This window comes from Mycobacterium intermedium (assembly GCF_002086275.1).
Lineage (GTDB): Bacteria > Actinomycetota > Actinomycetes > Mycobacteriales > Mycobacteriaceae > Mycobacterium > Mycobacterium intermedium.
This window is the reverse complement of record NZ_MVHT01000037.1, coordinates 1-56,401: the sequence shown is the minus strand read 5'-3', so window position 1 is coordinate 56,401 and position 56,401 is coordinate 1. Positions and strand designations below refer to the sequence as shown.

The window sequence follows — 56,401 nt, the reverse complement described above, 5'->3', positions numbered from 1 at the left end:
GGCGTTGGAGCCACGGCGGCACCGTCCGGCGGCCGTGGCGGCGCCGGCGGTCTCTTGATGGGTAACGGCGGGGCCGGGGGAGCCGGCGCTGCAGGTGCGCCAGGTGCGCCCGGAGCCCTCAATGTCGACAACGGTGTCGGCGGCAAGGGTGGTTCGGGTGGCGCCGGCGGCGACGGCGGTGCGGGAGGAGACGGCGGTCTCGCGGGGCGACGCGGCCTGCTGGGCGGTGCCAACGGCGCTCACGGGGCAGCCGGTAACGGCGGCCGAGGCGGCGACGGAGGAATCGGGGGCGACGGCGGCCCGAGCGTATGGGAGCGGGGCGGCCAGGGCGGATCAGGTGGCGCCGGCGGCGCCGGCGGCGCTGGAGGCAACGGATATGTCCCTGGTAGTGGCGGCGAGGGCGGTGCCGGCGCAGCGGGCGGCGCCGGCGGCGCGGGATTGAGCTTCGGCTCCGCAGGCACGGGCACACCCGGGGAGGCGGGCGAGGCAGGATACGGTCCTTACCAGACCAGCGGCGGTCTTGGCGGTCTTGGCGGAGTTGCCGGCGTGGGCGGCGCCGGCAGCGGCGGCGGCACGACAATCGCCGTCGGCGACAATCCGCAAGGGTTGGCCGTCGGTCCCGACGGCAAGATCTACGTCGTTAACAGCGGGAGCGGCACGCTGTCGGTGATCGACCCCGCGACGAACACGGTAATCAAGACTTACACGCTCGGCGGTGACACACCCACCGATGCGGTGGTCGTCACCGGGCAAGGCGGCACGGATTGGGTCCATTTCGTCGGCGACTCGTATCAGTCATACGCGTTCTTTGACACCACTAACCCCAACACCATCTACCACACGTCCATCGGCGAATGGCCGACCGCTTTAGCGGCAAACTCCGAGGGCTATATCTTCATCACCGATATCACCAAGGTACCCGGTTTCGAAGACTCCCTGTACATAGCCGGGCCCGGCGGCGACTTATTCGCGCCGAGATGGTTGGGCTATGACGCCAACCCGGTAGCTGTGGCGGTTAGCGAGGCCGGTCCTAATGATGGCTACGTCTACGTGGCCAATTCGGGTACCAGCTCGGTGGCGGTGTTGATGCCGGACCTGGGCTTGTACACAATCTCCCTCCCAGGCACCACCCCTGCCGGCATTGCGGTCAACAACTCGGGCACCATCTACGTCACCGACTCGGCCAACAACACGCTGTTGGTGATCACGCCGACTGAAGTGGGCTTCCAGGTGAACCACGCGATTACCGCCACCATCCCGGTCGGCCTCCAACCCGGCGGAGTGGCAGTCGGTCCCGACGGCACCATCTACGTCGCAAACCTGGGCAGCAACACACTGTCGGTCATCGACCCCGTTACCAACACCGTCACCGGTACCGTCGCCGTAGGCGACATGTCGGGCGATATCGTGGTCGGCTCCAACGGTGCCGTCTACCTCACCAACGGTGCCCACGACAGACTCACGATTATCAGCTAGAGGCGTGCCCACCGGTCTCGACGGTCTGCAACCGGTTTCATCACAGCGCTTGCGGGTAAGCGGCGATCACCGAACCTTCCCACGGCTTGACGCCCACACCTCACCGGGAAGGTGCCGCTGTCGAATGATCCAGGAGCAACCGTGACCGACGTGTCCTCAATCCCGCCCGATCCCGACGACACTCGCGACGTCCTCACCGACCGGCACTGCGTCCCCAACGAGCACGTGTCGGTAGCTCGGGCTCGGTAGCTCGGGCAGCGGGGTCTGACCATGTTGTTGTTCTTCAGCTTCGGCAAAAAACAGAAGTATCTCGGCCCTGGCGATGTGCGGACGTGTCCGCACTGCCACAACACCACGCAGTGGACGCGGATGCGGGAGTTCAACCAACTCTCCGTGTTTTTCATCCCGGTAGCACGGTGGAAGCGCCGGCAGTTCGAGGTGTGCGGCATCTGCGGTGCCGCTATTGCCGTGTAACGCTCGCCCGTCGTGACGGCGCGACGCGCGGTCACCCCGCGTCATCACTGATCCGGCGCGACAAGCTATAACATTCCGGTGGCGTGCCTCACGAACTAAGCGAATCTTTCTCGTTGTTGCGGTCTTTCGTGAGATTCAGGCACGTTGGACAGACCTGTAAGCAGTCGGAACGGGGCGCCGCTGCCCTGTTGGTGGCTTCACGATCTGCAACAGTGCCGTAGCGGGTCACGACCCTCGGATCAAGCCGCGTCGATGGGGCCCGATGTCAGTGGCGCAAGACAGAATCGGTACACCGCCCACACAACGCGGGCATCGGCAGGTGGGAGCGACCTCGTCACGCGGCGGGTGACACTCCGACGGGATCCGATCGCTGCGGCGGCGGCCTTCGGGGAGGCCCCGGGAAAGGACCAACAGTGAGTTACAACGCCGCGGACATCACCGAACTCGACGATGTGCAGCACACGCGTCTGCGGCCGGCGGTGAACCTGGGCCTCGACGTCCTCAACACGGCATTGCGCGAGTTGGTGGACAACGCGATCGAAGAGGTCGCCGATCCCAGCCACGGTGGTTCCACCGTGACGATCACTCTGCACGCCGACGGATCGGTCAGTGTCGCCGACGATGGCCGCGGCTTGCCTGTGGATTCCGACCCGGTTACAGGCAAGAACGGCATCGTCAAGACACTGGGCACCGCACGGGCCGGCGGCAAGTTCTCCGCGCACAAGGATGCGACGAGTACAGGTGCAGGTCTGAATGGGATCGGCGCTGCCGCAGCGGTGTTCATCTCCGCACGAACCGACGTAACGGTGCGACGGGCCGGAAAGACCTTCCTGCAGAGTTTCGGCCGCGGCTACCCCGGCGTGTTCGATGGGAAGGACTTCGATCCGAACGCCGCCTTCACCCGCGTCGATACCCAGAAACTGCGCGGCTCTGCCAATCGGAAGCCGGAAGCGCACGGCACCACGGTGCGCATTCTGTTCGATCCGGCCGTGGTGCCCGATTCAACCGTCGATATCGGCGAGGTACTGCTGCGGGCGCACGCTGCCGCACGGATGTCGCCGGGGGTGCACTTACACGTCATCGACGAGGGCTGGCCCGGCGATGAAATCGCACCCGCATTGCTCGAGCCGTTCAGCGGCCCATGGGGCACCGACGCCCTGTTGGACCTCATGTGCACCGCCGCCGGCACTCCCCTACCCGAGGTGCGCGCCGTCGTAGAAGGTCGCGGCGAATACACCACCGGACGCGGCGCCACCCCGTTCCGCTGGTCGTTGACGGCCGGCCCGGCCGAACCTGCCACGGTGGCCGCGTTCTGCAACACCGTGCGTACTCCCGGTGGCGGATCTCATCTGACCGCTGCCGTCAAGGGCCTGTCCGAAGCTCTGGCCGACCGCGCCTCGCGCATCCGTGACCTGGGTCTGGCGAAAGGCGAGGGCGGCCCGGAGGCACAGGATTTCGCGGCGGTCACGGCGCTGGCCGTCGACACCCGGGCCCCCGATGTGGGTTGGGACTCGCAAGCCAAGACCGCGGTGTCGTCGCGGTCGCTGAACCTCGCGATGGCACCGGACGTCGCACGCAGCGTCACCATCTGGGCGGCCAACCCCGCCAACGGAGACACAGTGTCGCTGTGGACCAAGCTGGCACTGGAGTCGGCGCGGGCCCGGCGCAGCGCCGAAGGCGCCAAGGCCCGGTCCCGCGCGGCATCGAAAGCCAAAGGGCTGGGCACAAATTTGTCCCTGCCGCCGAAGCTACTACCCAGCCGAGAAACCGGCCGCGGGTCGGGTGCGGAACTGTTCCTTTGCGAGGGCGATTCCGCTCTGGGCACCATCAAGGCGGCGCGCGACGCCACGTTCCAGGCGGCGTTCCCTCTGAAAGGCAAGCCGCCCAACGTCTATGGGTTCGCCCTGAGTAAGGCGCGGCTCAAAGACGAATTCGATTCGATCGAACGCATCCTGGGGTGCGGCGTGCGAGACCACTGCGACCCGGAAATGTGCCGCTATGACCGGATACTGTTTGCCTCCGACGCAGACCCCGACGGCGGCAACATCAACTCCAGCCTCATTTCGATGTTCCTGGACTTCTATCGGCCCCTCGTCGAAGCCGGGATGGTCTACGTGACGATGCCGCCTTTGTTTGTGGTCAAGGACGGCACGCAGCGCATCTACTGTCAGGACGAGTCCGAGCGCGACGCCGCGGTGGCCCAGCTACGCGCCACTTCCAAACGGAAAGTGGAGGTACAGCGCAACAAGGGCCTCGGCGAGATGGACGCCGACGACTTCTGGAACACCGTGCTGGATCCGCAGCGGCGCACCGTGATTCGGGTGCGTATCGACGACAACAAGTCCAATTTGCACCACATTCTGTTCGGCGGACCGCCGGAAGGGCGCCGTACGTGGATGGCCGACGTCGCTTCCCGCGTGGACACCTCCGCGCTGGACTTGACCTAAAAAGCGTAGGAGAAGCGCCGTGACCGCGACCCTGGATGTTCCCGAACAGAACCCTGATCTGGTGCTCGACCAGAGCGCCGACGACTACTGGAACCACTATCAGCTGACCTTCGCGCTCTACAGCGTCAGCGACCGCGCCATCCCTTCGGCGTTCGACGGCCTCAAGCCGGGCCAGCGACGTCTGCTCTACCAGATGCACGACTCGAGGCTGCTGCCCGGCAACAAACCGCAGAAGTCGTCCAAGGTCTGTTCGGCGGTCACCGGCAACCTGCACCCCCACGGTGGCGCGTCGATGTACGGTGCCGCTGCGCTCATGGCCGGGGAGTTCCAGCGCGTGAAAGTCATTGACGGCCAAGGCGCGTTCCCCCGCATCCAAGGAGACATTCCCGCCGCCGACCGCTACACCGAAATGCGACTGTCCGCCCCCGGCGCAGCGCTGACCGCCGAACTCGACGATCACGCCGTGCCGATGGTGCAAACCTTCGACGGAGAATGGACCGAACCGACGGTCCTGCCGGCACGGTGGCCGGTGCTGCTCTGCAACGGTGCCGTCGGCATTGCCGAAGGTTGGGCCACCAAGGTGCCGGCACACAATCCCCGCGAGATCATGGCCGCCTGCCGGACGCTCTTGGCCAAGCCGAACCTGTCCGATGACGCCTTGTGCGAACTGATTCCCGGTCCCGACTGGGGATGTGGATCCACGGTGGTCGGCACCGCTGGACTGCGTGACTACCTGACCACCGGCCGGGGCTCGTTCACGGTGCGGGGCACGGTGTTGATCGACGGCAAGAACTGCATTATCACCGAACTCCCGCCCGGCGTCGCCAGTGGGACTGTGCAGGAAAGGATCCGGGCCCTCGTCGAATCCGGAGAAATGTCCGGCGTGGCCGACATGTCCGATCTGACCGACCGCCGCAACGGGCTGCGCATCGTGGTCACCGCCAAACGCGGTCACAGCGCCGAAACAATCCGTGAGCAGCTCCTTGCACTGACACCACTGGAGTCGACATTCGCTGCCAGCCTCGTCGCCCTGGACGAGGACCGAGTCCCACGCTGGTGGTCGGTACGTGAGCTTATTGCCGCGTTCCTGTCGCTGCGGGACTCAGTGGTGGTGCGGCGCAGCGAATATCGGCTGGAAAAGGTCACCGCGCGGCGCCATCTGGTGGCCGGCTTGATGATCATCCACTTGGACATCGATGCCGCCGTGGCGGTGATCCGTGGCTCCGACACGGTCGATGAAGCCCGACTGGGCTTGCAGGCCCGGTTCGGAATCGACGCCGAGCAGGCCGATTACGTGCTGGGGCTGCAGCTACGCCGACTCACCAAGCTTGACGTGATCGAGTTGAAGGCCGAGGCGGAGAAGCTGGACGCCGAGTTCGCGGTGCTGACGGAACTGGTGTCGAATCCCAACGCACGCCGCAAAGTGATCAACAACGAGCTGAAGGAAACGGCGAAGCTCTTCGACGGTCCGGAGTTCGACCGTCGCACGGTGCTGGATTCCTCGGCCACGCCGACGGCATCGGGTTCCGACGACGCCGGGCCGCGCGAGCGGAAAGTCAATGCCGCCTGGCGCCTGGACGACCGTGGTGTGTTCTCCGACAGCCACGGCGACCTGCTCACGTCAGGCCTGGGTTGGGCGGTGTGGACCGACGGGCGCGTCAAGTTCACCACCGGCGCCGGTCTGCCCTTCAAGATCCGCGATATCCCGGTGGCACCGGACATCACGGGACTGCTGCGGTCGGGTGTGCTCGCACCCGGGTCACATCTGGCGCTGGTGACCCGGCGCGGGAAGGTGCTGCGTATCGACCCCGCGGCGGTGAATCCGCAGGGCGCGGCCGGTAACGGCGTGGCTGGAGTGAGGTTGGCGGCCGGTGACCCTGGTGACGAGGTCATTGCCGCGTTGCCGGTCTCCTGCGCGAACGGGGAAGCCATCCTCTCGACTTCCGAAAAAGGCTGGAAGGTAACCGAAGTCGCCGATATCCCCGTGAAGGGCCGCGGCGGTGCTGGCGTCGGGTTCCACCCGTTTGTCAGCGGCGAGGACTCGCTGCTGACGGCGTCGATCTCGGTGGCTGGGTTCGTGCGTCGCGGGAAGCCCGTGCGTGCGGAGAAGCGCGCGAAGGCTTCGGTCAAGGGGGCGAGCACCGACGTGACGCCTGCGGCTACGGAGTAATGGCGGCGGCCATCTGCGCGTTTCCGACTAGGTATGCAACGCCCGCCAGGTCACATCAAGGCTTCGAGGTGAATGGCTTTACGCACGGTGGCCCGCCTACACTCCCGCGGATGACGGAATGGGGTGGGTTGCGGTTGTCTGTCGACGAGCTACGAATCATGGCCAGTCGATGGGCAGGGCTTAGCGCTGAACGCTACATGTGGGCACAACCGGAATCGGGTCCGTCATGTCAGCCCACCACCGCCGCGGTAGCTGCGATCAATACGGCAATTGGCACTGCCGACGCGGCGCTGACGGCGCGGGCGCACGACACCGCAGCCGCGGTGGTGACCTCCGCGTTCAGCTACAGCGACAACGACGACGCTGCTGCGGCGGCGGTTGCCCTTGTACGGCAGACGGTTTCGGTGTGATGCTGCCAACCCTCTCACAACTACGCGCCTGGGACACCGAGCATTTGATCAACGCCGCAAACAATTGGACCGCTACCGCCGATCAATGGGAAGAAGTGTTCATACAAATACGTAACCAAGCCCACTCCGTTGCCTGGAGCGGAGCCGGCGGCGACGCGCTCCGAGATCGGACCACAGCCGACCTGTCGACCGTCGACAGCAAAGTGGCCCAACTGCGGAACGCAGCAGCGCTCGCACACACGGGTGCCGGGGAAATCGGCACGGCATGGCGAAGAGTCATATACGCCGTCGACGATGCACAAAGAGCCGGCTTCGAAGTCGGCGAAGACTTGTCAGTGCTCGACACTCACCAAAGCACTACCGATGCAAGGCACCTCGCTCGGCAGACTCAGGCCGAGGCGTTCGCCGGAGACATCGTCTTGCGCGCCAGTCACCTCGTCGGCATAGAGCAAGCCGTCTCCGGTCAGCTGACAGCGACTGCTGGTGATGTGGGCACCATCAGCTTCACCTCGGCCGTGGCCGCCAAACGCAAGGGCAACGTCCATCAAGTCGACTGGCCACATGACGGCAGCCACGGTCCCCCGCCCCCCTTTACTCCGTGGGACATCCCTGATGGAACACCGGCCCCGGTCACCGGCGATGCGAACAGAGTTCCGCACGCGCCGCTCGCAGAAGTGCCGAAACCGCTAGAAGACTTCGCTCGATACCAAGTTTACGGTCATTCGATCCCCAATCCGTCGGCTCCGAACGTCACGGCCGCCGAACTACGCCTGGCTCTTCTGCAGCAGCGGATTGAGTACGACAAATTTGTGGAGTGGTTCAACACGACCTACGGCGGCAATGTAAGTCAAGCCGAGCTACTTCAACGTATCGCAGCCTTTGACGCCGCCGCGATAGGAGTGGCCGCCAGCCTTCCTTTGCTTCCGGAGGGCGCTCCTGCGACGGCTGCGGCAGCTATCAATCTGCTGATATCGGGGTACCGGCTCGCCGTCGCCGATCCTGGATACGCGCAAATTCCGGTTGCCCGGCAGCCTTGAAATGGCCCAATTGGCATTTGTATCAGCGCTGACGGTGTGCGCTGGACCATTCCTGGCGGTCATGCTGTGGGTCGCAGCGCAGCTTGACGCACGCGACGCAGAGGTCGACTTGCGTTGCAGTGCAACACAGTACAGATGCACACCTTTTCTCGCCCCACTCGGATGTGGGCTCGCATCGCTCGTCCTCGGATGGTTGCAATGGCGAAGCGGATCCGAAGTCGCACCACTAATCCTGATGCTTGCCAGCGCGATGATGACCGGCAGTAGCGCCTACCTGGCAGTACGCAACCGCCGCCGACAACAATAGGCCGGTGTCGTAGGGTGCCGCGGCACCGTTGCTGCCAATGCCATGATTTGGGGCGTGAATTCCAAGAAAGGACCGAGCCCGGCGGTAAACGCCGCCAACACCCTGACCGCGCGGTGGTGCAATCTCATGGGCGCCGAGGACTATGCCCTCTCGGGAGCCGGCCTATGGCCGCTGCTGGCACTGCTCGCCTCTGCGGCCGACGACCCGGCTGGCGCCGAGTTGGCCGCGGCCCTCGACCGGCCTACCGACGCGGCGCAACAGGAAGCATTGGAAATCATCGACCTCCTCCGTGGCGGCAAGTCGACGACCGCTGCGCTGGGCATCTGGACCCGCAAAGGTGTTCCGCTGGAACAGGGTTGGGCGGCCTCGCTACCCGAAAATGTCGTGGGAACTCTCACCGATCAGGCGGCCCTGGACCGCTGGGCGGACGAGCAGACCGCCGGACTCATCGACACGTTCCCACTCAAGCTCACCGACGCGACCCTCTTGGTGCTCGCCTCCGCGCTCGCCGCCCGGGTGCGCTGGCGTACACCGTTCGACGGCTGCCCCCGCGACCGGGGCGCGATGTGGCCGGACGATCCGGGTCCCGCCGATCAACAGTCACTGAGCCGCACCACCTCGGACCTGTCCATCGCGGCGGTCCTCGATGACGCGGTCACCCGTGTCGTCGTTGAAGGCGACGGCGACGTCGACGTCCACCTGCTTCTCGGCGACGACCAGCCGCCCGCCGAGATCCTCGGCGTCGGCCTGCGTGAACTCTCCGGACAGGCCCAGATCCGCCCGGCCGCCGACACCGGCGACCGCGGTGGCCCGGGGCTGACCGTGGAGCGGCTGAAATCATCAGACCCCGAAGACATTCTGGACCTGTCGCTGCCCTCCTTCGAGATCAAGACCGAGCACAACCTGCTGGACAATTCAGAGCTGTTCGGGCTCGGCCTTCTGACCGACACCACAACATCGCACCTGCCGCGGCTGAGCCCGATCCCGCTCGCCATTTCCGCCGGCGCCCAGGAGGTGCTGGCCAGATTCTTCGCCGAGGGATTTGAAGCCGCCGCCGTCACCGCCTTCAGCTTGGAAGTGGGCTGCGCATTCCCCGACCCGCGCTATGAAGTCACCTACGCCAGAGTCGTATTCGACCGTCCTTTCGGCTTCCTCGCCGTGCACCGGCCCAGCCGCCTCGCCGTCGTGGCGGGCTGGGTCAAAAGTCCCTTCCAGCCGGACTGAGCCGACCGCGACCCTCTGCCACTCCCAGCGCCTTCCGGCTGCCTAGATCTGCCTGAAACGGCGTCCTTTGGTTGGCGGCCTGAGAATCTGCGAGGTCTAGTGTGGCTGGATGGGTTTGTTCAGTCATGAGGAGTTCCCGGACCCGGGCGGGGGCGAAGGCGGCGGCGCCGGTGGTGGGGTTGTTGAAAGGGCTCGACGTGCCGAGCTGGGCGAGTACGGGGTGGATGACCCTGTGGTGGTCGGTCCGGGGTTGCCGCCTGAGGATGGTTCGTGCGGTCAGTTCGCTGTGCAGTTCCACGTGTCCACGTCAATGCTGTTGGGGCTGAAACGTATCGCTGATATGCGTGGCGTGAGCGTCCCGGAGCTGTGCCGGCAGGTGATCGGTGTGTTCGTGGCCCAGCAGGAGGGCGAGCTGGATGCGCTGCTTGCTGCTGAGGCCGAGGCGGCTGACTACCGGCCGAGTCTGGGTCAGTCCTAGTCGGGGCCCGCCCGAGGAGCGCCGCCGTCAACAGCGGAACTTGGCCAACGAAAGGCGGACCTACAGCCGGCGGCGGCGGACTCACCTAGCCATGTTGGTAAACCGCGACAAGTGCAGTTGATGCGCGACGGTCACCGTCTTCGTCGGGCCGTTACGGTGTTTGGCCAAAATGAAATCCGCTTCTCCTCCACGCGGATCGTCGCGATCAAATGCGTCCGGCCTATTCAGAAGAATGACCATATCCGCATCTTGCTCCAGCGAGTTGTGCAGACTAACTAAGTTTGCGACGAAGTTGTGGGTACCGTCGACGGTCCCGTCGTAAACGTCGTGTTCGCCGATACTGGTGATCTCGACGATCGTGTCCCAGTAGACATCGCTGGTTGCCAATGCGTGAATGTCGCGATCTGCGAGGACCGAGGCCGCGCGGTGCAACCTGGATCGACTGGGCGCGTGCTTCCACATGGTCGATCCGCAGAACTGACTGCTCATGGCGGCAGCAAACTGCCGGTGGGTCATCTGCTTGTCGGACAGTGCTTTGCGGATTTGATCCCATATTTCTTGCGGCACGGTGTCGAGGTTCGGGTTGCGAACCATCTTCTCCAGGTGAGACAAAACCTCTTGTGCCGCTACCGCTTTGACACCATGCACGCCAACGTGTCGAAGGAATCTCGCTTGATTCTCCGCACCGTAGATGTACAGATGCCATGCGTCGCGATAACCGAGTTTTCGTGCCGGCTTGATCCGCGCGTAGACGCCCATGCGAAGCAGCAGATGCGCCACGTCGTCGATCAGCTGTCGACTGGTCGACCCGTAGTAGATCCGTCCTTGGCCGGCCTTCGCGTCCCAGCGCACCGAACCATCGGTAGCCCAGAGGTGCCTCAGGAACAGCGCCACCTGGACATTGGGAGCGCGGAAAACCGCTTCCGGAACGAACTTTTCGTAACTGCGCTTTCCAAAGAGCCCCAGCCCGTCGAGCCACTCGGCGATCGGGTTCCGCTTGCCGTGGGTTAACCGGTACGGCGCCGGCAACCGCAGCGTGGTCACGCGCGCCGCCGCGTACTCGTCGCGAATCGCGGTAACACCGAAGTGCGCCGCGGCAGCGGTCACGGCCAGCAGGTTGGCCTCGTCCACCGATGCGTACCGAATCGGTTGGCGCTTCACGCATGACCCGGCGCCGATCATGTGGGCCAACAGTATGAGCTCGGACTCGTGCATCTCCTGCGTGACCACAGGCTCGGGTACCCGACGCGGTGCCGCGACGCGGTCCCCGATCTTCAACTCCTCCAACGGGGTCCAACCCTCAAGCTTCATGAACGGGTGGTTCCCGGTGGCTTCGACCTCACGGCCCGAGGCCAGGCGCACCCGGAATACCTCCTTGCGCCCGCTGGGGAACACGTTGGTCATCGGTCGTGCGACCATCCGCAGCTTCTCGTCCAGGGACCACACCAGCGGTCGTTCCCCGGTCCGCATGAGTTCACCAAAGGTGACTTCGGCGCCGTTGTCCGCGCGCAGGATTCGCGTCGCGGCGGTCAGACATCCCGATTCGCGAAGATCCGACAACATCGGTTTCTTATCAGTCCGCTGCTCCGGCCCGCGGTTCAGCTGACTGATCGCCACCACCGGAACCTCAAGTTCCTTTGCCAGCAACTTGAGGTGCCGCGAGAATTCGGAAACCTCCACCTGCCGCGACTCGTGCTTCTTGCCCGAGGTCATCAGCTGCAGGTAGTCGACGACGACAAGCTTCAAGTTGGACTTCTGGCGAAGCCGGCGCGCCTTGGCCCGAATCTCCATCATGGTCAGATTCGGCGAGTCGTCGATATACAGTGGCGCCTCGCTGATTTCGCTCATGCGACGTGCGAGCCGAGTCCAGTCGTCGTCGGTCATCCGGCCCGAACGCATATCGGCCAGCTTGATTTTCGCTTCGGCCGACAACAGCCGCATCACGATCTCGGACTTGCTCATTTCCAGTGAGAAGATGACGCTGGCCATCCGGTGCTTGATCGAGCAAGAGCGCAGGAAGTCCAGTCCGAGAGTGGAGTTGTGGGTCGGCACCATTCCCCTGCCGGCGAGATACAGCCGCTCCGGGTTGTCCACCTGCACGCAGCGCACGGCGACACTCGGCACTCGCCGCACCGACTCGATCTGCAGCACCGGGGTCATGACGGCGGTCCGTCCGTGGCTCTCGTGCGAGCCAGCCGGCGCGATGGCGTCCAGGCCGCCACGCAACCGGGCGGAGGTGCGAATTCCATAGCGCGTGGGCCATTGGTGCTCGGCGTCAGCGATGATCGTTGTGCCGTCGGAGAATTCGATTTCGTAGCACGGGTGGCCCAGCATGACCTCGGTCGCGGCCACCACTCGCGTTGACCGGCCGGCGGCGTCCAGCAACTCGTCACCCACTGCGACGTCACCCATGGTCGTCCAGCCGGTCGGTGTCGGTAGCGGTGTGTCCAGCGCCAACGCCTTCCCGACGCCGGGGCGGGCGGCGACGATGATCATCTGCCCGGGGTGCAGTCCATTGGTCAGCTCGTCAAGCTCGGTGAAGCCGGTCGGCACGCCGCGTGCGATGCCGCCGTTGGACGCGATGGCGTCGATCTCGTCCATCGTCGGCTGCAGCAGATCTTCAAGCGGCACAAAGTCTTCGGACAGCCGACGGTCCGCCACATCGTAGATCTCGGCCTGCGCCCGGTCGACCACTTCGGCCACGTCCGCGCCCTCGGCGCCCGCATACCCGTACTGCACTACCCGCGTGCCGGCTTCCACCAGCCGCCGCAGCAGCGCCTTCTCGGCGACGATGCCCGCATAGTAGCCCGCGTTGGCCGCGGTCGGCACTGTTGAAATCAGGGTGTGCAAATAGGGCGCTCCGCCGATGCGGCGCAGCATGCCACGCCGATCCAGCTCGGCAGCCACCGTGACCGCGTCGGCCGGCTCCCCGCGGCCGTACAGGTCCAGGATCGCGTCGTAGACGCTCTGGTGCGCCGGGCGGTAGAAGTCGCCGGGCCGCAACCGCTCCAGGACGTCGGCGATGGCGTCTTTGCTCAGCAACATCCCGCCGAGCACTGACTGCTCCGCGGCAATGTCCTGCGGGGGTTGACGGCCGAATTCCTCACTAGGCGGCGGCTCGTCCATGCCGGGGTGAGAAAGATCGTCAACGACCGCCATCGGTTGCCACCTCCTCTGCTAAGAGCCCTGCTGTCAGCTTACGAACATACGTTCGATGATCGCTATTCAGAGCATAAGCCACGGATCCGACAACCCCCCCACCGTCCAGACGCGCGCCACTTGCGCCGCGAGAACGTTAAACGTTGCTGGCGAGTACTCCAAGGGGGTGTTGTTCATGAAGCTGTGCATCGTGTGTGCATATCCATCGACAGCTGTGTTGAGGCGGGTGTGGAGAACCTGTGGATTAGTGCGCATCGTTGCGACATCACCCCTGCTAGTCGCCATATAACGCCAGGGGTTTGGTGTGGACAAGAATCTCCTCGGCGTGTCGCCGCAGGTTACGAAGTCGGGCGTGTTGGTTTTCGACCATATTTTGCTTGCGTTACGCATCGGTAAAGGGCGGTGCGAGAAAGAGCGCTCAAAATAGTTCGCCAGCAAGAGGTTCGCTGGCCGCGGTCGCAGCCGGTCTCAGGCCGGTCTGGCGGCAGCCCAAAAACCCGGTGGCGCCCCTTGGGCAGCCACCGGGTGTTGGGGTAGGTGCGGAGTTAGCTCTCGGCGACGACGTCGACAGAAACCTCGACGTCGATTTCGGAGTGCAGCTGTGCGACCACGGTATGGGTGCCGATGGTCTTGATGTGCGCCTTGGGCAGCCGCAGGATCCGCTTGTCGAGGTTGGGCCCGCCGGCCTTCTTGATGGCGCCGACGACGTCGGCGGCGGTGACCGAGCCGAACAGCTTGCCGGAGTCTCCCGCGGTCTTCACCGGCAACTGCACGGGCCCGAGGGCCTCGAGCGCCGTCTTGATTTCGTTGGCGTGCTCGCGGTCGCGCACGGCCTTGGTTTCGCGGGCCCGGCGGATGGCGTCGGCCTGCTTCTGGGCACCACGCGAGGCCACGATCGCCAGCCCGCGCGGCAACAGGAAGTTACGGCCGTACCCGTCCTTGACCTCAACCGTGTCGCCGACCGAACCCAGGTGGTCGACGTCGGACGTCAAAATCAGCTTCATCGTTTACGTACTTTCGTTGGGCGGCCCGGCAATTACCGCGTCGCAGAGGTGAACGGCAGGAGCGCGACCTCGCGGGCATTCTTCACCGCGATGGCGATGTCGCGCTGATGCTGCACGCAGTTGCCGGTGACCCGGCGCGCCCGGATCTTGCCGCGCTCGCTGATGTAGGTCCGCAGCAACGCGGTGTCCTTGTAGTCGATCGCTTGGTCCTTCTTCGCGCAGAAGACGCATTTACGCGCCTTGACCGGCTTCTCCGGAGCCGGGCGCCGCTTGCTGGACTTGGCCATGTGTGTCTTTCTTTCCGTTCTTTACTGGTCTGAAGTTCTGTTGGGTCAGAAGGGCGGTTCGTCGTCGGCGCCGCCGAAGGAGCCCGACGCCGGGGCGCTGCCCCAGGGGTCCTCACCCGATCCGCCGCTTGGCTGCGCCGGTGCCGGGCGCGAACCGCCGCCTCCTCCGTAGCCGCCCCCGCCGCCGCTGCGGCTGGCCTTATTGACCTTGGCGGTGGCGTACCGCAGCGAGGGTCCGATCTCGTCGACCTCGACCTCGACGACGGTGCGCTTTTCGCCTTCACGGGTCTCGAAGGAACGCTGCTTGAGCCGGCCGGTGACAATCACCCGCGCTCCCCTGGTCAGGCTTTCGGCCACATTCTCGGCCGCCTCGCGCCAGATGTTGCAGCGCAGGAAGAGCGCCTCGCCGTCCTTCCACTCACCGCTCTGGCGGTCGTAGATCCGGGGCGTGGAGGCCACGGTGAAGTTGGCGACGGCGGCACCCGACGGCGTGAACCGCAATTCGGGATCAGCGGTCAGGTTTCCGACGACGGTGATGGTCGTGTCACCAGCCATAAATGCCCTCCTTGTTCGGCCTGACCTCGCCTGTTGGGATAGTCATGACGACTGTACGCAGCCGTGCTGACAGCCAGCCGACCGCTAGTGCTTATCCGTCCGCATCACCTTGGTACGCAAAACCGACTCGTTCAGGCTCAGCTGGCGGTCGAGTTCGGACACCGTCGCCGGCTCCGCCTTCAGGTCGATGACCACATAAATGCCTTCGGCGTGCTTGGCGATCTCGTACGCCAACCGCCGCCTGCCCCAAATGTCGACCTTTTCGACCGTGCCACCGTCTTTCCGGACGACGTTGAGGAACGTCTCCAGGGACGGGGCGACAGTACGTTCGTCAAGCGTGGGGTCGAGAATGACCATGATTTCGTATGGACGCATGGGAACCTCATCACCTCCTCTGGTCTCAGCGGCCACGGCGGATTCCGTGGCAGGAGGGTCGCCTGCGTCGGCAACCGCACCAGGTTACCGGATGGTGCGTGCAGTGCAGAAATCAGCTTATTTGCGCGACTGCAGAAACTCCGCGACCCGAGCCTTCGTCGCCTCGTCGGCCTTCTCGAGTGCCCCCGAGTCGAACGGGGGCTGCGGGTCGTACTCGATGAGCAGCTGCGCGGCCTGGGCCGACTCGCGATCCACCAACAGCTCGACGAGCCGCAAGGCCATGTCGATGCCGCTGGACACCCCGGCGGCGGTGATGATCCGCTGCGGCAGGTGCTCGACGACACGGTGGGCCACATAACGCGCCCCCAACTCGTTGAGACGGTCCGCGGAGCCCCAGTGCGTCGTGGCGGTTAGTCCGTCGAGCAGGCCGGCGGCGGCAAGCAGCAGCGCGCCGGTGCACACCGACGTGGTGAACCTCGTGTTCGGGTGCACCGACCGGAGCCAGCCGAGAAGGACCTCGTCGTCGAGCAGTACCCGAGTGCCGATGCCGCCGGGAACCACCACCACTTCCGGTGCCGGAACTTCGGCGAAGGTCGCGTCGCACGTGACGCCGAGCATGCCGTTCTCGGTGCGCAGTTCCCCGCGCTGATGCCCGACGAACACCACTTCCACCGACGGAATGCGCTGCAGGACTTCGTATGGGCCTATCGCGTCCAGCGCCGTGAACCGGGGAAACAGCGGGATCGCGACTTGCATCATGCCTCCTTGGCGACCAGCTCTGGCTCCTTGGCGACCGCGACCGCACGTCGCCCGGGGCCCGGACGCAGCCACGTCGGTAGCCAATCGGGCGGGGCGTCGGGCGCGCGGTCGAAGACGCCCCCGCTCGGGTCGTCGATGCGGCCCATCCAGCGCACGAGATCCTCGTCGGGCCGGTAGATCTGTCGAACGACCAACGCACAGAGCGCCATCACCGCGAGGTCACGCAGCAGCACCGTGGTGGTGAACCACTGCTCAGGCAGCGACCGACTCTGGTTGCCATACAGGTAGTACATCCGCGGCACCCATACCAAGGCGTCAATCGTCATCCACGCCAGCAAGATTCGCCGATGCGGCAGCGCGAGCACCGCCAGGGGCACCAACCACAGCGAGAACTGGGGGCTCCACACCTTGTTGGTCAGCAGGAACGCTGCGACCACCAGAAACGTCAGCTGCGCCAGCCGTGGCCGCTGCGGAGCCGTCAACGCGACGTAAGTGATTGCCGCGCAAGACGTCAGGAACAACACCGCAACGACGGTGTTGAGCACCGTCGGCGGCTCCCAGAAACCTAGCGACGGATCGAAGCCGCGCCAGCCGGTGTAGGACTTCACGACATTGAACAGCGAATCCATGTCGTCGCCGCGGCGGGCATTGAGCCGGAAGAACTCTGACCAGCCGCGCGGAAAGAGCACCATCACCGGCAGATTCACCAGCAGCCACGTCCCTACCGTCGCCGCGGCGGTTCGCGCGACCGCAGCGTAGCGCCCACTGCGAATGGCCAGTACCAGCAGCGGACCCAGGAATAACAGCGGGTAGAGCTTGGCCGCGACGCCCAGCCCGATCAGCACACCCGCAAGCACCGGCCTGCGCCGCGCCCACGCCAGCAACCCACCCATCGCCAAAGCCGTTGCCAGCGCGTCGAAGTTGGTGAAGATCTGAAAGATCACCAGCGGTGACGCGGCGACCAGCGCCGCATCCCAAATCCGGCGACCGGCCAGGCGCGCGGTCGCCGCGATGGTGGCCAGCCAGGCCAGGGCCAATCCCAGTGCGGCGAAATTGAAGAACATCACCACCTCGGCCACCACCGGGATCGAGATGATCTTGGTCAACGCGCTGTAGGTCTTCGCCAGGGCCATCGAAACGTACTGGTACATCCCGGTCAGCACCGGATACTCCATGTAGCGCACCGCTATTTGGCCGTCGTAGCGGACCTGCGGGGTGCCGGTGCTGTCCTTCTCGACCCAGCTCGACTTGTACGGCAGCTCCCCCCTGTTCAGCAGTTCGGCGCCGTAGAGCGGGACCGTGTCGGAGTAGCACAACTGGTAATAGGCGCGCTGGTTTGCCCAATTGGCCACCCGATGTTCGGCCGGGCCGGTGTCGGAGCTCTGCAAGCAGGGCGCCTTCGTCGACCAGCCAAGCGCCAGGAACACCAATGCGATGAGAAACATCACCCGTAGCGGTGTCATCACCCGCGCTCGCCCAATCAGGGCGTGCCGGCCCACCGGCCCCCCGATGACGTCGGCCAACGCCGCACCGAGAAAGTCGGTCCGACTGGGGCAGTCACGGTTGTCAGCGCTGCGCAGGTCAGCGGCTAACGGTTGGGGCGAGATGACGGAGCGTTGTTTGGGGACGCCGGTCACGGCGGCGGTGGAGGCTCGAAGGGCGCCGGCCCGCCCGGCGGCACCGTCGGCGGCACCGTCTGTGGTTCTGTTGGCGGCGGTGCCGGCGGCGACGGCCCGACGGTGATGGTGGTGGGCGGCCCGACGGGAATGGTGATTCCCGGCGCCACTTCAACCGTGGGCTGAATGACGGTTTCCGACGGCGGCGGTGGCGGTGGCGGTGGCGGTGCGACCGGCACGCCCGCGTACCCGCCGATCTCGGTGGGCTTGGGGAAGCTCTCGTTGTCAGTACCCTTCAGGGCGCCGTCCATGGTCGCCTTCCAGATGTCCGACGGCAGACCAGACCCGTAAACCGCTGCGCCCGAAGCTGTTTCCAACGGTTTGTCACCCTTGACCGTCCCCACCCACACGGCCGTCGCCAACGATGGCGTGTACCCGACCATCCAGGCGTCCTTGTTGTCGCTGGTATCACCCAACTGCGTGGTGCCGGTCTTGGCCGCCGCTGGGCGTCCGCCCGCGAGGTTGTGGCCTCGTGAGTAGCTCGGAATCGGCACCATAGCGGCGGTCACGTTGTCGGCGACCGCCTTGGGGATGCGTTGCTCACCGGAGTCGTCCCGGGTGGCGGCATCGAACAGGACCTGACCTTCGGAGTTGACCACCTTCTGCACGAAGTGCGGTTGGTGGTAGATGCCGGAGGCTGCCAGTGTGGCGTACGCGCTCGCCATATCGATCACGCGGGTCTGGTACTGGCCCAACACGATCCCGTTGTTCGGCGGTCCGCCCTGGCCGTCTTCGGAGAGCGTGTGCGCAACACCGGGGAAGCTCTCCGCGACACCGGCTCGGTGCGCGGCATCGGCGACGGCCTGCGGCCCGCCCTTGAGCTTGAGCATGAGCCGGTAATACGACGTGTTCAGCGACATCTTGAGCGCCTGGGCGAGATTGCAGGTGCCGCAGCCCTCGCCCTCGACGTTGGTGATCTTGATGCCGTCGACCGTCAGTGGCGAGCTGTCTATCTGGTAGCCCAAACCGATCCCCTGCTCGAGGGCGGCCACCAGGGCGAACACTTTGAATGACGACCCGGTTTGCAGGCCAGCTTGGGCGAAATCGAAGCCCTGGGCGTTGGATCCGCCGTAGTACGCGCGCACACCGCCGTTGTGCGGGTCGATGGAAACCACCGCCGCGCGCATGTCGGGGTCTTGGCCGTCGAGGTACTTGGCGACCGCTTTCTCAGCGGCTTGCTGGGCCTGCGGATCGATCGTGGTGGTGACCTGCAACCCCTGCGTATTCAGGGTCTGCTCGTCAATGTTGAACAGTTCGAGCAGTTCCTTGGTCACCTGCCGTTCGATCAGACCGTTAGGTCCGCTGGTCTGGTTCTGCGCGCGGGCGAGTTCCGGCGGGACCGTTCGGGGAAACACCTGCGCTGCACGGTCTTTCTCGGACAGCGCCTTGGTCTCGACCATGCCGTCGAGCACCCAATTCCAGCGGGCGAGCGCACCCTCTGGGTCGACCGCCGGGTCCAGGGTGGAGGGCCGCCGGATCAGCGCGGCCAACAGCGCACCTTCGGAGACGGTGAGCTGCTCGACCGGCTTGTCGAAATAGGCCTTGGACGCCGCCGAGATTCCGTAGGCGCCGCGGCCGAAGTAGATGATGTTCAGGTAGGCCTGCAGCACATCGTCTTTGGACCACTCTCCTGCCATCTTGGTCGCGATCACGAGCTCTTTGGCCTTGCGCACCACGCCGCGCAAACCGTGCTGTGCGGAGCCAACCAAGGCGTTCTTGACGTATTGCTGGGTGATCGTCGACCCGCCCTGTAGATCGCCGCCGAGCAGGTTGTTCTTCGCCGCCCGGGCGAAGCCGCTGAACGAGAAGCCCGGGTTGGTGTAGAAGCCGCGGTCCTCGGCCGCGATCACCGCCTGGCGGACGTGGGCCGGTACCTGGCTGAGGTTGACGTCCACGCGATTGCCTTCGGGTGGAACGATTCTGGCGATCTCTGAGCCGTCGCTGGCCAGAATGGTGGAAACCTGGTTGGTGCGGATGTCACCGGGCCGGGGAACGTCGACGATCAGGTAAGCCATCCCGAAGGTGACGATGGGCAACAAGATCGCCACGGCCGCAATGATGTACGCCGAGCGTCGCACCCAGCGCCAGTTGATCTGTTGCGACCAGGTCGGCTTCGTACGGGCCGTCGGGCCATCGGGCCGCCGGGGCGTGGGCCCCGATGGCGGCCGCCCGGCTGGGGCGTCCGGTCGCCGACGTCGGCCGGACGGCGCGTCCAGCGCGGCCTTGACCTGGTCGATCTCGTCGGGCTCCGGCGACAATTCCGACGGCTTGTTAAGCGCGGCCTTGACCTCGTCGATCTCGTCAGGCTCCGGCCCTGCGTCTTCGGGGACCGCCGGGAGGATCGTGGTGTGTCTGTCGTCGGGAGGAACATGACGACGGACCCCGGGGGCCGGACGCGTGCCCTCTTCACCGCCGGCGCCCTCCTGGGGCGACTGGTGATGCCGTCCTTCGCTATTCACTGGCTGTGCGGGCTCCGTCCCCCGCCGCTTGACTGCCCCGGGTCCTCCCGGTCCCGGTGGGCCGCTTCGGGGGTTGCGCTGGGCGGGGCGCGCCCAGCACGTAGGACTTGACCAAGTGGTTCCAGCTGCAGGTGCGGCACACCTCCACCACGTGCACCGCGAACTCGGAGAACCGGGTCGCCAGCATGACCAGCTCTTCGGCGGTGCGCGCCGAGCCCGATACCGCGCCCAGGTGCTCGCCGAAGACCCAGGACACCAGCGTGAGCTGCTCCTTCCGGCAGATCGGGCACATCACCTGGCTTGGTTTCCCGTGAAACTTTGCTGCGCGCAGCAAATACGGATTCGCGTCACACACCTCGGTCACCCCGGTGCGTCCCGAATACACCTCCGCCAGCAAAGAGCGCCGCCGAAGCGCGTATTCCACTACCTGTCGCTGCAGTCGCACGTTGACCAGACTACGTCGCGATCCTGACCACCGATATGCGCCGACACCGTTGTTGCGCGGGTTCGGGGGTGTTCGTTGAGCACTGTGAACAACGGACTCCTACGATCTTCCCGTGGCGAGATGGCCGGGGACGACGTCAACGCGCGCTAAGGACCGTGACCGGGAAGAGGCGTGCCGAATTCTCGACAACGCCTTCAACGACGGCGAGATCTCCACGGAGGAGCATCGCGAACGCGTGAGCGCGGCCACCAGAGCCGTGACGCTCGGCGAGCTGCACGACCTGGTGTCCGATCTGCAGTCAGCTCGCGAGCAGCAGGCGCCGATGCCGGCCGGTACGCCGGTGAGTACACGCCAGCCGAAACACACCGGGCGCGGCCTGCTGATCGCCTCGTACGTGGTGTCGGTGCTGCTGGGAATCGGGATCGGCTGGGGCCTCTACGGCAACACCACGTCTCCGCTGGACTTCACCTCTGATCCTGGTGCCAAGCGCGACGGTATTGCGGCGGTGGTCGTGACCGCGCCCAAGCAGCTGCAATCCCTGGGCGGGCTCACGGGGCTCATCGAGCAGATGCGCAAGCGGTTCGGCGACACGATGGGCTACCGGCTGGTGGTCTATCCGGATTACGCGTCCCTGGACCGCCCCGACCCCAATGAAGACCGCAGGTATCTGAGCTACACCTATCGAGGCGGCTGGGGCGATCCCAGCAGCTCGGCCAAGAGCGGCTCCGATTACACCGAGGTCGACCTGAGCAAGTTCGACGTGAAGGCAGTGGTCGGAATCATGCGCGGGGCGCCCGAGACGCTGGGCATCAAGCCAGCCGACGTCACGTCGAGCTACCTGATCATCGAGCCGGCCAAGGATCCGACCAAACCGGGCACGTTGTCGCTGACCACATACGTCTCCACCGATTACGGCAGCGGCTACGTCGAATTCGCCGGTGACGGCACCGTCAAGCTAATCAACTACCCGTAATCGCGGCTTCCGGGCCCGACGGCGGTTTCAGCCGCCTAAGCGCTGGTAAACCAACCGGGATGTGTGACAAACGGCGCATTAACAGCCGGTGGTGTTGTCCCTAATATATCGAGGCGATACGATGACGCGAGGCGTCGGCGCATCGTAACGGCCCGACTAGTTCAAGTAGCAAATGTGCAAAAGGGAGGTGAGTCGATGCTTGAGCTCGCCATCCTCGGGCTTCTCATCGAGTCCCCCATGCACGGCTATGAACTGCGCAAACGGCTCACCGGATTGCTCGGAGCCTTCCGTGCCTTCTCCTACGGATCCCTCTATCCGGCCCTGCGCCGCATGCAGGCCGAGGGGCTGATCGCCGAGAACGCCGCCCCGGCCGGGACACCGGTGCGCCGGGCCCGTCGGGTTTACCAGCTGACCGACAAAGGCAGGCAGCGCTTCAGCGAGTTGGTGGCCGACACCGGCCCGCACAACTACACCGACGATGGGTTCGGGGTACACCTGGCCTTCTTCAACCGCACGCCGGCCGAAGCGCGGATGCGCATCTTGGAAGGTCGGCGACGTCAGGTCGAAGAGCGTCGTGAAGGTCTGCGGGAAGCGATAGCGCGAGCCAGCAGCTCCCTGGACCGCTACACGAGGCAGCTGCACCAACTTGGGCTCGAGTCCAGCGAACGCGAGGTCAAGTGGCTCAACGAGCTCATCGCCGCAGAACGAGCTGCGCCCAATCACGCCGAACAGACGTGAACCCCTGCACTACACAGCACACGTAAGGCACGCAAGAAGTCATGAGGTTAGGAGAAACGCCGTAATGAGTCAGCAGAACGCGCCGCAGGCGTCAAACGAGGTACGAGTCGCCATCGTCGGCGTCGGCAACTGCGCGTCCTCGCTGGTCCAGGGCGTCGAGTACTACCAGAATGCCGACGACACCTCGACCGTGCCCGGCCTCATGCACGTGCGGTTCGGCCAGTACCACGTCCGCGACGTCAAGTTCGTCGCCGCTTTCGACGTGGACGCCAAGAAGGTCGGCTTCGACCTGTCCGACGCCATCTACGCGTCGGAGAACAACACCATCAAGATCGCCGACGTGCCGCCCACCAACGTGGTCGTGCAGCGCGGCCCGACCCTCGACGGGATCGGCAAGTACTACGCCGACACCATCGAGTTGTCTGATGACGACCCGGTCGACGTGGTGAAGGTCCTCAAGGACAACAACGTCGACGTGCTCGTCTCCTACCTGCCGGTGGGCTCCGAGGAGGCCGACAAGTTCTACGCCCAGTGCGCCATCGACGCCGGTGTGGCCTTTGTCAACGCGCTGCCGGTGTTCATCGCCTCGGACCCGGTGTGGGCCAAGAAGTTCAAGGACGCCGGCGTGCCGATCATCGGCGACGACATCAAGAGCCAAGTGGGCGCGACGATCACCCACCGCGTGATGGCCAAGCTGTTCGAGGACCGCGGCGTGACGCTCGACCGCACCTACCAGCTCAACGTCGGCGGCAACATGGACTTCAAGAACATGCTCGAACGTGAGCGCCTCGAGTCCAAGAAGGTTTCCAAGACCCAGGCCGTGACGTCCAACCTCACCGGCTCGCTGGCCGGCAAAGTGGAGGACAAGAACGTCCACATCGGCCCGTCGGACCACGTCGCCTGGCTGGACGACCGCAAGTGGGCCTACGTGCGCCTGGAAGGCCGCGCCTTCGGCGACGTGCCGCTGAACCTGGAGTACAAGCTCGAGGTTTGGGACTCGCCGAACTCGGCCGGCATCATCATCGACGCGGTCCGCGCGGCCAAGATCGCCAAGGACCGCGGTATCGGCGGCCCAGTGATCCCGGCGTCGGCATACCTGATGAAGAGCCCGCCGGAGCAACTGCCCGACGACATCGCGCGCGCTCAGCTCGAAGAGTTCATCTCGGGTATCTGACGCCCAGCGTCACGTTGGAGTGACGCTGGCGGTCGGGGGTCACACCAACGTGACGTTCGGCGTGGCCGCTAACGCCTGGTGACGGGCACGGCTCGTAAAGTCGGTGGCGTGACCGAGATTTCCAACGACGAACTGACCGGGCTCACCGAATTCGCACTGCTGGCCGAGAACGCCGAGCAGGCCGGCGTCACGGGACCACTCCCCCACGTTGAGCGGGTCGACGTGGGATCGGGTCATGCCAGGATCAGCGCGCTGCGGTGGGGCGGCGCCGAGCCGCGAATCGTCTTCCTGCACGGGGGCGGTCAGAACGCGCACACCTGGGACACCGTGATCGTCGGCCTCGGCGAACCGGCGCTCGCGGTGGATCTACCCGGCCACGGCCACTCGGCCTGGCGCGAAGACGGAGACTACTCACCGCAGCTCAATGCCGAGGCTCTGGCGCCGGCGCTGCGCGAACTCGCGCCCACCGCCGAATTCGTCGTCGGCATGTCGCTGGGCGGGCTGACCGCAATACGGCTAGGCGCGCAGGCGGCAGAACTCGTCAACGAACTCATGCTCATCGACGTCACCCCGTCGGCCCTGCAGCGGCACTCCGAAATGACCAAGGAGCAACAAGGCACGGTGGCGCTCATGCACGGGGAGCGCGAATTCCCGAGCTTCCAAGCCATGCTCGACCTGACCATCGCCGCGGCCCCACATCGCGAGGTGAAGGCGTTGCGTCGCGGGGTTTTTCACAACTCGCGGCGACTCGACAACGGCAACTGGACGTGGCGCTACGACGCCATCCGCAAGTTTCCCGACTTCGCGAGTCTGTGGGACGACGTCGACGCCTTGTCCGCGCCCGTCACCCTGGTCCGCGGCGGCTGGTCGGGTTTCGTCACCGACGAGGACATCGCCGAGTTGAGCCAGCGCGCAAGGCATTTCCGTGGTGCGCACGTCGTCGAGAACTCCGGCCACTCAGTGCAAAGCGACCAGCCTCGGGCCCTCACCGCGCTCGTGCGGAAGGTGCTTGACGCGCGCTGAGCTTACGGTGGACTGATGACTTCTGAGCTGCCCATCCGCATCGGGGTGCAACTACAACCGCAACACGCTCCCCAGTACAGCCAAATCCGGGACGCCGTTCGACGCTGCGAAGACATCGGCGTAGACATCGCCTTCAATTGGGACCACTTCTTTCCCCTGTACGGCGACCCCGACGGTCCCCACTTCGAATGCTGGACCATGCTGGGGGCCTGGGCCGAGCAGACATCACGCATCCAGATCGGCGCCCTGGTCACCTGCAACTCCTACCGCAACCCGGAGCTGCTCGCCGACATGGCCCGCACTGTCGACCACATTTCCGACGGCCGACTCATCCTCGGCATCGGATCGGGCTGGAAAGACAAGGACTACTACGAGTACGGCTACGAATTCGGCACCGCGGGCGGTCGGCTGGACGATCTTGCCGCCGCACTACCGCGAATCAAGTCGCGCCTGGCCAAGCTCAATCCCCCGCCGACTCGCGAGATCCCGGTGCTCATCGGCGGCGGCGGCGAGCGCAAGACCCTGCGGCTGGTCGCTGAGTACGCCGACACGTGGCACAGTTTCACTTCGGCAAATGACCTTCCGAGGAAATCGGAAGTGCTGGCGCGGCACTGCGCCGATGTCGGCCGGGACCCGGCCAGCATTGAGCGGTCGGCAGGGGTCGAGAACAGGGGCGAGCTGATCGCAAATGCCGAGACACTGGTCGGCCTGGGCGTCACGCTGTTGACGGTGGGCTGCGACGGCCCCGACTACGACCTCAGCGCCGCCGAACAGCTGGTCAGGTGGCGCGACAGCCGGTAACAACCGGCGTTCCACAGCTCTTCCCCACAGGTTCGGACACCGTTAGATTCGCGGTTGCCTACACTTCATCTGCGAAACCTCACAAACGACGCGCTTACTCGTGAGAAACTTCGAGCGCTGAGCAGGAACGGGTGAAAGAGGCTCCAACGCGCCGATGCCGAAGAAATACGGGGTCAAAGAAAAAGACCAGGTTGTGAACCACATTCTCAACCTGATCTTGACGGGCAGGCTCCGCACCGGTGACCGAGTCGATCGCAACGAGATCGCACAAGGCCTCGGGGTGAGTCGCGTGCCCATCCAAGAGGCGTTGGTCCAACTCGAACACGACGGGATCGTCTCCACCCGCTATCACCGCGGCGCGTTCGTCGAGCGCTTCGACGAAGCCACCATTTATGAGCACCACGAGCTCGATGGGCTACTCAGCGGCATTGCCTCCGCGCGGGCGGCGGCCAACCCCACCCCACGAGTCCTCGGGCAACTCGACGCGCTGCTGGCCTCGATGCGCACCGCCAAAGACTCTCGGACCTTCGCCGAACTCTGCTGCGAGTACCGAAGCACGGTCAACGACGAGTATGCGGGGCCGCGCCTGCACGCCACCATTCGCGCGTCATACAACCTCATCCCCCGGGTGTTCTGGATGACCTACCAGAACAACCGCGACGACGTCCTGCCCTTCTATGAAGAAGAGAACGCCGCGATCCACCGGCGTGACCCGGAAGCCGCTCGGGCAGTGTGCGTCAGCCGCTCCGAGCTGATGGCGCAAGCGATGCTCACCGAGCTGTGCCGACGGGGGGTACTGGTTCCGCAAGAAGGCGCGCGTCCCACTCCCATACATCTGCGCCGGGCGGCGAAGAACCTCAAGCCGTCATCGATCGTGGTGTGAACGCGTCGACTGGCAAATCGCCCGAGCAATCAGGTTAGACTGCCGAACTATGGCGGACAGCGAACCCACCGCGCCCGAGGTATCGGAGCTTGCGGAAGGGTTGCACCGCGCGCTATCCAAGCTGTTCACGATTTTGCGCCGGGGCGATCCGAACAACATGGTCGCCGGAGAATTGACGCTGGCGCAACTTTCAATATTGGTGACCCTGCTAGATCAAGGCCCTATCCGCATGACGGATTTGGCGGCGCACGAACGGGTCCGCACACCCACCACCACGGTGGCCATCCGCCGTCTGGAAAAGATCGGTCTGGTCAAGCGCTCGCGCGACCCGTCGGACCTGCGGGCCGTTCTGGTCGACATCACCCCGCAGGGGCGGGCTGTGCACGCCGAGTCGCTGGCCAGCCGTCACGCAGCCCTGGCCACGATGCTCAGCCAACTCCCCAGCGACGACCTCGACGCCCTGATGAAGGCGCTGGCGCCGCTGCAGCGCCTGGCCGCGGGGGAACCGGTGGCAAACGCGGCCGGCGACGCGGACCGCAAGCAGCGTGAAAGCGTTTGAGCAACAATCAACTTGGTAACCGTTTAGAGCATGCCCACCGCACTCATCACCGGAGCCAGTGGCGGTATCGGCTCCGCAATCGCGACGGCCCTGGCGCCAACGCACACCTTGTTGTTGGCCGGCCGACCGTCGGCGCGACTCGACGCCGTCGCCGATCGGCTTGGGGCCACCACCTTTCCACTGGACCTGACCGACACAGAATCGATCGAGGCCAGTTGCGAAGTGGTCGACGCGCTCGACGTGCTGGTGCACAACGCCGGGGTGTCCCTGCCGGGTACCGTCTCCGAGTCCACCGTCGACCAATGGCGCGCCACCTTTGCGGTGAATGTCATTGGGGCCGTTGCTCTTACACAGGCACTGCTGCCGGCGTTGCGGCAGGCCCACGGGCGGGTGGTGTTCATCAATTCCGGGTCGGGACGCAAAGCGTCGCGGATTAACGCGTCCTATTCCGCCAGCAAGTTCGCCCTGCGGGCGGTCGCCGACTCGTTGCGCGCGGACGAGCCGGACATTCAGGTGACCACCATCTACCCCGGTCGCACCGATACCGACATGCAGCACGACCTCGTCGCCTACGAAGGCGGCGAATACGACGTGGCCAAATATCTTCGGCCCGAGACGGTCGCCGAGGCGGTCGCCTACGCCGTCGCCGCGCCCGCGGATGCGCACGTACACGAGGTGGTGATCCGGCCCGCCGCGGAAGCCCGCGGATAGCGCCGCCCGTACCCGCAGGTGGCCTCCGGGCAGCCGCGAGTTATACGACGAGGTTGACCAGTCGCCCGGGCACGACGATCACCTTGCGCGGCTCGGCCCCGGCCAGGAAGGCCTGCACCTTCTCGTCGCCCAGCGCCGCGGCCTTGAGCACCTCTTGGTCCGCATCGGCCGCGACCACCACCCGGCCCCGGACCTTGCCGTTGACCTGGACCGGGTATTCGACGGTGTCGTCGACGAGATATGCGGGGTCCGCTTCCGGGAAGGGGCCGTGCGCCAACGTCGTGTCGTGACCCAACCGGTGCCACAACTCCTCGGCCATGTGCGGGGCCAACGGTGCCAGCATCAGCACCAACGGCTCCACCGCCGCCCTGGGCACCGTGTCGAGGTTCAGCTTGGTGAGGTGGTTGGTGTACTCGATCAGCTTGGCCGTCGCCGTGTTGTTACGCAGTGCCGCATAGTCTTCCGAAACCCCGGCGATGGTGCGGTGCAAGGCCCGCAGCGTCTCGGTGCTCAGCTCCCCGTCGGAAACTCGCGTTTCGCCGGTGTTCTCGTCGACGACGAGCCGCCATACCCGCTGCAGGAAACGGTGCGCCCCGATGACGTCCTTGGTGGCCCAGGGGCGCGAGGCCTCCAGCGGTCCCATGGACATCTCGTACACGCGCAGCGTGTCCGCACCGTAGTCGTCACAGATCTCGTCGGGCGAGATCGAATTCTTCAGGCTCTTACCGATTTTGCCGAATTCCTGGAAGACCTCTATCTCGCCGTCGGGCCCCGGGTAGACGAAGCCGCCGTCACGCTCGATCACCTCAGCGGCCGGCACATAGGTACCGCGCTTGTCGGTGTAGGCGAACGCCTGGATGTAGCCCTGGTTGACCAGTCGGCGGAACGGCTCGCTTGAACTGACGTGACCCAGGTCGAAGAGCACCTTGTGCCAGAACCGTGAATACAGCAGATGCAGCACCGCGTGCTCGGCGCCACCGACGTACAGGTCGACGCCACCCGGGTCGTTCGGGCCATGCAGGTCGGGGCGCGGCCCCATCCAATACTCTTCGTTTTCCTTGGCGCAGAACCGATCTGAGTTGTGCGGATCGGTGTAGCGCAGCTCGTACCAAGAGCTGGCCGCCCACTGCGGCATGACGTTGGTGTCGCGACTGTACGGCTTGAGTCCGTCACCCAGATCCAGCTCCACGTTCACCCATTCGGTGGCCTTGGCCAGCGGCGGTGACGGCTCACTGTCGGCGTCGTCGGGATCGAACAACACCGGCGAATAATCCGCTACGTCAGGCAATTCGACGGGTAGGGCCGACTCGTCGAGCGCGTGTGCGCGGCCGTCGCTGTCGTAGACGATCGGGAACGGCTCCCCCCAATAGCGCTGCCGCGCGAAAAGCCAGTCTCGCAGCTTGTATTCGATGCGCGCCCAGCCCTTCCCGTCGCGTTCCAGGCGCTCGGTGATGGCCTGCTTGGCCTCTGCGACGTTCATGCCGTTGAGGTAGTCGGAGTTCACCAACACGCCGTCGCCGGTGTATGCGGACTCTGAAATGTCGCCGCCCGCAATGACTTCGATGATCGGCAAGCCGAACGCGTGGGCGAAATCCCAGTCCCGTTGGTCGTGACCCGGGACCGCCATGATGGCTCCGGTGCCGTAGCCGGCCAGCACGTAGTCGGCGATGAAGATGGGCACCGCCGCGCCGTTGGCCGGATTGATGGCGTAGCTCCCCAGAAAGACGCCGGTCTTTTCCCGGCTCTCCTGTCGCTCGAGGTCGGACTTGGCGGCGATCGCGCGACGGTAGGCGGCCACCGCCTCCGCGGGCGTGGACCCGCCGTAGGTCCACGATGGCTCGACGCCGTCTGGCCACGCCTCGGTGACCAGTTCGTCGACCAGGTCGTGCTCGGGCGCCAGCACCAGATAGGTGGCGCCGAACAAGGTGTCGGGGCGAGTGGTGAACACCTCGAGGTCAACGTGTGTACCGGCTCGTTCACCGGAAGTCAGAGTGGCCGAAAACAGCGCCGCCGCGCCGGTGGATCGCCCGATCCAGTTGCGCTGCATCGTCTTGATCTTCTCGGGCCAGTCCAGCAGGTCGAGGTCTTCAAGCAGCCGGTCGGCGTACGCGGTGATGCGCATCATCCACTGCCGCAACCGCTTCCGGAACACGGGGAAATTACCGCGGTCGCTGCGCCCGTCGGACGTGACCTCTTCGTTGGCCAGTACCGTGCCCAGCCCAGGACACCAGTTGACCATCGAGTCGGCCCGATAGACCAACCGGTGACTGTCGATGATGTCGGCCCGCTCCCCCGCCGTCAGGTCTTGCCATGACCGGCCGTCGTCCAGACTTCTCGCGCCGGATTCGAATTCGGTGATCAGCTCCGAGATGGGACGGGCTTTGTTGGCGGCGGTGTCGAACCAGGCGTTGTAGATCTGCAGGAAGATCCACTGCGTCCATTTGTAGAAATCGACGTCGGTGGTCGAGAAGGTGCGTCGACTGTCGTGTGCCAAACCCAGTCGGCCCAACTGACGCCGGAAGTTGACGATGTTGGCCTCGGTGCGGGTCCGCGGATGGGTGCCGGTCTGCACGGCGTACTGCTCCGCGGGCAGGCCGAACGAGTCGAACCCCAGAGCGTGCAGCACGTTGCGGCCATGCATCCGGTAGTAGCGGGCGTAGACGTCGGTGGCGATATAACCCAGCGGGTGACCGACGTGCAAACCGTCCCCGGAGGGGTAGGGGAACATGTCCAGGACGAACAGCTTGTCCTCGGGCACCGCGGCGCCGTCGGCCGGAGCGAGCGAACCGACCGGGTTGGGCACGTTGAACGTTCCAAGGTGCGCCCAGTTCTCCTGCCACGTCCGTTCCACGGTGGCGGCGAGGCCGGCCGTGTAGCGATACGGCGGCGTGGTGGAAGCCACCTCTTGAGCGGCGTCAGCGCTACCGGTGCTGCTGGTCGGCGATTCGGTCACGCCAAACAGGGTATAAGGGCGACTCACGCGGCCTCGGATCGCTGGGCTGGGCACGGGTTGATCTCGGTTGCGTTGCACGCCGATCAGGGGTTCATCCCAGCTCTGTTTCAAGCCTGGTCGACGCTGCCCAGCGCTAGTTACATTCAGCCTCGATGAGGGCATTGGCGCCCAGTTATCGAAGGGACCCGACGCAGATGATCACGAACGCGCGTACCTGGCGAGTCTTCGTCGGGGGCATGGCAGCCGGTTTTGTCGGCGTCTTGCTGATTGCGGGCGGAAAAGCATCGGCAGATCCAGCATTCCCGGCGCCTCCCATCCCCGCGCCCAGCCCGGCGCAGCTGACCACTCCGCCGGTTCAGAACCTCACGGCGCTGCCCGGGGGCGTCGCCAACAACAGGCTCGCCCCGGCTCCCGCCCAAGCACCAGCCCTGGCCCCGATCCCGGTGCAGGCGCCCGTAGCGGCACCGATCGCGCCCGCGGCGCCCGGCCCCGCGGCGGCGCCCGTCCCCGTCCCTGCCGCACCGGCGCCGGCCGCCGTAGCGCCAGCCCCTGCCGCTGCCACAGCGGCGCCCCCCGGGGCAGCGCCGATGCCGCCCAGTAACACCCCGGCCATCGCGGGCACGCTGCGCGACTACTTCCACAGCAAAGGGGTCAAGCTAGAACCGCAGCGCCCCGAGGGCTTCAAAGCACTCGAGATCACCCTTCCGGTCCCCCCACGCTGGACTCACATCCCCGACCCCAACGTGCCCGATGCGTTCGTCGTGATCGCGGACCGACTGGGCAACAGCATCTACACCTCGAACGCGCAGATAGTCGTGTACAAGCTGGTCGGTGACTTCGACCCGGCCGAGGCCATCGCGCACGGCTATGTGGACAGTCAGCAACTCCTCGCCTGGCAAACCACCAACGCGTCGCTGGAGAACATGGGGACCTTCCCTTCGTCGAAGATCGAGGGCACGTACCGCGAGAACGACATGACGCTAAACACCTCGCGACGCCACGTCATCGCGACGTCTGGAACCGATAAGTACTGGGTTTCGCTGGCCGTCACCACTGCCGCCTCGCAAGCGGTGAGCGACGCCCCGGCCACCGACGCGATCGTCAACGGGTTCCGCGTTGCACCGCCGGGGACGGCCGCCGCAACCGCGCCAGCGCCGGCGTCTGCGCCCGTCACGCCTCCCGCCGCGCCCACTCGGCAGCTACCGGTTCCCAGTTCGACACCGGTGCAGCAGCCGCTGACCGCCGTGGCGCCCGGTACCGTCCCAACCCAGCCGCCGCTGGTGACCTTGGCGCCGGTACCCGGCCGCTGACCATCGCGCCCGACGAGCGGAACGGTCGGCCAGCTCGTATTGTGAGCGAATGCTCGTCGTCGGTGTGCTGTGCATGTGTGCGGCGCTAGCGGCCGCCACGTTCGGAACTTGGTCCCTGTCACATCCTCGACCCGCCGACCCCATGCAACTGGCGCTGCGGGCGTTGGCGCCCACGCAACTGGCCGCGGCGGTGATGCTGGCCGCCGGGGGAGTGGTGGCGTTGGCGGCGCCGGCGGAGGCCGCCCTGGTGGTGGTGGTGGTCTGCATCGTGGGCGCGGTCGGCACGCTGGCCACCGGGTCGTTCCAGAGCGCGCGCTACGCGCTGCGCCGCGCGGAGGCGGCCGAGGCCGAACCGAGCCTGTGCGGCGGAGTCTGCGGGAACTGCACCCTGTCCTGCCACTAGCCGCCGGAGCGCCGCTAGTTGCGGCTCAGGTCGATCGGATGGGTGGCCAACAGCGACAGCGGCCACGGCTGGCGCCGCAATACCTGACCCCACAGGTCTTCCCTGGGGCCGACTAGAACGTCGGACGGCAAGCCGGACAAGACGATCCAGTCATCGCGCTCGATTTCACCTTCGAGCTGGCCGATGGTCCACCCGGAGTATCCGGCGAAGATTCGCACGCCTTCCACCAGCGGTGCGATGGCTTCGGGATCGGCGTCCAGGTCAACCATCACCATGCGACCCGCGACGTGGCGCAGGCCCAGCGCCTCATCCGGCTCCGCACCGACCCGCAGCACGCCCAGACACAAGGCCGCGTCGCGCTTCACCGGGCCGCCGAGGAACATCGCCTTCGGCTTGGCCGCGATCTTGGACCAGTGCGGCAACACGTTGTAAACGGCGGTTTCGCTGGGGCGGTTGAGCACTACACCCAAGGTGCCGCCGTCGTTGTGCTCGACGATGTAGATCACGCTGCGGCGAAACGTCGGTTCGAGGAGATCGGTGTTGGCCAGCAGCAGGGTGCCCGCCCGTACCCGTTGGGCGGCGGGTGCGATGTAGTCCTCGGGGTCTTCCTGCGGTGCCACTCCAACATCATCGCACCATCGACGAGATCGCCCGAGGCAATCATGCAGTCGAGAAGTATTTGTAATGTGGGTGGGGCGCCGCGGGCGTCGACGAGCCTTGCCTGCGCCCGACATTAGAAATGGACTCTGTGATTCGCAGCCGGACGCACGCCATCGCACCCGTCGACCTGTGGCGAGCGGTGCGCAGTCTGCCGGACTTCTGGCGCCTGCTGCTGGTTCGGATCACCAGTCAGTTCGGCGACGGGCTCTTCCAGGCGGGTCTGGCGGGAGCCCTGTTGTTCAATCCGGACCGTGCGACAGATCCGATGTCGATCGCGCGAGCCTTCGCGGTGCTGTTTCTGCCGTACTCGCTGCTGGGGCCGTTTGCTGGGGCGCTGATGGACCGTTGGGATCGGCGGCTGGTACTGGTCGGTGCCAACATCGGGCGGCTGGCCTTCATCGCCGCGGTGGGCACGTTCCTGGCGCTGGGCGCCGGCGACGTGTTGCTGTTGTGCGGAGCGCTGCTGGCCAACGGTTTGGCCCGGTTCGTGAACTCGGGGCTGTCGGCTTCGTTGCCGCACGTGGTGCCGCGCGAGCAAGTGGTCACGATGAACTCGGTGGCCATCGCGTCGGGCGCGTTCTCGGCCTTCCTGGGTGCCAACTTCATGTTCGTGCTTCGGCTGCTCGTGGGTGAACACGACAGTGGAGCGTCGGTGGTGATCTACACCGCCGCCGTTCCGGTGTTGATCGCGTTGGCGTTGTCGCTGCGGTTCGCTCCTCGGGTGCTGGGCCCGGACGACACCAAGCGCGCTATTCACGGGTCGGTGGTCTATGCGGTGATCACGGGCTGGGTGCACGGCGTGCGGACGGTCGTCCAGTTGCCGTCGGTGGGTGCGGCGCTGTCCGGTCTGGCGGCGCACCGGATGGTGGTTGGAATCAACTCCCTGATCATCTTGCTGTTGGTGCACCACCTGGGAGACGGGGAAGCCGAAGGGCTGGGCACCGCAGTGATGTTTTTCGCCGCCACCGGGTTGGGCGCCTTTCTGGCGAATGTGCTGACGCCCGGGCTGATCCGACGCTGGGGACGTTACGCAACGGCCAACTGGGCGCTGGCGGCGGCCGCGGCCATCCAGCTCGCGGCCGTCGGGTTGCAGCTCCCGGTGATGGTGGTGTGCGGCTTCCTGCTTGGTTTGGCGGGTCAAGTGGTCAAGCTGTGTGCTGACTCGGCCATGCAGATCGATGTCGACGACGCGCTGCGCGGCCACGTGTTCGCCGTGCAAGACGCTCTGTTCTGGGTCGCCTTCATCGCCGCGGTGGCCGTCGCCGCCGTCTGGATACCCGATGACGGGCGCGCGCCGTGGTTCGTATTCTTCGGGTCGGTGATCTACGCGGCCGGGCTCGTCGTGCACACTCTGGTCGGCCGGCGGAGCAACTCCACGGCAACAGGCGTTTCGGGAGGTAACGATGGCGGGTCCGGGTCCGATAGTCGCCGACCTGGCGGCGGAGAGCGACGAGCTCGATGATCTGGTGGCGGCACTGCCCGCGGAGGGGTGGGCGAAGGCCACGCCTGCGCCCGGGTGGACGATCGCACACCAGATCGCTCACCTGTTGTGGACCGACCGAGTGGCGCTGCTGTCGGTCACTGACGAGGCCCGATTCGCGGAGGTGTTGACCGAGGCGGCGGCCGATCCCAACGGTTTCGTCGACGCCGGCGCCGAGGAGCTGGCGAAGCTGCCACCGGAAGAGTTGCTCAACGACTGGCGGGTGACCCGCCGACGACTGCACGACGAGTTGGTGAAGGTTGCCGACGGCCGCAAGTTGCCGTGGTTCGGTCCGCCGATGAGCGCCGCGTCGATGGCCACCGCACGGTTGATGGAGACGTGGGCGCACGGACTCGACGTCGCCGACGCTCTCGGTGTCACGCGGCCCGCCACCGCGCGGCTCCGGTCGATCGCGCACCTGGGGGTCCGGACTCGCGACTACGCCTTCGTGGTCAACAATCTGACGCCGCCGAGCGAACCGTTCTTCGTCGAGTTGCGCGGACCCGACGGCGACATCTGGTCGTGGGGCCCGTCCGACGCGGCCCAGCGGGTGACCGGCTCCGCCGAGGACTTCTGCTACCTGGTGACGCAGCGGCGTGCGTTGAAGACGCTCGATGTCACCGCCGTCGGGGAGGACGCGCAGCGGTGGTTGTCGATCGCGCAAGCCTTCGCGGGGCCTCCCGGCCCGGGGCGATGAGCGCGCGTAGCGCGCGAAGAGAGACCGGGCCGTAAAGCTCGAGCCCGGGGCGATGAGCGCGCGTAGCGCGCGAAGAGAGACCGGGCCGTAAAGCTCGAGCCCGGGGCGACGAGCGCGCGCAGCGCGCGAAGAGAGACCGGGCCGTAAGGCTCGAACCCGGGGCGATAGGGCTTGACGACGGAGCTAACTGCGGGGGTCTGTGAGGTCTCCCGCAACGACAACGCGCGCACGCGGCACCGTGCCTTTGTCCGACTCGGCGCCGTTGCCCCGGGCCAGCATCCCGACCGGCGTCATCGGCATAGGAGCGCCACCCAGCCCGTTCGACGCCGTCGGCCCGCGCAACTCCGCGGCGTTGAGAACACCGGCACGCAAGCTGGCTGGTCTGCCGCCGGGTTCAAAGCTGCTGGTGGGCCGGGTGTAACTGGTCAATCCGGCACCGGGAAAACCCGCACCGCCGCCCGCGCCGCCAGCACCGGCGGCCCCGCCGGCCCCAGCGGCAACGGGCTCGGCAACCGCGGCCCCGGCCACGTTCGGCGACCCCGTCCCCGCCGGGAACATCCCGCCCATCGCCTGCAGCATGCCTTGCGGCAGGCTGGTGAACCCCTGCACGGCCTGCATCGGAGCCTGGCCCAATTGCTTGAGCGGTTCGGCGACACCCGAAACCATCTGCAGCGGTTCCTGCATCAGCGAGCCGAGCTGCCGCGTGCCCGCGTCGGCCGGACCGGCGGTCTGGCCGCCGAGCTGCGCGGCCTGAGACGACGCCTGCACCGCGTTGTGCATTCCGGCCTGTCCCGCGCTCTGCGCCGCCGCTTGTGCCGCCGCCGCCGGCGCGGCCGGTGACGCGCCCATTGGGGCAGGCGGCGGGGGAACGGCCAACGCTGCGGTCAACGCGCTCAGCGCGGCGGAGTAGGTCCAACCCACACTTGAGTTGTGCGGCCAGTGCTCGCCGTAGTACTCACCGTCGCGCTCGACTATCGCCGGGGTGTTCTGCCCCAAGAAGTTGGTGGCATTCAACACCGCCCACTCGTCGCGATTGGTCTGCGAGATCACTGACGGAATCACCGAGGACCGCGCCAGGGCGAAGGCTTCGACAGCGGCCTGGGTGAGGCTTATCTTCCCCGCTGTCCAGCCGACCAGCGTCTGCAACCCGGCGTTGAGTCCGGTCGCAGTCACCATGGAGGAGACCGCGCCGACGCCCTGCCACTGCGCCGCCGTCACCAGGGTGTTGGCCGCGGACAGACCCTCCGCAAGTTCCTCGTTGGCGGTTTCGGTGACCCAAACGACGTTGTTGGCGATCACCGAGGCAGGCGAACCCGCCTCAAAGATCGCCGCGACAACCTCCGGCGGACCTGTCCACCTCGGATCGGGCATGTCTGAACCGTTCCTACAGCGCGTTAGCCGCCGCGCGGGTGGCCTCCGCGGCGACATTGGCCGTCGATGCCAGGCCTTGCGCCCCGGAGAAGGCCGCCCGTTGTCCGATGTGTTCGCCGGCCGTTGCGAGGTACGCAGCACCCGCGGCGTTCAAGGCCGCCGCGAACTCGATCGAGTCGACATCCGTTGCCATCGGCACCACGCCGGTGAGCGCGGCAGCCCCGGCAGCAGTGGTGGCCGCCATTTCCTCGCTGATCCCAGCCTCCACGGCTGCCGACAAGTCAACAGCACCCGGAACCATGCCGAACACGCCACTCATATTCACTGCCTCCCAACTGATTTGCTTCACCGCCCGAGAGCGAAGGCGTCTGAGTCTAAAAGCGGGCAAGCCACCTGTCAGTTCAGGTTTACGGCTCTCCGACCAACACCCCTTCCATCACGCCGTCGGTCGTGACAAGGAGGCCACGTCCGGGCGGGAATTGTTGCGCGCTGGTCCTTCCGAACACCTTCACCGCGGCCGGATCGTTGTCCATGAACAACGTCGGCGCCCGGGAACCCGTCATCCTCTGCAGAAACGGGTTAGTGACCGACACGCCCGCCCAGTTTCCGGGCAGACGGGAAGCGAACACGTGCAGGCCGATCTCACGGCCACGTTCGATCAACCCCCACAACGGGGCGGTCGCAGCGCCCTTGCCGACCACACCGTGCGGCCGAAGTTCCTGCTCGTCGTCGATCAGCACGAAATGGTGCGGTCCCTGCCAGTCGCCTCGGCTGAGCAGCTGCTCTTGACTGAGGCCCGACGGCGGTAGGCGGTCGCGCAGGATTTGTGCGAGTTCTGCGATCACGGTGTCGATGTCGTCGGCGGTATAGGCGTAGGCCCGCACGTGTTCGCCCTGGACCTTGCCGATGAGCGACGTCTTGGGGTCGATGATGGTGATCTGAGCCTGCTCCGGTGTCAGGCGCTCGACGATCGTCTTGCCGAGGGCAGCCAACGTCGTTGTCTTGCCGCATGATTGCCGACCAACGATCAACAGGTTCGGCACCGCCCTTGCGGGCAACGCGACCGGGCGCAACGCAGTTTCACCAATCGCGAACGGGATGTTCAACGGGTCCGCCGAGGCGGGGCTCGCTGCGAAGGCGGCCACCACTTCATCGAGCGCAACTCGGCCGGGCAACCGCGCCAGACTCTCGACCCGACCGGCGCCGGTCAGCCCGGCAACCAAAGCACCGATGTCGCGGGTCGCCACCCGCTCGCCGTCGGGCCCGACGATCTCGGGTACCCCGACCAGCAGTTCGTGGCCGTCCCGGGTCAAGCCGAACCCGGGCCGGTCCAAGGTGTTGCGAGCCGCCTTCTTCCGCTCGAAGCCCTCGCCCATCTGAGTTTCGTCTGGATTGCTGAGCCGCAACTGAATCCGCGCGTTGGACACATTGACCAACTGCTGTTTTTGCCCGACAAGCCATGCCGTGGCGCTGGTCATCACGTGTACGCCGTACGACAGTCCCTGACGGGCGATAGCGATCGCGCGGTCGCCCATGGCGGCGTTCTTGTCGTAGAAGTCGGCGAAGTTGTCGATGACGAGGAAGACGTCGCCGAACTTGTCGTCGGGATCGGTGCCACCCGCACCGCCGCCACCGAAACCGGTGCCGAACCGTCGTTCCCGAAACTCGGCAATGTCAATTTGGTACTTCTTGAACGACGCTTCGCGGGCCAGGACCAGTCCCTCGATCGACGCGATGGTCCGCGACACGCCTTCCACGTCGGTCGGGCTGACCACCGATGCCACATGCGGCAGTTCCTCGATGGCATGCAGCGAGGCTCCGATGCAGAAAAACGTCACCCGTTCGGGTCGATACATCAGCGCCGCCGACGCCATCAAAGTCATTAAGGTGGTGGACTTTCCGCGCTGCGCCGTCGCGACCACCATGATGTTGTCCATCTCCGCGTCGACGGCGTGCACGCGTTGGGCATGCTCCTCTGGAATGTCCACAATCCCCAGCGGAAATACCAGGCCGTAGTTGTCGCCATAGTCCACGTTCCACGGCTTGCCTCGCCAGCGCGCCACCAACGCATCGATCGGTTCGCTGACTTCCAACGGCGGCAACCAGATCCGGTGCGGAGGGCGCGCGGGGTGGGATACCAGCGCCTCCCGAATCACGTCCACGAGCTTCATCTTGCGGAACCCGTCGGAATGGAAGAGGAACTCGTCGGGCTCTTCGGGCTGCTCGGCCGTTGCCAACGCTTCGCTGTCGGCATCACTGAGCGGTTGGTATTCCCAGGTGTAGGAACGTGGTTGGGAGAAGCTCACCGAAACCGGCGTGTTCACGCTCGTCACCGGCTTCGGCACCACGAATGGGGCTGACACGTAGAAGCAGCGGAACTGTTCGAGGTCGCGCGGTCCCACCTTGAGCAGTGCGTAGCCGTTCTCCTTCGACGGCAGGTGCAGCGCGGCATCGCTGCCGATCACGTCACGGGAGTCTTCGGCGGTTTCTGCGCGCAGGGCCACCCGAAATGCGATGTTGCTCTTGGCCTTGCTCAGCGACGACAGATCCAGTCGCTGCCCGCCCAGCGTGAAGAAGACATTGCAGCCGCGGCCTTCCTGCCCGATGTGAATGACCAGATCGATCCACTCGGGATGGTGGATGAACAGTTCGAGGTACTCGTCGATGATCACCAGCAGAATCGGAACTGGCTCCAGATCCCGTCCGGCGAGTCGCATCTCCTCGTACTCGTTCGCGTCGCGGGCGCCGGCATCCTTGAAAAGCCGGTAGCGCCGCGCGATCTCGCCGTTGATGGCCTTGCGCATTCGTTCTGCCAGATGGCGATCATCCTTGCCGAGATTCGACAGCGAGCCAGCGACGTGCGGGAAGCCCTGCAGGTCCTGGGCCGCTGACTCGAACTTCATGTCGACGAATATGACGATGAACGTCTCCGGCGAGTGCGTGAGCGCGATCCCACTGCACAGCGACAGGAAATACTCCGACTTACCGGATCCGGAAGTGCCGATCACCACCGAGTGGAAGCCATAGCCGCCAAAGTCCTTGGCGCGCAGGATCACGTATTGCAGCTCTCCGCTTTGTCTCACCCCCACCGGCACCATGGCCCACTTCGAGTCACCTCGACCGCGGGTCTCGGCCCAAAGCCGGTCGACGTCGAGCTCACGTGGATCGGCGATGCCCAGCGCCCGCAACAATTCCCCGGCCTGACTGTCGGTTTCGGACAGCTCGCCGGCAGTCATCGGCGACCATCGGGCCAGCGCCCGCGCGTACCGGTTCGCCGTGCTCTCGGCAACGGTGTCCGCCACCGCGTAGAAGGTGCCGCGATGCATGAGCCTGCCTTCGCGTAGGACGAACCGTTGGGACTCGTCGGCGAATCCGACACCGATGCCGACCCGGGTCGCCAACCGCAGCACCGTGATTCCGGCCATTCCCTTCTGCCCGGTCACACCCTCCCACTGCTCGGGCGTGCCCACGTTGTCGTCGACGATCAGCCAGTGCGATCCCAACGAAACACCCGACTCGACGGGCGACGGCATCGAGGTGGGACTCGACCCGACCGGTGGTATCCAGGGGCCGCGACCCTTGCGGTGCAGCTCGGCATCGAGTGACTCTTCCAGCTCGGTGGGCGACGCGAATATCAACCGGCGCAACCCGCACGCGTCGAACATCTCGTCGTGCTGGTTGTGCGGCAGCCACACCAACCAAGACCACAGTTCGGGATGGCGCGTGACCACCATGATCTTGAGGTCGTTGGGGCTGTGGTAGACCGCCAGTGAGCACAAGACCGACCGCGCCAGGTCGTATAGTTCGTTCGGGTTGTCAGCGATGAAGCTGAAGCCTGGTTTGGACCGCAGACTCAGCACCTTGCCGATCTCGCGGATCTTGCTCTGCTCGAGGATGAAATCCCTGAGCGCACCGCCGGTTACGGGTTCGAGTTCCTCGCCGACGGGCACGTCCGGCCACTGCAGCGTCACCGCGGACTCGCTGGCCTGCTGAACCCCGATCCCCAGGCGTACATCGAGGAAATCGGTATCGGTCGGACGCCGCTCCCACATCCGCGTTCCGCCGATGACCCTGTCCAGCTTGAGTGGGTCGCAGTGCACGAAAAGCTGTGCATGTCGCTGGTTTTGGCCGGCCCACTGCACCTCTTCCCGATCCTCGTCGAGTTGGCGCAGATAGCTGCGGCGCAGCTTCTCCTGTTCGCCCCAGCTGATTCGGCGCCCACGCCCGAACCGCCCACCGAACATCAGGGCTCCGAAACCGACCAATCCCATCATCGGGAAAAACCCCGACTGCAACGACCGCACGCCCGACGCATACATCACCACCAGCGTCCCGACGATCCCAATCAACAGCGCGGGAAGTGCAATCATCAGCAGAATGTTTCGCGGTTCGCGTTCGGGTAACGCCAATGGCGCTGCGACCGCGACGCGCACCGGCGCCACGCTGGGTACGGCGGTGCGGGTCGAGCGGATGAAGCCTCGTTTGGACAATGGCTAGCTCCCGGCTTCGTTGTAGTCGGGAATGGGTCCGACCGAGCCGCCAGCAGGGATTGCGTCGCGGGCAACCAAGGCCGCGGCGCGGCTGATCGCCGGACCCGACGCAAAGGTGCGTACTATCGGCCAAGGCGCTTGTGCGGCCCGCCTGGGATCCAGCCCCAGGGCCTGCAGGGTTCGCGGTTCGGACTGAATGCCATACCGAACACCTTGTGGTGAAACCCAATACAGACTTTCTCGGCTGTCGGCGGTGAGTACCCCGCTCGTCGTCGCGATCAGGTTCGTCGCACCGGGCAGCACCAGGGTCTGGTGTGCTTCGGTCGAATCGGGATTGCGGTCGTCACGCACCAAAGGCACCACGCGGGCGTCCATGCCCATCGGGACGGGTAGGCCCCGCCCGGACAAGATGGTGACCCTGGCCTGCGGGTCTCCCGACTGTTTCACCCATCCCACACAGGTGACCGGGTTGGCCGCTGTGTCAACGAATTCCAGCCGTCCCGACGGGAAGTAGTCGACGTCGAGCATGTCGACGACCGGGATGTGGATCAGCTTGTCCGGTGCCACCAGAGTGGGCGCTACCGAGCCCTGCGAATCGCGAGTGCGCAGCAGATCCGCCACGAAGCCGGTGATCTTCTGCACCCCATCCGGCAGCAGGACGTAGAAGGCGTTGATGGCCCCAGCGGCATCGCGCGACTGCAGGACAGTGCCCACCGATGCGCCCGGCAACCAGCGAGAAGCTGTTCCCGCTTCCGGAATGGGCGGCAGCGCAAGGGGTTCGGTTGATGGCATCGCGTCGAAAAGCGCGTTGGAGATGTCGATCGGGTGCGTCACCCCGACATCGAGGCCGAGGTTGAAGGTGATCGATCGGTCCAATGGATCGATGCGCGACCGCTGGCCACCCCAGATCACATGAGTCGCGCCGTTGTGGGTTACCAGGATTGCCTGCTTCGGGCCCACCGCGGCGGCTCGGTCCAGCGCGGTTAGTTGGCCGGCGATAGCTGTCACGACCGGACCGCTGCCGGTCGCACGAGAGGCGGTGTCGCACACCGACCATGCCGAAACCCCGCCGTTCGCGACGGGCAGGCTGTCTGGCACCCCGGGAATGCCGATCATTGGACCGGTTGGATACTTGGCGATCTCGCTGGCGGTGACCCAGGTTGGCGCGGCGGCGTTTCCGACCGCCAGTCGCGCCGAAGTCAAGTTGAGTGCCGGGTAGAGGCGGCCGTTGAGCCGGGCGTATACCGCGCCCGTGTCGCGGTTGCCGATGATGGCGGACTGGCCTACAAGACCCGCCGGTTTCATGATGTGAAGCAAGGCCATCCAACCGACACCGAGCAACACCAGTACGAGCGAAAGCGCTACCGCGGCTTGCTGTTTACGGTCGTCGTGCTTCATCCGCACGGAGAACCTGGTGATCGCCGCGCGTAGTCGCCGGTTGTAGAACAGGTGCCCCGAATTCTGGTCGCGGTTGGACAGATTCAGTGGCACAGTCGTTCTCCTTCCGCTGTCGCATGCCTCGTTGGGAGGGCCCCGCCCACGATGGGGCGGGGGCACCGACACCGGCGTCGCTGCAGACATCACTGCAGATGAGTGCCGTACCGTGCCCGATTCTCGGCCTCTGCCTCGTCGCGCAACGCTGCGAACGCGAGGTTCAATCTCTCGGCCAGCTCGCCATGGGCATAGCCGGTCATCACGCTCGGATCCAACGTCAACCTGAGCAACCGACCGTCGGAATTTGCGACAGCGTGAATATCGCCTAGGTCCACGCTGTACGTGACGGTTTCCGCCTGTGCGACAAGGGCTTCCCACCTGTCAGCGGTTTCGCTCAGTTCACGAAGAACCGATTCGACGAGGTCCTGGTCCCTCAGGTCGCCTTCCTCGCTGTGACCGTCCGACCCCGACACCATGACAGTATGTCCACGAGGCCCACCTGCGTCAATTCACATATGTATCGGATTACCTGATGCAGGCGTAGTGAAAGTTCGCCGGACCCGTCCGCGGCGACGCGGGCTGCAGCGGCCGCCACCAACATGCAGTTGAGCGGTAACGCCTCGATCGACCTCCGGATATCGACTTACCACCTGATTAACCACGGTATGTAGCTGCGCTTGCTATAGGTGGACCTCGTCGTCAGCCAGGCCGGTCCGGCCCCGGCGGCCCCCGGCCGACGTGCACGAATCGAGAAGTCCGTCACACCGGGGGTAGCCCGGCCCAACTCCCACACCAGGTCGTCCACCGCAGGCAGGTCCTGCCGCTCAGGATTCTTATTGGTCACGGACGCTGCTTCCGGTTGGGGATTTGCCGCCGCGGGGTTTGGCGCTGGGCGGTTGCTTTGGCGTAGCTGCCGCAGCGTCGATTCGACCCGTCGGACAGCGACCGCGCGGGCGTCTTCGATCGCTTTGGCTTCTGCCTCCGTCGCAGCGGGTGATCCGATCCCGCCCGTCGGATTGTCGCCAACTCGTCGGGCCAGAACCCACCCAACACCCGTGCCGTGCAGTCGACGGGAGAGCTGAACGTCGCAATGGTGAGGGATTCACCGGTAGCTCGGCGGAGACCCTGCCGCACCTTCCAGCCGGCCGAAAATCGCCATCGGATCAGGGTGCCGTCGCCCTTTGCTGGTGAATTGTGCGGTCGACGGTGCCTGGGTAGCGTGAGCGCCATGGCCGACTCTGCGCTGCAGCAGCAACTCGACGAGGTGCGTGCTCTGCTGGTTCGCGCGCGAGAGTTGTTCGGCGCCAATCCGATCGAGCCGCCGACCGATATCGTCCCCGATCCCGACGCCGCCCGGGTCTGGCTGCAGTAAGTAGCTAGGTTTCGCGCCGGCGCATGCGATGTTCAAGCAGCTTTTCGATTGCTGCGTCGAGATCGCCGGCAGTCGGAACCGCTGCAGACGGGGTGTGGCCCGCGGCCACGATCTCGTCGCGCACTTCCAACAATGCCTTGAGGCAAGACACGTCGGCGGTTAGCTGAATGCCTTCCGAGAGGGCCTCCGCATCGGTGTCCATCGCCCCCTCGCTCAGGGCAACGCTATGCAGGTATCCGCCGCGACAGGACCGCACGAGGATGTGCCCGCTGGGGTGCACGGTGTCGAAGGCCGGGTTCGGCTCAGTCATCAGTCAACTCCGTTACGTTGCGAAGGCTTTGCGACGCTTGCTGCTCATGTTGCTCCCACAGGGCGGCCGACGCCCGTAGGTTCTCGGCGAGATCGGCGTGGTCGTCGGCTTGCCGCTGGTAACACCGGCGGCGGAGTTCGAGCAGCTCACGTCCAGCCTCACGCAGCCCACTGAAGATCGGTCCGAGTGAGTCCAAGCTCTCCTGGATCGCCGGGTGCGACGACGGAACGGTTCGAAGGTATTCGGAGGTCCGCTGATGACCGGCGGCCGCTTCGCGCAACTGTGCCGGCACCACTTCGATTCGGTCTGCCATCGGCTGTCTCCTGTTCAGATGGCCGACGGCGAAGCCGCCGGCCGAGTCGGTGTCGGTATCTCGGTCTGAGCCGGCGCGGTCGCGGTCGCCGGTGCCGGTGGGTGCACCCAGCCTAGAAAGCTCGGGCCCGTTATGGCCGAAATGTGTTGAATCTGACCGTCCAGGAGAGCCTTGCTGCGGCCGAGGCCGAGCGCATGCCGGTCGGTAAAGATTCCGATGTCGCCGGGAGCCACGCTGGCGGGCTCGATTGGGTCGGTGACAGGCGTTCCGGGCGGGGGGATGGCAATTCCTTGCTGTTGGAACGCGTCTGCGATCGGCATTCCGCCGGCCGCGGCCTTGATCGCGGCGGCCAGTTGGGGACTGGCCGCGGTCACCGTTTCACCGTTGGGCAGGGTCACGGTCGTCGGACCCGTCGGCACAGGCTCAGGATCGGGCTCCCCCGCGTTCTGCTCGTCCTTGTTGTCCTTTGCGTCGTGGTGCCGGTCCTCGGTGTCTTCGGAGTCGTTGGAGAACTTGTGATCTAGGTCCTTGGTGTGGGCATCGCGGTGTCCGTCGAGGCCGCCGAGCAGCCCGCCCGATGAACCGGGGATAGAGCCCGAGGACAGTCCGCCGCTCGGCGGGATGGTCCCGCCCAAGCTCGGCATGCTGGGGAGCGCCGGGGCGGTTGCCGTCGATGCCGGCGTGGCCGCGCTCGGTATCGGTGCGTCGCCGCCCAGCGGTCCCGGGTCACCAAGCAGGAGCGAATCCAACAACGGATCGCTGCCCGCGTCCGGCGATGGCGCCGATGGGGCGGCGCGGACGGGAGCCGCGACCGGTTCGTCGGCGGGTGCGGTCGCGGTCGGCTCAAGGTCGCTCGGCGCGCCCGGTTCATGCTTGGAAGCGTTGTACAGCGAGGTCCACGCGGCCATCAGCGCTGACTTCGACGTGTCGTCGAGACTTGCATCCGCGACGATCCCCCGGATATCCCTGAGCTTGCCGATCAAGAAGCGCTGAAAGTCCCTTGCTCCCGCGGGAGTGTCCAGATCCGATCGCGTCCTTACCGCGGCTTCGATATCCCGCTGAAGTTTGTTCAGCGCTTCTCTGCCTGCAGCTGTCTTCAGATGCGCATTGAGGATCGCGGAGACCACCTGAAGATCGAGTTGCGAGGTCGCCGAGTTCTGATGTGCCAGCGCAGCTTCGGCATCCGCAATGGCTGCGGCAGCGTCTCCGTCTTGGTGTGGATGCGCTTGGCGGATCTTGCCGAGGATGACGACAAGTTGCTCCGGAGGCGTGATCGGCGTGACCACCGCGAGCACTTCGCTTGGAGTGAGCCCAATCTCCCACGCGTGGGGGTCGCCGGTGGCGTCCTGGACTTCTTTGATCGCGGCAACCACGTCGTCATAGATGGACACGCCGCGACCCCTCCATGCGCCGTGACAGTACTGCGCCGGCCGGGCGGCGACAATTCACCTATCGGGCGGCGCTTGCGTACACGTCCCGCAACCGTTGCAACTGGGCACTTTTCGTGCGAGCAAGGGCACGGGCGTCGGCGACGACGGCTGCCATCTCACGTTGTTTGGCAGCCAGAAACCGCTGAAACTCCTTCGCCCCCAGCGATGTATCGACGGCGAGGGCGGCCTGGTCGGCTACCGCGCGGTCTATCTCGACCGAAATGACGTTTAGCCGACGAACGCTCTCACGCATCGCGGCATGAGCGCTGCCGAGCGTCTCGGCCAATATCCGGTCGGCTTCAGCCACCGCGCCGTGTTGTTTCACCAGGGCCTCCTGCCGTGTTCGAAAGGCGTCCATTGAAAGCCCGAGTTGGTCCCTCATAGGTTCACCTCCGGTCCGCGGGCCGCTCACACTGCTCACCCTGGTCGCCGGATTTGCACGTTGTTGCCCAGCCGACTAATCCGGACTGACGCACCCGAATAGGGCGCCTCGACAACCAGATTGTTGCCGATGGCCAGCTGTACGTGGCCGGCGTGGGGGAAGACGAGATCGCCCGGACGGACGTGGCTGCGAGATATCGGAACGCCGTCGTTGATCTGCTGGTAGGTGGTGCGATCCAGGTGTATCCCCGCTTGGGCGTAAGCCCACTGGACCAGCCCCGAGCAGTCGAATTGGTCGGGTCCGGTTGCACCCCACACATAGGGACGGCCCAGCCGCGACAGCGCCGCGCGCACCGCGACCGCCGCACGGCCGGAGGTGGTGCCGCTGCGCCGACGGTGGTGCGACATCCGGTAGCGCAACGCGCGCAACGCCGCCCGGTGTCGCCGGGCCTGCGACTGAGCGGCGAAGACATGCGCGCGCTGGGCACGCAATCGCGCCACGCGCCTCCGCAACGCCTCCCGTTGCGCGAGCGGTGTCGCGGTAGCGGCGGCGTCCGCGCGGGCCTGGTGCACCACGCCGGCGGTCAGGTTTCGGGCGTGTGCCTGGTCGCGGCGTGCGGCATTGATGACGGCAGCGAGCTCAGCGTCGGTACGCGCCGCCGAGCGCAGAGCCGACCGACCCTGTTGTGCCGCAGCCTGATAGCGACCCTCACCCACATTGACCCCCGCGGTACCCCCAAGCAAGTCGTGGTAGGGCGCGGTGCCCGCATCTAGCGCCGGGGCCGGACCAACTCCGGTGAAGAGTTGATGCGCACGGCTCAACGCCTCGATTTCAACCTGACTCACCGGGCTCCTCGTCGGGCTCGTTAGCTTCCACCGCTTCGGTGAAGGCGCGCACCCGGGGGAGCGCCTCAGGGGCAATCACACCTCGATTACGCATATCCCACAATTCATCGACGGAGACCCCTATCAGCTCCGCGATGACCGTCTCAGGCAGCGGCGACCGCGAGCAGACACGGTCGAACCGCGCACCCAAGCTGGTGGGCATCCGCTCCAGCAGCGAGCTTCGTATCGCTTCGAGCGCCCGCAGGTGCTCCATGAGCGGAGCGCTCGAGGCGGCACTTGCGTTCACGGCGAGTCGCCAAGAGCTGGCGGCGAGCATCTCCGCTTTTACGCACTGCGCGATCACCGAGAGAATATACGTTTCATATTCGTTTGATGTCGGCGCCGGCAGTCGATCGATGACGGATCGCAGGGTCTCAAGCTGTGCTTCGGCGTACTTTTCGAACATCGCGGTGTCATCGTGACGCACGACGGTGACGGTGCCGGTGGGCTGACCAGGCCCGTCGGTGGCCGGCTGCGCGGCGAGCAGTCGGTCCAGTTCGGCTTCCGGATCGGCGGCGACCAACAGGCGGGAGTAGGTGCCCGGCGGTAGACCCAATCCATTTTCGACCTTTTGAACAGTGCTTTTGTGTGGCTTACGGGTCCCGCGTTCGAGATAGCTCAGTCCCATGATGCTGACCCCGGTCGCCTCCGCGAAGTCGGCCAACGACCAGTCGCGCGACTCGCGGAGGGCGCGGATGGCCGCGCCGGCCGATTCACGGCTCAACGCAGACTCCGGCCATAAATGCGGATAGTACACAGCGGCCGTTCTGTCGCTAGATATATACGTTTTTGTCACGTTTCGCTTGCCGCACTCGCCGTTTGTGTATACCCTTCTGCCTACGTTTTGGTTCTAGAAGGAGATCCCGCCATGTCCCTCCCCTGCGCGTCCAACCCGGAACTGTGGTTCGGCTACCCCGATGACGACAACGCCGACGGGGCTGCCAAGGCACGTGCGTACGAGCGATCCGCCACCGAAGCGCGGATTCAGTGCCTGCGGCGGTGCCCGCTCGCGCAGCAGCGGCTATGCGCGCAACGGGCACTTACGCACCGGGAGGAATACGGCGTGTGGGCCGCCATCAAGCTGCCCGGGGGCCAGTACCGCAAGCGTGAACAGCTGGCCCACGCCCACGACCTTTTGCGACGGATCGCGGCCGGAGAGATCAACCCCCGGCAGCTACCCGAGAACGCGGCGCTGCTGTCCCGCCGTGAAGGTGCGGCGACCACGACACCGGCGGTGGTGTTGCATCTGCCGACCTCTCAACTGGACCCGCGGTCGGCGGCGTGAAACGCCGATGGGTCGCGCAGTTTGTTGCGCCAGAGCACGGGGTAGACCCCGACTATCCGTCGACCCCAGAAGGCGCATCCCATGACGTTCGATCTCACACCTACGGCAGCACAACACGATCTGGCCCGGCGTGCGCACTCATTCGCCGAGGAGTGCATCCGTCCGGTCGCCCTTCATTACGACCAACAGCAAGAGTTCCCCTGGCCCGTGTTGGAAGAGGCGGCCCAACGCGGCTTTTACAGTCCGCTGTTCTACCGCGATTTGATCGGTGACCCGACCGGCCTGTCGCTGCCGATGTTCATGGAGGAGTTGTTCTGGGGTTGCGCCGGAATCGGCCTGGCGATTGTCATGCCCGCCTTGGCGCTGTCGGCGATCGGCCAGGCCGCCTCTCCGGAGCAGATGCTGGAGTGGGCGCCCGAATGCTTCGGAACGCCGGGCGATCTCAAGCTGGCCGCACTGGCGATCTCCGAGCCCGAGGGCGGTAGCGACGTTCGCAATCTGCGCACATTTGCCCGTCGCGACGGCGATGACTGGATCATCAACGGCCATAAGATGTGGATCGGCAACGGCGGCATCGCCAATGTGCACGTGGTCAATGCGGTCGTCGACCAGGAGTTGGGCCACAAAGGCCAGGCGCTGTTCGTGGTACCCGGCGGCACGCCCGGTTTGGAACTGGTGCGCAAGCTCGACAAGCTCGGCTGCCGCGCCTCCCACACCGCCGAGCTGAAGTTCAACGACGTCCGGGTGCCGGCGGAGAATCTGCTTGGGGGACAGGAGAAGCTGGAACACAAGCTGGAGAAGGCCCGTGAGGCCGTCGCGGGCGGCAAGCGTTCCGGTTCGGCGACGCTGGGCACCTTCGAGCAGACCCGTCCGATGGTGGCGGCGCAGGCGATCGGGATCGCACGCGCCGCGCTGGAGTACGCCACCGCGTACGCCACCGAGCGGGAGGCCTTCGGCGCCCCCATCATCGACAATCAGGGGATTTCGTTTCCCCTGGCGGAGTTGGCAACCCAGATCGACGCCGCTCGACTGTTGACCTGGCGCGCGTCCTGGATGGCGGCCAACCAGATTCCCTTCGACCGAGGAGAAGGGTCGATGTCGAAGCTCGCCGCCAGCGAAGTGGCCGTCAAAGTCACCGAGCGTGCCATCCAGACGATGGGCGGCTGGGGTTACATCACCGATCATCCGGTGGAGAAGTGGTATCGAGATGCCAAGCTTTACACCATCTTTGAAGGAACCAGCGAAATCCAGCGGATGGTCATCGCCAATGCGCTGGGTGCCGCGGTCGACAAACCCCCGCTGCACGTGACGCTCGAGCCGACCGGCGGGCCGCTGAACCGGGTGTTCGGCCGTGGCACCCCGCTGCGGTCCCGCGCGGCCGATACCGCCCTGGGCCTCAAGGACCGGGTACCCGAACCGATCATGCGGGTAGCCATGCGGGCCCTGCGGCCGCCGGGCCGGTAGCCGCCCGGGTAGGGTCGCGTTATCGGCCGAATAGCGCAACCCGGGCGGCTCGGAAAGGGCCCGGAAAGGCGGGACCATGAGCAACCTCGACGTCGCGCCGACCGAGATTGCCTGCCGCACCGCCCAACATGCCGATGCGCGACCAGTAGTAGAGGTGTTGTCCCCGCGGGCCGTCCCCTTGGGCGGACCCCGGGCCATCCGCGTACAGCGCACCCTTCCCCAGCGACAGCGGTCCCTGATCGGCGCGTGGTGCTTCGTCGACCACTACGGACCGGTCAGTGGACCGGGCGTGCTCATGGATGTCCCGCCCCACCCGCACACCGGTCTGCAAACGGTGAGTTGGCTGTTCAGTGGGGAAGTGGAGCACCGCGACAGTGGGGGCGTCCATGCGCTGATCCGGCCGGGCGAGCTGAATCTGATGACGGCGGGCGCGGGCATCTGTCATTCCGAAGTGTCCAAGCCGGGCGTCGTACTGCACGGTGCACAGTTGTGGGTGGCACTGCCCGACTCGGCCCGCGACACCGATCGCGGCTTCGCCCATTACGCGCCCCCAACCGTTGAGCTATCCGGTGCGCGGGCCAAGGTGTTCCTCGGTGAGCTGGCCGGGAGTCGCTCACCCCTCGACACGTTCACCCCGCTGCTGGGTGCCCAGCTCGACGTGGACCCCGAGACCGTGCTCGAGGTTGACCTCGACGCCACCTTCGAGCACGGGGTGCTGTGCGACACGGGGAACCTCGAGCTGTGCGATACCGCCCTCTCGGCAGGTGATTTGGGTTATCAAGGTCCGGGTAGTGCCGTGCTGCGACTGCGCAATGTTGGGAAAGAACCCGCGCGGGTACTGCTACTCGGTGGAACCCCGTTTACCGAACAGCTGGTGATGTGGTGGAACTTCGTGGGCCGCAGCCACGACGACATCGTCACCTACCGCCGATTGTGGCAGGAGGCCGACGAACGTTTCGGTGCCGTCCGCGGCTACCAGGGGTCGGTCGCGCGACTGCCGGCACCGCCACTGCCCGCCGTCCGCTTGCGGCCGCGAACGTAAGTGCTTAGCAGAGAAAGGATCCCGATGACTGCAGACAAGACCGGTGCGGAGACGACGGTTACCGCCGAGAACGGCCGGTACACGATTGCCGTCGAGGGCCAGGTCGTCGGCCTGGCGACCTACAAGGATCGGGGCAATAACCGCGTCTTCGACCACACCGAGGTCGATCCCGCCTACGGAGGCCGCGGCCTGGCAACGATTTTGGTTGAGCATGCCCTCAACGACACCCGTGCCGCCGGTAAACGGATTGTGCCGGTGTGCTCGATGGTTGCCACCGTCCTGAAGAACCATCCCGAGTACGACGACATCACCGACGACGCCTAAGTCGGCTGCGGTACTAGCGATTTCGTGGGCTACGCCCGCTCACAAACCCGTGGCGGCTTCCAATTCGTCGAGCGCCTCCCCGGTATAGACGGCGATCCGCTGTAGGTGCGGCAACGTGTCACGACAACCGATGAACCCGAAGTTGATCGTGTCCGCGTAGCTCTGCAGGGTGATGTTGAGTGCCTGGCTGTGCGTGACGAGCGAAACCGGGAACGACGCCTCCATCCGACTGCCCCGCAGGTAGAGGCGTTCCCGGGGTCCGGGCACGTTACTGACGCAGAGGTTGAAGGTGTATGGCAAGGGCGTCTTGACGCCGCTGAGCGTGCTGGCCAACTGCATTCCGAACGGCGCCATCAACGCCGCGCTGTAGGCCAGGATCGTGTCCTTGTCCATGGTCGCCAGTTGGGCCTTCGCGACGCGCGTTGTTGCCGTCACTGCGTGCAAGCGCTCGACCGGATCGGCGATGTCGGTGCCCAGTGACCCCAGGATTGTGGCCACGGCGTTTCCGCCGCCCTCGTCGTCCTTGGGTCGCACGTTGACCGGCAGCATCGCGATCAACGCCCGATCGGGAAGCTCCCCCAGTTCGTCCAGGAACCGTCGCAAACTGCCGCCGACGATCGCCAGTGCAACATCGTTGAGCGTTGCATCATGTTCTGCCCCAATGCTTTTCAGACGGTCGAGCTGATACTGCTGGGTGGCGAAGCGGCGGTTGCGACTGATCCGGGTATTGAGGATGGATCGCGGCGCCTGCACCGAACCGATGAGATTGCGGTACTCGTTGTCGCTGCGCAGCTGCGTGTTGACGATCGCTCGGGTGAGGTCCAACGAGGATCGTCCCGCGCCGGCGAGGGAACCGAGCACGCCCCCCACCCCGCTGAGCACGCCGCCCAAGTTGGTGACGGCGCCACTGACGCCGCTGAGCACGCTGCCTGCGATGCCACCGCCGTTATCCTCCTTGGCGGCGGCGGCCCGTCCGGGCGTTGGGATGTTGAAGAACAGCGGATGGGTGGTGTCGTTCGGGTCCGTTGACAGGCTGCGGGCCAACATCTTCTGCCCCGTGTAACCGTCCACCAACGCGTGGTGCATCTTGACGTAGATCGCGAACCGGCCGTCCTCAAGGCCTTCGATGAAGTGCATTTCCCATGGCGGCCGACGCAGATCCAGGGCGTTACTGTGCAAGCGGGACACCAGGATTCCGAGCTCACGCTCGTCGCCCGGGCTGGCCAGCGCCGAACGGCGCACGTGGTAATCGAGGTCGAAGTTGTCGTCGTACACCCACGACTGAAGCGGGCTGAAGAGCAGGTCCGGGTGGCTCAGCTTCAAGTTCCACGGCTCGACGACTTCGTTTTCCTTGCTCTCCTCGACGAGCTGGCGCAGGAAATCCTTTGGCGCGCCGGGAGGTGGCGTGAACGGCATCAGCCCACCCACGTGCATCATCGTGCTCGGCGACTCGGAGTAGAGGAAGAACAGGTCTTGCGGGCCCAGCCGCCGGGCGGTCTTGCTCATGTCCACTCCTTCGTTCGGTGGTGCGAGGCGGATCGTAACTCTCCGGCCCGCGAGACGACGAGTGACCTGGTAGCGGGGGCCAAGGGGCTTATGCTGCGCCTTATGGAATGCGGCGTCGGTGCCTCCCATGAGCGCCTCGCATGAGTAGCGTCACCGTCACTCACATCGGCGGCCCCACCTTGTTGATCGAGTTCGGCGGCTGGCGGCTGCTGACCGATCCGACGTTCGATCCGCCGGGTGAACGCTGGCACTTCGGCTGGGGCGCCTTCTCGCGGAAACTCACCGGGCCGGCGATTCCCGCCGGCGACCTCGGGCCCATCGACGCCGTGCTGCTGAGTCACGACCACCACGGGGACAACCTCGACCACGCGGGTCGCGCGCTGCTTCCGCAACTGGGCACCATAGTGACGACCGTGCCCGGGGCGAAGCGGCTGGGCGGCCGGACGCAGGGCCTCAAACCTTGGGAGACAACGACTCTCACCGCGTCGGACCGGACCCCGATCGAGATCACCGCGACGCCGGCGCGGCACGGCCCACCGGGGAGCCGGGTGATCGTCGGGTCGGTGATCGGCTTCGCCCTGCGCTGGGACGGCCAGGAACACGGCGTCCTGTGGATCACCGGTGACACCGTGCTCTACGACGGGGTCCGCGAGGTCGCGAACCGATTCGACGTAGGTACGGCGGTGGTTCACCTCGGCGGTGTCCGGTTTCCGATCAGCGGGCCGCTGCTCTACACCATGACCGCGGAGAAGGCGGTGCAAGCCTGTCAGTTGCTGCACCCCCGGACGGTGATCCCGGTGCATTACGAGGGCTGGAAGCATTTCCGCCAACCACGCGACACAGCCCGTCGGGTCTTGGGGGCCTCCCCAGTCGCGGACTCCGTGACCTGGCTGCAGCACGGCTCGCCGACCACCGTCGCGGTGTGAGTCGCTCTGGGCTACCCGGCGGTTACTCGTCGTCTTCGGTACGCAACGGCCGCCGCACCTGCTGGACGCCGGCCACGCCTTCGGTGTACGCCGTCTCGGCGTGCTGGGTGAGGTCGACGCCGGTCACCTCGTCCTCGGCGGGGACCCGGAACCCGATGAACCGGTCGATCAGTTTGCCCACGGCGTAGCTGACCCCGAAGGCGTACAGGCCCACCACCACCATCGCGAACGACTGCTTGCCGAGTTGGCCCAAACCGCCGGCGTAGAAGAGCCCTTTCGGTCCCTGCGCCCCGGTCATCACGGCGGTGGCCAGCAACCCGATCAATATGACCCCGACGACGCCGCCGACGAAGTGCACGCCGACGACGTCCAGCGAGTCGTCGTAGTTGAGTTTGAACTTCACCGCGACGGCGAACGAGCACACGATTCCCGCTGTCAGCCCGACGACCGCGGCGCCGAGAGTGTTCACGTAGCCGCATGACGGCGTGATCGCCACCAGGCCCGCGACCACGCCGGACGCGGCACCGAAGCTGGTCGGGTTGCCGTCGCGAACCTGTTCCACCGTCAACCAGCCCAGCATGCCCAGGCAGCCGGCGACCAGCGTGTTGAGGAAGATCGCGGCCGCCATTCCATCGGCGGCCAATGCCGAACCGGCGTTGAAGCCGAACCAGCCGAACCACAGCAGTCCCACCCCGAGGAGCACGAACGGCAGGTTGTGGGGACGCATGGCTTCGGTCTTGAAGCCGATCCGGGGACCGAGCACCAGCGCCAGCGCGAGTGCGGAGGCACCCGAGACGATCTCGACGCACAGCCCACCCGCGTAGTCCAGCACGCCCATCTTGGACAGCCAACCGGTTGGCGACCAAACCCAATGCGCCACAACCGAATACACCGCCACCGCCCATACCGGTACGAACACCATCCAGGCCACGAACTTGGCCCGGTCCGCGATGGCGCCGCTGACCAGGGCCGCGGTGATGATCGCGAAGGTCAACTGGAAGGTGGCGAACAGCAACTCGGGGACCGTCCCGTGCACGGTGCCCGGGCCGATTCCCCGCATCCCGACATGCGACAGTCCACCGATGAAGCCGCCGCCGTCGGAGAACGCGAGCGTGTAGCCGACCAGCAACCACGCCACCGTGACGAGCGGTATCGAGATGAAGCTCATCATGATCATGTTGAGCACACCGGTGGTGCGCACCATGCCGCCGTAGAAAATGGCCAGCCCGGGCGTCATCAGCAACACGAGCGCAGTGCTGGCCAGCAGCCACGCGGTAGCGGCAGGATCGATATTCACGCTATGGCTCCTTTTGATAGCTATCGGATGAGAATGTAGGCGCGGAGGATCTGCACCCGTACGCGAGGGAGGTCTGCGCCCATGAACGCGGTCGACATTGCGCCTTTGCCCTTCTGCGACGGGATCGTCTACGGCGAAGGTCCGCGCTGGCACGGCGGGCGGTTGTGGTTCACCGATGGCCTGGCCGGCCGGGTCTATTCGGCGGACGAGAACGGCCTGCTCGAGGTGGAGGCCGAGGCAGAGCGGGCTTCCGGGCTGGGCTGGCTGGCCGACGGGACGCTGGTGGTGTCGGCGCTGTTCGCCGCGAGGATCTACCACATCGACGCGCAGGGGCGGATTGCGGCGACGTACGACGTCGGTGAACTCGCCTGGTCCACCAACGACCTGCTGATTGCCGCCGACGGACGGGCCTATGTCGACCTCTACCAGGCGACCGAGGACGGACTCGTGGGCGCGATCGGCTTGCTCGAACCTTGCGGCAACGTGCGGGTCGTTGCGTCCGGCCTCGCCGTGCCAAACGGCCTCGGTCTCCTGCCCGACGGGTCGACCCTCGTCGTCAGCGAAACTCAGGGGTCCCGGCTGCTGGCGTTTCCCGCCGCACCCGACGGCAGCCTCGGCCCGCCGCGCGTGTTCGCGGACCTGGGGTCCGAACGCCATCCCGACGGCCTGTGCGTCGATGCCGAGGGCGCGGTGTGGGTCGGCTGCTACAGCACCGGCGAGTTTTTGCGGGTTCTCGACGGCGGGGCCGTCACCCATCGCGTGCCGATCGAGAAGGGGTGGGCAGTGGCGCCTGCACTCGGCGGTTCCGACGGCCGCACGTTGTATCTGGTGGTCGATGACACCACCGAGGAAGACCTGCTTCGCGGTCAATCGACCGGCTGGATCCTGCAGGCCCGCGTCGACGTGCCCGGTGCGGGATCGCCCTGACCTTCAAAAGGAAAACCCCGGCCTGAAGGCCGGGGCTCACACGTGAGCAGTTCGGCATTGCTGGCCAGAACGCTGTGCCGGTGCTGGTTCCACGGACATTGTCTCGATTCTCCACAGACTTTTCTTCGCTTCGGGCCCGGTACTGGGATCGGCAGCGCAGGTGCTGGGATGCCACGGTGAGCCTGGGTTTCGCCGGGTTCGCTAAAGGCTGGCCAGTCCGGTGTCCGGTGTTTCAGCAGGCGCTTGAAGTCGTTTCTTCACAGGTCAGGCTGATTCTCCACAGACTATTGGCGGGCTCAAACAGGGAAGTGGACCTCATCGACGACGAGGTCCACTTCAGCTCAGGTGTGTCAGCTGCGTCGGGGCATGCGTACCGGTGGGCGCCCGAGGTCTTGAGTGAGTCGCCGCCAGTGGACGTCGATGGATTCGACGCGGCTTGCCTTCGGGTCGTGGTGTTGCTTCTCTGCCAACCTGAGTTGAGGCGCCCACCCCCTGACAATTAATGACTCGAGGGCGGGGATGGAGAGACTCCCTGAG

General features: G+C 65.7%; 50 protein-coding genes and 3 pseudogenes. 27 read left to right on the top strand and 26 right to left on the bottom strand.

Annotated elements, in window-relative coordinates; all coding sequences use genetic code 11:
• The 8 genes from BST27_RS34510 to BST27_RS14865 all read left to right on the top strand — a co-directional run.
• On the top strand, window positions 1-1,476 hold a 1,476-nt coding region (locus BST27_RS34510), incomplete at its 5' end, for an NHL repeat-containing protein (protein ID WP_170062322.1).
• Between the two features lie 270 nt (window positions 1,477-1,746).
• A complete protein-coding gene (locus tag BST27_RS14895; RefSeq protein WP_069420711.1) occupies window positions 1,747-1,950 on the top strand; it encodes a zinc-ribbon domain-containing protein in 204 nt (67 codons plus the stop codon).
• A gap of 413 nt (window positions 1,951-2,363) precedes the next feature.
• On the top strand, window positions 2,364-4,397 hold the full coding sequence (locus tag BST27_RS14890; RefSeq protein ID WP_069420710.1) for a toprim domain-containing protein: 2,034 nt from the start codon (window positions 2,364-2,366) through the stop codon (window positions 4,395-4,397).
• 19 nt (window positions 4,398-4,416) lie between these two features.
• Entirely contained in the window at window positions 4,417-6,567 is a 2,151-nt protein-coding gene (locus BST27_RS14885; protein WP_069420709.1) for a DNA gyrase subunit A, read from the top strand.
• Between the two features lie 110 nt (window positions 6,568-6,677).
• Window positions 6,678-6,977, top strand: a complete 300-nt coding sequence (locus BST27_RS14880; protein WP_069420708.1) for a hypothetical protein — start codon at window positions 6,678-6,680, stop codon at window positions 6,975-6,977.
• On the top strand, window positions 6,977-8,014 hold the full coding sequence (locus BST27_RS14875) for a hypothetical protein (RefSeq protein ID WP_069420707.1): 1,038 nt from the start codon (window positions 6,977-6,979) through the stop codon (window positions 8,012-8,014). Before BST27_RS14880 ends, BST27_RS14875 begins: the two co-directional genes overlap by 1 nt.
• Window positions 8,015-8,375: 361 nt before the next feature.
• Complete coding sequence (locus BST27_RS14870) at window positions 8,376-9,545, top strand: serpin family protein (protein ID WP_170062321.1); 1,170 nt, start codon at window positions 8,376-8,378, stop codon at window positions 9,543-9,545.
• 109 nt (window positions 9,546-9,654) lie between these two features.
• A complete protein-coding gene (locus BST27_RS14865) occupies window positions 9,655-10,023 on the top strand; it encodes a hypothetical protein (protein ID WP_069420705.1) in 369 nt (122 codons plus the stop codon).
• Between the two features lie 81 nt (window positions 10,024-10,104).
• On the opposite strand, the gene BST27_RS14860 is transcribed toward BST27_RS14865, so the two are convergent.
• The 9 genes and pseudogenes from BST27_RS14860 to BST27_RS14820 all read right to left on the bottom strand — a co-directional run bounded on the left by BST27_RS14860 (window position 10,105) and on the right by BST27_RS14820 (window position 20,742).
• Window positions 10,105-13,182 carry a replicative DNA helicase gene (locus tag BST27_RS14860; protein WP_069420704.1) on the bottom strand — a complete coding sequence of 1,026 codons (3,078 nt, stop codon included), beginning with the start codon at window positions 13,180-13,182 and terminating at the stop codon, window positions 10,105-10,107.
• 545 nt (window positions 13,183-13,727) lie between these two features.
• Entirely contained in the window at window positions 13,728-14,186 is a 459-nt protein-coding gene (gene rplI / locus BST27_RS14855; protein WP_069420703.1) for a 50S ribosomal protein L9, read from the bottom strand.
• Window positions 14,187-14,218: 32 nt separating this feature from the next.
• Window positions 14,219-14,473, bottom strand: coding sequence for a 30S ribosomal protein S18 (gene rpsR, locus BST27_RS14850; protein WP_069420702.1), 255 nt, complete (start codon window positions 14,471-14,473; stop codon window positions 14,219-14,221).
• Between the two features lie 45 nt (window positions 14,474-14,518).
• Window positions 14,519-15,028, bottom strand: coding sequence for a single-stranded DNA-binding protein (locus BST27_RS14845; RefSeq protein ID WP_069420701.1), 510 nt, complete (start codon window positions 15,026-15,028; stop codon window positions 14,519-14,521).
• Window positions 15,029-15,112: 84 nt separating this feature from the next.
• Complete coding sequence (gene rpsF, locus BST27_RS14840; RefSeq protein ID WP_069420700.1) at window positions 15,113-15,403, bottom strand: 30S ribosomal protein S6; 291 nt, start codon at window positions 15,401-15,403, stop codon at window positions 15,113-15,115.
• A gap of 117 nt (window positions 15,404-15,520) precedes the next feature.
• Window positions 15,521-16,162 carry a DJ-1/PfpI family protein gene (locus tag BST27_RS14835; protein ID WP_197518155.1) on the bottom strand — a complete coding sequence of 214 codons (642 nt, stop codon included), beginning with the start codon at window positions 16,160-16,162 and terminating at the stop codon, window positions 15,521-15,523.
• Window positions 16,119-17,799: pseudogene (locus BST27_RS14830) on the bottom strand (glycosyltransferase family 87 protein); the annotation flags it as partial. The gene BST27_RS14835 and the pseudogene BST27_RS14830, both read right to left, overlap by 44 nt.
• Window positions 17,796-20,297 (bottom strand): transglycosylase domain-containing protein, encoded by a 2,502-nt coding sequence (locus BST27_RS14825; protein WP_069420698.1) that lies wholly within the window; start codon window positions 20,295-20,297, stop codon window positions 17,796-17,798. The pseudogene BST27_RS14830 and the gene BST27_RS14825, both read right to left, overlap by 4 nt.
• Window positions 20,290-20,742: a DUF5318 family protein gene (locus tag BST27_RS14820; protein ID WP_069420697.1), complete on the bottom strand. Its 453-nt coding sequence runs from the start codon at window positions 20,740-20,742 to the stop codon at window positions 20,290-20,292. Before BST27_RS14820 ends, BST27_RS14825 begins: the two co-directional genes overlap by 8 nt.
• A gap of 112 nt (window positions 20,743-20,854) precedes the next feature.
• On the opposite strand from BST27_RS14820, the gene BST27_RS14815 reads away from it, so the two are divergent.
• The 8 genes from BST27_RS14815 to BST27_RS14780 all read left to right on the top strand — a co-directional run bounded on the left by BST27_RS14815 (window position 20,855) and on the right by BST27_RS14780 (window position 27,604).
• On the top strand, window positions 20,855-21,715 hold the full coding sequence (locus BST27_RS14815) for a DUF1707 SHOCT-like domain-containing protein (RefSeq protein ID WP_069420696.1): 861 nt from the start codon (window positions 20,855-20,857) through the stop codon (window positions 21,713-21,715).
• Window positions 21,716-21,910: 195 nt separating this feature from the next.
• Window positions 21,911-22,453 (top strand): PadR family transcriptional regulator, encoded by a 543-nt coding sequence (locus tag BST27_RS14810; protein ID WP_069420742.1) that lies wholly within the window; start codon window positions 21,911-21,913, stop codon window positions 22,451-22,453.
• A gap of 64 nt (window positions 22,454-22,517) precedes the next feature.
• Window positions 22,518-23,627, top strand: a complete 1,110-nt coding sequence (locus tag BST27_RS14805; RefSeq protein WP_069420695.1) for an inositol-3-phosphate synthase — start codon at window positions 22,518-22,520, stop codon at window positions 23,625-23,627.
• Window positions 23,628-23,735: 108 nt separating this feature from the next.
• Window positions 23,736-24,650, top strand: coding sequence for an alpha/beta fold hydrolase (locus tag BST27_RS14800; protein ID WP_069420741.1), 915 nt, complete (start codon window positions 23,736-23,738; stop codon window positions 24,648-24,650).
• A gap of 15 nt (window positions 24,651-24,665) precedes the next feature.
• Entirely contained in the window at window positions 24,666-25,451 is a 786-nt protein-coding gene (locus BST27_RS14795) for an LLM class F420-dependent oxidoreductase (protein WP_069420694.1), read from the top strand.
• 154 nt (window positions 25,452-25,605) lie between these two features.
• Complete coding sequence (locus BST27_RS14790) at window positions 25,606-26,334, top strand: GntR family transcriptional regulator (RefSeq protein ID WP_069420693.1); 729 nt, start codon at window positions 25,606-25,608, stop codon at window positions 26,332-26,334.
• Between the two features lie 49 nt (window positions 26,335-26,383).
• Window positions 26,384-26,893: a MarR family winged helix-turn-helix transcriptional regulator gene (locus tag BST27_RS14785; protein ID WP_069420692.1), complete on the top strand. Its 510-nt coding sequence runs from the start codon at window positions 26,384-26,386 to the stop codon at window positions 26,891-26,893.
• Between the two features lie 30 nt (window positions 26,894-26,923).
• Window positions 26,924-27,604: an SDR family oxidoreductase gene (locus BST27_RS14780; protein WP_069420691.1), complete on the top strand. Its 681-nt coding sequence runs from the start codon at window positions 26,924-26,926 to the stop codon at window positions 27,602-27,604.
• A 40-nt stretch (window positions 27,605-27,644) separates the two neighbouring features.
• Here the strand turns inward: BST27_RS14780 and leuS are convergent, their stop codons facing one another.
• On the bottom strand, window positions 27,645-30,557 hold the full coding sequence (gene leuS / locus BST27_RS14775; protein WP_069420690.1) for a leucine--tRNA ligase: 2,913 nt from the start codon (window positions 30,555-30,557) through the stop codon (window positions 27,645-27,647).
• 194 nt (window positions 30,558-30,751) lie between these two features.
• On the opposite strand from leuS, the gene BST27_RS14770 reads away from it, so the two are divergent.
• Together BST27_RS14770 and BST27_RS14765 are read left to right on the top strand one after the other, a co-directional pair.
• Window positions 30,752-31,867 carry an LpqN/LpqT family lipoprotein gene (locus BST27_RS14770; RefSeq protein WP_079219526.1) on the top strand — a complete coding sequence of 372 codons (1,116 nt, stop codon included), beginning with the start codon at window positions 30,752-30,754 and terminating at the stop codon, window positions 31,865-31,867.
• Window positions 31,868-31,916: 49 nt separating this feature from the next.
• Complete coding sequence (locus tag BST27_RS14765; protein WP_069422420.1) at window positions 31,917-32,270, top strand: hypothetical protein; 354 nt, start codon at window positions 31,917-31,919, stop codon at window positions 32,268-32,270.
• Window positions 32,271-32,284: 14 nt separating this feature from the next.
• Here the strand turns inward: BST27_RS14765 and BST27_RS14760 are convergent, their stop codons facing one another.
• Window positions 32,285-32,890 (bottom strand): YqgE/AlgH family protein, encoded by a 606-nt coding sequence (locus BST27_RS14760; RefSeq protein WP_069422419.1) that lies wholly within the window; start codon window positions 32,888-32,890, stop codon window positions 32,285-32,287.
• A 119-nt stretch (window positions 32,891-33,009) separates the two neighbouring features.
• Here BST27_RS14760 and BST27_RS14755 point away from each other — a divergent pair.
• Window positions 33,010-34,296, top strand: a pseudogene (locus tag BST27_RS14755) (MFS transporter); the annotation flags it as partial.
• Between the two features lie 37 nt (window positions 34,297-34,333).
• A complete protein-coding gene (locus BST27_RS14750; RefSeq protein WP_069422418.1) occupies window positions 34,334-35,107 on the top strand; it encodes a TIGR03084 family metal-binding protein in 774 nt (257 codons plus the stop codon).
• 183 nt (window positions 35,108-35,290) lie between these two features.
• Here BST27_RS14750 and BST27_RS14745 read toward each other — a convergent pair whose 3' ends face one another.
• The 7 genes and pseudogenes from BST27_RS14745 to BST27_RS34800 form a co-directional block, all read right to left on the bottom strand.
• Window positions 35,291-36,478, bottom strand: coding sequence for a PPE domain-containing protein (locus BST27_RS14745; protein ID WP_170062320.1), 1,188 nt, complete (start codon window positions 36,476-36,478; stop codon window positions 35,291-35,293).
• Window positions 36,479-36,491: 13 nt separating this feature from the next.
• The gene (locus tag BST27_RS14740) at window positions 36,492-36,797 is read right to left on the bottom strand and encodes a PE domain-containing protein (protein ID WP_197518220.1); all 306 of its coding nucleotides are present in this window, start codon (window positions 36,795-36,797) and stop codon (window positions 36,492-36,494) included.
• A gap of 88 nt (window positions 36,798-36,885) precedes the next feature.
• Window positions 36,886-40,848 carry a type VII secretion protein EccCa gene (eccCa, locus tag BST27_RS14735; protein WP_269149722.1) on the bottom strand — a complete coding sequence of 1,321 codons (3,963 nt, stop codon included), beginning with the start codon at window positions 40,846-40,848 and terminating at the stop codon, window positions 36,886-36,888.
• A 123-nt stretch (window positions 40,849-40,971) separates the two neighbouring features.
• The gene (gene eccB / locus BST27_RS14730) at window positions 40,972-42,459 is read right to left on the bottom strand and encodes a type VII secretion protein EccB (protein ID WP_069422416.1); all 1,488 of its coding nucleotides are present in this window, start codon (window positions 42,457-42,459) and stop codon (window positions 40,972-40,974) included.
• Between the two features lie 89 nt (window positions 42,460-42,548).
• Window positions 42,549-42,878 carry a DUF2710 family protein gene (locus BST27_RS14725; RefSeq protein ID WP_069422415.1) on the bottom strand — a complete coding sequence of 110 codons (330 nt, stop codon included), beginning with the start codon at window positions 42,876-42,878 and terminating at the stop codon, window positions 42,549-42,551.
• 167 nt (window positions 42,879-43,045) lie between these two features.
• Window positions 43,046-43,246, bottom strand: coding sequence for a hypothetical protein (locus BST27_RS31355; RefSeq protein ID WP_139805163.1), 201 nt, complete (start codon window positions 43,244-43,246; stop codon window positions 43,046-43,048).
• A 39-nt stretch (window positions 43,247-43,285) separates the two neighbouring features.
• A pseudogene (locus BST27_RS34800) lies at window positions 43,286-43,561 on the bottom strand (hypothetical protein); the annotation flags it as partial.
• Between the two features lie 69 nt (window positions 43,562-43,630).
• On the opposite strand from BST27_RS34800, the gene BST27_RS32425 reads away from it, so the two are divergent.
• The gene (locus BST27_RS32425) at window positions 43,631-43,774 is read left to right on the top strand and encodes a hypothetical protein (protein ID WP_170062319.1); all 144 of its coding nucleotides are present in this window, start codon (window positions 43,631-43,633) and stop codon (window positions 43,772-43,774) included.
• Between the two features lie 4 nt (window positions 43,775-43,778).
• On the opposite strand, the gene BST27_RS14720 is transcribed toward BST27_RS32425, so the two are convergent.
• Genes BST27_RS14720 through BST27_RS14695 form a run of 6 tightly spaced genes read right to left on the bottom strand, consistent with a single transcriptional unit; the run spans window position 43,779 to window position 47,817 of the window.
• A complete protein-coding gene (locus tag BST27_RS14720; RefSeq protein WP_069422414.1) occupies window positions 43,779-44,084 on the bottom strand; it encodes a DUF2694 family protein in 306 nt (101 codons plus the stop codon).
• Window positions 44,077-44,397 (bottom strand): ESX-1 secretion-associated protein, encoded by a 321-nt coding sequence (locus BST27_RS14715; RefSeq protein ID WP_069422413.1) that lies wholly within the window; start codon window positions 44,395-44,397, stop codon window positions 44,077-44,079. The genes BST27_RS14720 and BST27_RS14715 overlap by 8 nt, the downstream gene beginning before the upstream one ends.
• Window positions 44,398-44,411: 14 nt before the next feature.
• Window positions 44,412-45,788 carry a DUF4226 domain-containing protein gene (locus BST27_RS14710; RefSeq protein ID WP_069422412.1) on the bottom strand — a complete coding sequence of 459 codons (1,377 nt, stop codon included), beginning with the start codon at window positions 45,786-45,788 and terminating at the stop codon, window positions 44,412-44,414.
• A 58-nt stretch (window positions 45,789-45,846) separates the two neighbouring features.
• Window positions 45,847-46,209, bottom strand: coding sequence for a DUF4226 domain-containing protein (locus BST27_RS14705; protein WP_069422411.1), 363 nt, complete (start codon window positions 46,207-46,209; stop codon window positions 45,847-45,849).
• A gap of 35 nt (window positions 46,210-46,244) precedes the next feature.
• Window positions 46,245-47,054 (bottom strand): C40 family peptidase, encoded by an 810-nt coding sequence (locus tag BST27_RS14700; RefSeq protein ID WP_079219523.1) that lies wholly within the window; start codon window positions 47,052-47,054, stop codon window positions 46,245-46,247.
• The gene (locus BST27_RS14695; RefSeq protein WP_069422515.1) at window positions 47,041-47,817 is read right to left on the bottom strand and encodes a helix-turn-helix domain-containing protein; all 777 of its coding nucleotides are present in this window, start codon (window positions 47,815-47,817) and stop codon (window positions 47,041-47,043) included. Before BST27_RS14695 ends, BST27_RS14700 begins: the two co-directional genes overlap by 14 nt.
• A 144-nt stretch (window positions 47,818-47,961) precedes the next feature.
• Between BST27_RS14695 and BST27_RS14690 the strand changes: the two genes are divergently transcribed.
• The 4 genes from BST27_RS14690 to BST27_RS14675 all read left to right on the top strand — a co-directional run bounded on the left by BST27_RS14690 (window position 47,962) and on the right by BST27_RS14675 (window position 51,208).
• Window positions 47,962-48,378 carry a WhiB family transcriptional regulator gene (locus BST27_RS14690; protein ID WP_069422513.1) on the top strand — a complete coding sequence of 139 codons (417 nt, stop codon included), beginning with the start codon at window positions 47,962-47,964 and terminating at the stop codon, window positions 48,376-48,378.
• A gap of 81 nt (window positions 48,379-48,459) precedes the next feature.
• Complete coding sequence (locus BST27_RS14685) at window positions 48,460-49,842, top strand: acyl-CoA dehydrogenase family protein (RefSeq protein ID WP_069422512.1); 1,383 nt, start codon at window positions 48,460-48,462, stop codon at window positions 49,840-49,842.
• A gap of 76 nt (window positions 49,843-49,918) precedes the next feature.
• Entirely contained in the window at window positions 49,919-50,884 is a 966-nt protein-coding gene (locus BST27_RS14680; RefSeq protein ID WP_069422511.1) for a pirin family protein, read from the top strand.
• Between the two features lie 24 nt (window positions 50,885-50,908).
• Window positions 50,909-51,208 (top strand): GNAT family N-acetyltransferase, encoded by a 300-nt coding sequence (locus tag BST27_RS14675; protein WP_069422510.1) that lies wholly within the window; start codon window positions 50,909-50,911, stop codon window positions 51,206-51,208.
• A 39-nt stretch (window positions 51,209-51,247) separates the two neighbouring features.
• Here the strand turns inward: BST27_RS14675 and BST27_RS14670 are convergent, their stop codons facing one another.
• A complete protein-coding gene (locus tag BST27_RS14670) occupies window positions 51,248-52,714 on the bottom strand; it encodes a WS/DGAT/MGAT family O-acyltransferase (protein ID WP_069422509.1) in 1,467 nt (488 codons plus the stop codon).
• A gap of 140 nt (window positions 52,715-52,854) precedes the next feature.
• Between BST27_RS14670 and BST27_RS14665 the strand changes: the two genes are divergently transcribed.
• A complete protein-coding gene (locus BST27_RS14665) occupies window positions 52,855-53,640 on the top strand; it encodes an MBL fold metallo-hydrolase (RefSeq protein ID WP_069422508.1) in 786 nt (261 codons plus the stop codon).
• A gap of 22 nt (window positions 53,641-53,662) precedes the next feature.
• On the opposite strand, the gene BST27_RS14660 is transcribed toward BST27_RS14665, so the two are convergent.
• Window positions 53,663-54,937 (bottom strand): ammonium transporter, encoded by a 1,275-nt coding sequence (locus tag BST27_RS14660; protein ID WP_069422507.1) that lies wholly within the window; start codon window positions 54,935-54,937, stop codon window positions 53,663-53,665.
• An 81-nt stretch (window positions 54,938-55,018) separates the two neighbouring features.
• Between BST27_RS14660 and BST27_RS14655 the strand changes: the two genes are divergently transcribed.
• Window positions 55,019-55,864: an SMP-30/gluconolactonase/LRE family protein gene (locus tag BST27_RS14655; protein WP_069422506.1), complete on the top strand. Its 846-nt coding sequence runs from the start codon at window positions 55,019-55,021 to the stop codon at window positions 55,862-55,864.
• The last annotated feature ends 537 nt before the right edge of the window (window positions 55,865-56,401 follow it).

Excerpts from the sequence above, each read along its gene's own strand:
- BST27_RS14665 (WP_069422508.1), top strand. The coding sequence starts at position 52,855 with ATGAGTAGCGTCACCGTCACTCACATCGGCGGCCCCACCTTGTTGATC.
- BST27_RS14860 (WP_069420704.1), bottom strand. The coding sequence starts at position 13,182 with ATGGCGGTCGTTGACGATCTTTCTCACCCCGGCATGGACGAGCCGCCG.
- BST27_RS14865 (WP_069420705.1), top strand. The coding sequence starts at position 9,655 with ATGGGTTTGTTCAGTCATGAGGAGTTCCCGGACCCGGGCGGGGGCGAA.
- BST27_RS14835 (WP_197518155.1), bottom strand. The coding sequence starts at position 16,162 with ATGATGCAAGTCGCGATCCCGCTGTTTCCCCGGTTCACGGCGCTGGAC.
- eccCa (WP_269149722.1), bottom strand. The coding sequence starts at position 40,848 with ATGATTGCACTTCCCGCGCTGTTGATTGGGATCGTCGGGACGCTGGTG.
- BST27_RS14785 (WP_069420692.1), top strand. The coding sequence starts at position 26,384 with ATGGCGGACAGCGAACCCACCGCGCCCGAGGTATCGGAGCTTGCGGAA.
- BST27_RS14670 (WP_069422509.1), bottom strand. The coding sequence starts at position 52,714 with ATGAGCAAGACCGCCCGGCGGCTGGGCCCGCAAGACCTGTTCTTCCTC.
- BST27_RS14780 (WP_069420691.1), top strand. The coding sequence starts at position 26,924 with ATGCCCACCGCACTCATCACCGGAGCCAGTGGCGGTATCGGCTCCGCA.
- BST27_RS14790 (WP_069420693.1), top strand. The coding sequence starts at position 25,606 with ATGCCGAAGAAATACGGGGTCAAAGAAAAAGACCAGGTTGTGAACCAC.
- BST27_RS14655 (WP_069422506.1), top strand. The coding sequence starts at position 55,019 with ATGAACGCGGTCGACATTGCGCCTTTGCCCTTCTGCGACGGGATCGTC.
- BST27_RS14690 (WP_069422513.1), top strand. The coding sequence starts at position 47,962 with ATGTCCCTCCCCTGCGCGTCCAACCCGGAACTGTGGTTCGGCTACCCC.
- BST27_RS14795 (WP_069420694.1), top strand. The coding sequence starts at position 24,666 with ATGACTTCTGAGCTGCCCATCCGCATCGGGGTGCAACTACAACCGCAA.
- BST27_RS14680 (WP_069422511.1), top strand. The coding sequence starts at position 49,919 with ATGAGCAACCTCGACGTCGCGCCGACCGAGATTGCCTGCCGCACCGCC.
- BST27_RS14705 (WP_069422411.1), bottom strand. The coding sequence starts at position 46,209 with ATGAGGGACCAACTCGGGCTTTCAATGGACGCCTTTCGAACACGGCAG.
- rplI (WP_069420703.1), bottom strand. The coding sequence starts at position 14,186 with ATGAAGCTGATTTTGACGTCCGACGTCGACCACCTGGGTTCGGTCGGC.
- BST27_RS14770 (WP_079219526.1), top strand. The coding sequence starts at position 30,752 with ATGATCACGAACGCGCGTACCTGGCGAGTCTTCGTCGGGGGCATGGCA.
- BST27_RS14725 (WP_069422415.1), bottom strand. The coding sequence starts at position 42,878 with ATGGTGTCGGGGTCGGACGGTCACAGCGAGGAAGGCGACCTGAGGGAC.
- BST27_RS14875 (WP_069420707.1), top strand. The coding sequence starts at position 6,977 with ATGCTGCCAACCCTCTCACAACTACGCGCCTGGGACACCGAGCATTTG.
- rpsR (WP_069420702.1), bottom strand. The coding sequence starts at position 14,473 with ATGGCCAAGTCCAGCAAGCGGCGCCCGGCTCCGGAGAAGCCGGTCAAG.
- BST27_RS32425 (WP_170062319.1), top strand. The coding sequence starts at position 43,631 with ATGGCCGACTCTGCGCTGCAGCAGCAACTCGACGAGGTGCGTGCTCTG.
- BST27_RS14720 (WP_069422414.1), bottom strand. The coding sequence starts at position 44,084 with ATGACTGAGCCGAACCCGGCCTTCGACACCGTGCACCCCAGCGGGCAC.
- BST27_RS14880 (WP_069420708.1), top strand. The coding sequence starts at position 6,678 with ATGACGGAATGGGGTGGGTTGCGGTTGTCTGTCGACGAGCTACGAATC.
- BST27_RS14745 (WP_170062320.1), bottom strand. The coding sequence starts at position 36,478 with ATGCCCGATCCGAGGTGGACAGGTCCGCCGGAGGTTGTCGCGGCGATC.
- BST27_RS14805 (WP_069420695.1), top strand. The coding sequence starts at position 22,518 with ATGAGTCAGCAGAACGCGCCGCAGGCGTCAAACGAGGTACGAGTCGCC.
- BST27_RS14685 (WP_069422512.1), top strand. The coding sequence starts at position 48,460 with ATGACGTTCGATCTCACACCTACGGCAGCACAACACGATCTGGCCCGG.
- BST27_RS14845 (WP_069420701.1), bottom strand. The coding sequence starts at position 15,028 with ATGGCTGGTGACACGACCATCACCGTCGTCGGAAACCTGACCGCTGAT.
- BST27_RS14675 (WP_069422510.1), top strand. The coding sequence starts at position 50,909 with ATGACTGCAGACAAGACCGGTGCGGAGACGACGGTTACCGCCGAGAAC.
- BST27_RS14895 (WP_069420711.1), top strand. The coding sequence starts at position 1,747 with ATGTTGTTGTTCTTCAGCTTCGGCAAAAAACAGAAGTATCTCGGCCCT.
- BST27_RS14740 (WP_197518220.1), bottom strand. The coding sequence starts at position 36,797 with ATGAGTGGCGTGTTCGGCATGGTTCCGGGTGCTGTTGACTTGTCGGCA.
- BST27_RS14750 (WP_069422418.1), top strand. The coding sequence starts at position 34,334 with ATGGCGGGTCCGGGTCCGATAGTCGCCGACCTGGCGGCGGAGAGCGAC.
- BST27_RS14715 (WP_069422413.1), bottom strand. The coding sequence starts at position 44,397 with ATGGCAGACCGAATCGAAGTGGTGCCGGCACAGTTGCGCGAAGCGGCC.
- rpsF (WP_069420700.1), bottom strand. The coding sequence starts at position 15,403 with ATGCGTCCATACGAAATCATGGTCATTCTCGACCCCACGCTTGACGAA.
- BST27_RS14765 (WP_069422420.1), top strand. The coding sequence starts at position 31,917 with ATGCTCGTCGTCGGTGTGCTGTGCATGTGTGCGGCGCTAGCGGCCGCC.
- BST27_RS14810 (WP_069420742.1), top strand. The coding sequence starts at position 21,911 with ATGCTTGAGCTCGCCATCCTCGGGCTTCTCATCGAGTCCCCCATGCAC.